Genomic DNA, 57,671 nt, shown 5'->3' on the forward strand with positions numbered 1-57,671 from the left:
CCAGGCCAAAACAATCAGAAAAAAGGAAGGATGCTCCATCGAGCAGCTCTTTACCGCTTATGCACTTTAAATCATTTTATATGGGATCAGCTATACCGAATCGGTCGGGTTGCACGGTGATGCGCTTAAAATAAAACTTTCCGCCCCAGCTGTTGAAGGTAAGGCAAATAAAGCGTTATTAAAATTTCTTGCTGAACGTTTCCAGGTACCATTGCGGCAGGTGTCCCTCAAGCAGGGAGCGCAATCTCGCTACAAGATAGTTGAAATCTATCAACCTTCTATGGGGATACAAGTACTTTTAGCAGATGATTGTTTAAAATAGGTTGTATCGATATCCGCTTATTGCTATTTGCCGAATGACGTAGGACGTGGTCGGCGTGACCATGTGGTTCGTGATCACCATATTGCCCGTCTGATTCAAGGCAAATGGACATCCCCTTCAGCACTTAGCCAGGAAGGTTGGTCGATTGATGGATGCCCGGTTAATGGTCCGGCATTAGCAGCCCGTAGAGATCATATTGTAGCAAGCTGGTTTACTGCGGAGGGAAGTCGTCCACGAGTGCGTGCTGCATTTTCCAGCGGCAACACATTGCAGTTTGATCAATAACTTTGAGGTGGACGATATCAAGCCTTCCGGCAGAATAAAGGTTGAGTGGTTAAATAATCACACGGCACTGGTCATGTGGTTAGCTGCAATGAATAGCGTGACCAGAAAAGCAAGTCTTGTTGCACGTAAAATATTTACAGATGGAATGATGGGACCGATAAAACAGTTGATTGACATCAGCCCAGGGCGGGATAGCGGTATTCCACAGCTGGTTAAAAATGATTCTGGATTTTTGCTAGCCTGGACGAGCGCAGCACCTAGTTATAGTGTGCAAACTGTGCAGTTCGAACTGGAATGCTGGAATAGTAAAAGATTGGAAGGCTCTTTCCTGCAAGGAGTCAGTATCATATAGCCATACATTATCATCCTGCGCTTTTTTCTACAAAAAATTCCTACCAATCCGTTTTTTTGCTTAGTATTTTATGTTTGAGTAAAGGTTAAGTAAAAAAGCTTATTCGTATGCCATTTATATCATTGAATGGTTTAATTTGCACTTTGTCGGCAAGCAAACAAAGTATCGTTTTCTTCATATATAAAAGATTTGCAATCGAATAAAAAATCAGTGGAATATTTGGATTGATGGCAGAATGCGTATAAATGGAATGGTTATTTATTTAATTTTAGAGGAGAAAATGTAGGATGAAGTATAAGAGTATTGAGGAATTCAGGAATTATGTTTCTGAACGTAACCCTGGTCAACCGGAGTACATGCAAGCTGTTACTGAGGTTATTGAGAGTTTATGGCCTTTTATTACCCGCAATCCCCGTTATGCTGAACATGGCTTACTGGATAGAATTGTTGAGCCAGAACGCATAATTATATTCCGTGTTTCCTGGGTCGATGATAGCGGTGAAGTAAGAGTTAATCGTGGTTACCGTATACAACATAACTCAGCGATTGGTCCATATAAAGGGGGTATTCGTTTCCATCCCTCAGTCAATCTATCCATTCTCAAGTTTTTAGCGTTTGAACAAACGTTTAAGAATGCTTTGACGACTTTACCCATGGGAGGCGGTAAAGGGGGCTCAGATTTCGATCCTAAAGGGAGAAGTCCCGGTGAAATCATGCGTTTTTGTCAGGCTTTTGTGAGCGAATTATTTCGTCACATTGGTGCTGATACGGATGTTCCTGCAGGCGATATCGGTGTTGGTGGTCGAGAAGTTGGTTACATGGCAGGCATGGTTAAAAAATTGACTAATCATTCAGATTGTGTATTTACTGGTAAAGGAATCAGTTTTGGCGGCTCATTGGTTCGCCCAGAAGCTACAGGTTATGGTACAGTTTATTTTGTTGATGAAATGCTTAGATACGTCGGTCAATCATTAGATGGCCTTCGCGTTGCCGTGTCAGGGTCAGGTAATGTAGCGCAATATGCAGTAGAAAAGGCAATAACCTTTGGTGCAAAAGTAGTGACTATTTCAGATTCGAGTGGAACGGTAGTTGATGAGGCAGGGTTCACACCTGAAAAGCTCGCTATCCTGTCAGAAGTAAAAAATGTTCTTTATGGCCGTGTGAACGAGTATGCTGAGAGAATAGGAGCTAAGTTTCTTCCAGGAGAAAAACCATGGCATGTGCCTGTAGATGTTGCCTTGCCGTGTGCGACACAGAATGAAATCAGTGAAGACGACGCGGCATTTTTGATTAAAAATGGTGTGATCTGTGTGGCAGAAGGTGCAAATATGCCTTGTACCGCTGGTGCTGTGAAGCGTTTCGAGCATGCTAAAGTTTTATTTGCACCAGGTAAAGCAAGTAATGCGGGAGGGGTGGCTACATCTGGCCTGGAAATGAGTCAACAGGCAATGCGACTTTTCTGGTCACATGAGGAAGTCGATGCACGGTTACAGGAGATTATGAGAGCTATCCACCAAGCGTGTTTGCAATACGGCGAGCGGGATGATGGTCGTATCAATTATGTTGATGGTGCTAATGTAGCTGGTTTCGTTAAAGTAGCTGATGCAATGCTGGCTCAAGGGGTCATTTGAGGAATTGAGATACTAGAAATTTGATTATTTTAGTAGCAATAAAGCTATGTTGTTTCTAGTCTATGGATTATCGCAATAAGGTATTGCGATAATCCAAATCTAACTGACAAGGCCTTGATTCTCAATGATTCGTGCTCTTTTGTATTTTGGATTCAAAAGCTAATAATTCTGGCATGAGAAAATTTTTATTCAGTTTATTTCTGATCTGTTCCATGAAATCGCTTGTAGCTGGCCAAGGGGAAGATTTTTTGGCGATGCGAGAGGCTTTCAGGACAGGGGATGCCACACGTGTAACATTTTACGCAAGAAACTTGCAGAATCATGTGCTTGCACCGTATGTGGAATACTATCAATTGCGTTTATATCTGGGAACAACTGATATTGGCACAATTAGAGCATTTCTTGCGCGTCACCACGATAGCCTTGTTGCAGATAGATTGCGTGGAGACTGGTTAAGAATTCTTGGAAAAAAGCAACACTGGGCATTGTTTGCGGAAGAATATCCAAAGTTGAACAATAAAGATGATGATCTCATCTGTTACTCTCTACAGCAGCGTTTAGCTGCGAGAGATAGAGAAGCATCGGATCAAGCTCGATTACTTTGGTTTACTGAGCGTGATATGCCTGATAGCTGTACTTCCATATTCAATATATTGGTTACTACAGGGCAAATATCGTCGGAAGATATTTGGTCTCGAATCAGATTAGCACTAGAGGCAGGGAGTACGGGAGTAGCAAGGCATATTAGCCGCTATTTACCAGTTAACCAAGTGCTAAATGAGCAGAGACTCAAGGAAGTAGCCAGAGATCCGCAACGTTATCTGGAGAAATACCAGCATGATTTTAGATCCCGGGTTGATCGTGAAATTGCATTGTTTGCTCTCTCCCAGCTACTGCGTAGCGGGACGAATCAGGCTTATGCGCGCTGGCACAAAATACACAAGCAGTTTCCAGAATCCGATCAATCCTATTTTTTGAGCACTCTGGCATACCGGGCAGCCCTTAAGCAAGATCCACGAGCCCTGGGTTGGTTTCTGGATGCTGCAAACAGCAAGCAGGTTTATCCCCTTACAGAGGCTAAACTTGCCTGGAAAGCTCGGGTTGCACTTCGAGAGGGAAAATGGGATCTCGTTATGCAATGTATAGAGAGTATGCCTTCTGCTATGCAGCAAGCTGATGTATGGCGCTACTGGAAGGCGCGGTCGTTAAAAACTAAAGGCGAACTAGTCGCGGCTAATGAAATTCTTGCACCGCTTAGCCATGAGCATAGCTATTATGGGCAGATGGCAAAAGAAGAGTTGGGGGTTATGCTTAGTGAACCAGCTGCTAATTATCAATCCAGCATGCAAGAAATCAGTGATATGCAGCGGGTGCCTGGAATTCAGCGTGCACTTGCGCTGTACCAGCTCAATCTGCGCGTGGAAGCAAATCGTGAGTGGGTTTGGACAATCCGTAATTTTAATGACGAGCAATTGCTGGCTGCTGCAGAGGTAGCCTATCGCCATGGTTTATATGATCGTGCGATCAATACAGCTATCCAGACTGTATCGCAGCATAACTTCAATTTGCGTTACCTTGCACCCTACCGTGAGCAGATGAGGGAAGTATTGCGATATCAAGAGCTTGATGAAGCATTTGTGTATGGTCTGATCCGCCAGGAAAGCCGCTTTCTTTCTGATGTGAAATCAAGCGCTGGCGCCATGGGCTTAATGCAGTTAATGCCGGCCACTGCAAAATGGGTTGCAGGAAAATTGGGTATGCAGAATTTTCACAATCATCTTGTTACTGATATCAATACCAATCTCCGGTTAGGGACTTATTATTTAAAGCATGTATTAACTTTATTTAATAATCAACCGCTATTGGCTGCGGCTGCTTACAACGCAGGACCGGGTAGGGCCAAGCAGTGGCGCGATGAAATAAGGCCATTGGAAGGAGCAATTTATGCTGAAACCATCCCTTTCAACGAAACGCGTGATTATGTCAAAGTAGTCTTAAATAATTCAATGTATTATGCGAATAACTTTGGTCACCAGCCTGCACTCACATTAACACAACGATTAGGAACCGTTTCTCCTAAGCAATAATCATTCTTTTCATGAAGATTTATCGAGTAGGTGGTTCAGTACGTGATGAATTACTGGGGCTGCCGGTAAAAGATCATGATTATGTTGTTGTGGGTTCTAATCCGGAAGAAATGGTACGGCTTGGTTTCCGCCCTGTCGGTAAAGATTTTCCAGTTTTTCTTCATCCTCAAACTCAAGAGCAGTATGCATTAGCGCGTACAGAACGCAAGATTTCACGTGGCTATAAGGGTTTCGAGGTCTTTGCTTCCCCAGAGGTGACATTGCAGGAAGATTTAGTCCGGCGTGACCTGACGATTAATGCAATTGCCAAGGATCAAAATGGAAATATTATCGATCCATTTAATGGAATTGCTGATCTTGAGGCGGGTGTGTTACGTCATATCAGTCCTGCTTTTGTGGAAGATCCGGTCCGGGTGCTGCGCGTTGCCCGTTTTGCTGCACGCTTTGGTTTTCATATTGCCCCTGAGACGCTGGATTTAATGAGAGAAATGGTGCATAACGGAGAAGCTGAAGCACTCGTGCCAGAGCGGGTATGGCAGGAAATCGCACGTGGACTGATGGAACATCACCCTTCCCGGATGTTTTATGTTCTGCGTGAATGCAGTGCGTTGTCACGTATCATTCCTGAGGTTGATGCGTTATTCGGTGTTCCTCAACCAGTGCAGTCTCATCCAGAGGTTGATACCGGTGTGCATGTCATGATGGCTATTGATTATGCAGCATCACGTCAGTATTCATTAGCTGTTCGTTTTGCTGCGCTAACTCACGATCTTGGTAAGGGAACAACACCTCCAGATGAGTGGCCGCGGCATATTGGACATGAAATGCGTAGCGTAGCATTGGTGAAAGATCTGAGTGAACGTATTAGAATTCCTAAGGAAGAACGTGATTTAGCATTACTTGTTGCTCGCTTTCATGGGGATGTGCACCGCGCTGAGGAGCTACGTTCTGCAACGATTGCCGATATGTTGCAGGCAATGGATGCGTATCGTAAACCAAATCGTTTTGTAGCATTTCTCGAGGCCTGTGCTTGTGATTTTCACGGCCGTCCAGGTTATGCTGATAAACCCTATCCGCAATTTGAACGATTAATCAAAGCATTTACCGTTGCTAGAAGTGTTGACGCAGGTGCCATTGCTGCTGAACTCAAGCGCAGCGATGTGGATCCGGTTGATTTGCCTAAGTTGATCAATGCTAGGGTACGTGAGGCACGTATTGCCGAAATAACGAACTGTTTTAGCTAATTCCATTTCCAAGTCAAACATGACGCAAAGGCGAACCATAGACAGTATAAATAATACGGCAAGGGGAAACTGACAAAATCAGGTTTGATTTAGAAGTGGAATAGCCTGGAAACCGCGATCAGATGAGATAAAAACTTCCTGTTTTAATCGTCCCACGCTAGTAAGTGTTTTTACTTTGTGTATGGGTTAATAGTTCTGCTTGACCATTGGAAAGAATAAAAACACGATCAGCAGCATTGATGACTGCAGGTTGATGGGATACTGCGACAATCGTGTAATCTCGCGCTAATTTTTGCAGTGTTTCGCAAATTGTTTTTTCACTTTCGGGGTCAAGTGCACTGGTCGGTTCATCTAGCAGCAGCAAGAGGGGTTGATGAGCCAGTGCTCGAGCAATCGCAATGCGTTGACGCTGCCCACCAGAAAGCATACCCCCTCGCTCACCTACAATTGTTTGTAATCCTTCTGGAAAAGTACTGACAAAATCCCAAGCACCAGCCTGTTGTAGCGCCCGCTCCGCATCAGCAGAATTAAGTGCAGGTGCGCCCACAAGTACATTGTTGAGTATTGTGTCATGGAGTAGCACTGTATCCTGAGATACATATCCGATTAAATGTCGCCACAGTCGCAGATCAATATTATGTAATGCAACGCCATCTATGAGAATTTCGCCAGACCTAGCTTCTGCAAGTCCGCATAACAGGTCAAGTAAAGTACTTTTACCCACACCAGAAGAACCGATTACTGCAGTAAAGGTTTTAATCGGTATATCAATATTGAGGTCGTTGAAAATAGACTTCCGATCATAATCAAAGGCAATATGACGAAGGCTGATACCTTGTTGAAGGGTTGGCGCCAAAGTACCGGTTGTTCTTTCAGCAGCAGCCTGTGCCTCTTCAGACGCTGTGCGCAGCGCCCAATAAGCACTTTCTTGAACTGTCAACTGCTGGTAACGGCGTTGTATTTTATTGAGTAGACCAAGCATACGAGTTAACAAGAAAGCCATAACCATCACTTCTGGCAGAGAAAGATTCCAAACAACCAAAGCGAGATATAAGCCGCTTGCTGTCAGTGTTGCGAGTATGGGTTCCTGTAACGCAAGTAATGCAGCCCTGCTGATAACTTCTTTGCGAGTGGCTTTTTCTAGTTTACACGATTGATCATGTAGAATTGCATCAGCCACATTGTCTCGTGCCATTGCCTTTAAGGATTTCACCGAACTCAACACATCGGATAAATAGCTCAATAAATGGCGCAGTAAGTGAGTTTGCTTCGTTCCTGCCCGTCGAGTCGCACGTACCAACCGATGCAGTACGATAAACAGAATGATTCCAATAAGGAGAGAGCCGATGGTTGCCTGCCAGGAAATGAATAGTGCAACAATGACATGTACGAGGGCCACAACGGATAACGCAAGTATATCGACGCTATGCTCAAAACCGTTTGCCGCACGATAAGCTTCTGTAGCAACCGAGTTGGCTAGTGCTCCAACCGGTTGACGTAGATAATATTGCCAGCGACTGGCAAGTAACGCTTCAATGAGATTTAAGCGCAGTGCAGTTGCGACATGTGCAACGGTATAACCTACCTGTCGGTTCGTGAGAAGCAGGATCATTCCCTTGATAAGCATACCACTAACAATGATCAGCAAGATGATATCAATAGTAGGTTCAATACCGATACGTTGTAGGGCTTGAACCATGAATCGCCCCATACTGGACTCATCTGCCTCGCCCACTGCGACGGAAAGAAGCGGGAGTAACGCTGTCAGACTAAGCGCTTCGGCGACCCCTGCTAATAATAGAGCAATCAGTACGAATGCGCTGCGTCGGGGGAAAACCATAATATAGGTAAGTAATGTGCGCATAGACTGATTTCTTTGTTTTACCTAATTTTTATTTGACTGAGAGTTTGATGGTGCTGATAAATGCAGCTGCAATAGATATCAGTAATCTTAAACGTACGATGCTTCTTTCTTTGTAATAAAATGCTGATAAGAAATTATGATATTTCGTTTTAGAAATTTTATTATTTAGTTGAAATGTGACTCGGCTGATAGCAGACTCGAAAACTTATACATTTTACGTCATTATTTTATATTAGTAATTCATTTCTCATTTCGATGCTCATTGGAGGGTAATTCGATCACTCCTTCAAATACTGTGGTTGCAGGACCAGTCATAAACACGGGTTGATCTTTTCCTTCCCACTGTATCCATAAATCACCGCCATGCGTACTGACTTTGACTTTAGATGCCAGTAGACCACGTTCAATACCCGTGACCACTGCAGCGCAGGCGCCTGTGCCGCAGGCCAGTGTTTCGCCCGCTCCGCGCTCATAGACTCGCAATTTAATGTGATGATGGTCGATGATTTGCATGAAACCTGCATTGACACGTTGAGGAAAGCGGGGATGTGATTCCATCAGTCTACCATCTGTCGATACCGCGGCATCTTCGATATCGGGTACAATCTGAACAGCATGGGGGTTGCCCATGGAAACAGCACTAATTTCTATTTGTTTACCATTAACATTGAGTGTGTATGTCAAAGCACGTTTTTCGGCTAAAAAGGGAATATCTGCAGGTTCAAATCTAGGAATACCCATATTGACGGTCACTTCACCGTTTATTTCCAGTTTGGGGAAGATTAAGCCACTTGCTGTTTCAACACAAATTTCTCTCTTTTTGGTTAAGCTATGGTCATGCACAAAACGTACAAAACAGCGCGCACCATTCCCACATTGTTCTACCTCGCTACCATCCGCATTAAAAATCCGGTAACAGAAATCTGCATTGCTGGTTGCTTTTTCCACAATCAACACTTGATCGCAGCCGATTCCAAAATGGCGATCAGCTAGCCAGCGAATGTTTTCAGGGGTAAGTGAGATCGTTTGATTGATGCCATCAATGACCACAAAATCATTACCTAACCCATGCATTTTGGTAAATTTTAGTTTCATATAATTTTTTCCATTGATTGTGATTTTAATAATCCTAACGGGTTTAATCCTGCCTCATTTAGATCGAGAGGTTAGCACGGGACTATCGAGTTGATGTGCCATTACTTGCGGAAGGCAATTTCTTCTGTCAAATGGTAAAAAGTATCGTAGGCATGAAACTTTGATTCAAGGCTGCAGCCTAATTCTCCTCGAACAATGAAACAATAAAAATAAAGATACAAATAAATATACCCTTTGGAGAAATGATTAATTTTTTTTATTTAAAGTAGCATTGTGGAATTAGGAACAGTGAAAGCATATTGAGTTTATCTTACTTAAACTATTTTAATTAGGAAGAGTATTTTGATTTGTGTTTATAACCATTACATTTCTAAATTTACGATATTACTTATTAGCATAGAGATGTGCTTGCTAATGATTGTTTTTTTTCTGGGGGTCGGTGTTTATTTTCATTATTTGGAGATCTTTTTTATTGATTTGCTACTTTCTCACTTACCGGGAGCCATTGTTTTTATTTTTGTAATGATTACCTGTATGGCTGCGATGGGTATGTACCAGCTAGATTCAAGGCTGGATATTGAATCTACATTATTGCGTTTGATGCCATCATTAGCCATGGGTTTTGCAATCATGACTCTGATTTTTTATCTATTTCCGGAGCTATATCTAGGTCGTGGGCTGTTGGCGATAGTGATATTACTCGCGTTATTATTAATTCTTATAACACGTATGATCTTTTTCCGATGGCCTAATCTGGAAGTTCTTCGGTCACGTGCTCTAGTGCTTGGAACAGGAAGTGTGGCGGGAGAGCTTTTGAGTTTAGCAGAAGATAACTCAATTTTACGTAATATAGATATTGTTGGTTTTGTTCCGTTTTATGAGGAAGATCGTCATGTACCTGCTTCGGTAGTATTGTCGAAACATAGCTCATTGCCATATCTGGTTAATCAGTACGATGTTAGCGAGATAATCATTGCAACACAGGAACGGCGAGGAGGAGGATTTCCTATTCAGGAGTTATTGGAATGTAAGATGCATGGTATTGAGGTAACGGATATTGCTACCCTCTTTGAACGTGAGCGTGGTCAAATTCGTATGGATTCACTTTATCCAAGTTGGTTAGTGTTTGGTGGTGGTTTTGATCAAAGTTTTTTTAGAGCTACGATTAAGCGTATTTTTGATTTGCTTACAAGTCTACTACTTTTAATCGTAACACTACCAGTCATGTTACTGACGGTGATTTTTATTTTAATGGAAGATGGTAGACCTATTTTCTATCGGCAGGAAAAAGTGGGAAAAGGGGGGAAGACCTTCCTGGTAATTAAGTTTCGCAGTATGCAAAACGATGCGGAAAAAAGTGGTCAGCCGCAATGGGGGGTAACAGACGATCTTCGTGTTACTAAAATTGGGCAGATTATTCGGAAATTAAGGATAGATGAACTCCCTCAGATTATTAATGTGCTCAAAGGAGAAATGAGTTTAGTGGGACCTCGCCCTGAAAAGCCTTATTTCGTCGATATGCTTATTGGGGAGGTGCCCTATTACAATGTTAGGCATAGTATTAAACCTGGAATGACCGGATGGGCGCAAGTACGTTATCCGTATGCCTTTTCGGTCGAAGACGCAATCGAGAAGCTGCAATATGATCTCTACTACGTAAAGAATCACAGCTTATTTCTTGATCTCATCATACTTATAGACACTGTGGGTGTTGTTCTTTTGGGTAAAGGTGGTAGATGACAATCAAGTACTATTTCTATAATGTGGGCAACAATTACTGCGGTTAGCTATGCCACAACAGCTGTGGCTTATTTTTTCTTATTTATCCTTTTGCTGGCGAACTGGCGTGGACACTTGTATGGGACGTTGCTGTCAATTGTTTGTATAGTTTCTGCTTTTTGGGCTGCAGCTATCGCAGGCCAATTATCCTGGGGCTTTTCATCAACTTTTCTTGTAAAAATTCTTGAAATTTTGCGCAATGCAAGTTGGTCTATATTCTTGATAGCTTTACTGAATCCTTTTCAGCAGAGGAAAGAAAATTCTGTTCCTCTGAGGATAAGGTCATCCGTAGCAGCCATAATGGTGCTTTATCTTATTTTTTTCATGCTGTCTATTTTTTTTGATAGAAATAATGGCGTCGGATTTGCTCCACTTGGTCAACCCACTTCTTACAGCACCTTTCTTACAGGTGTGATAATGGCCGTAATTGGCATAGTTCTCGTTGAGCAATATTACAGAAACATGTCATCTGAACAACGCTGGAGGATAAAATTTATCTGCCTGGGGATGGGGGGTATTTTTGTATATGATTTTTACTTATTTAGCGATGCACTATTGTTTAGAAAAATAAATGTTGATATATGGGTTGCTCGAGGGTGGATAAACGCCTTGATTGTTCCTTTGATCGCACGCTCGGTTGCCCGTAATCCAAAGTGGTTTGTAGGAATTTCCATATCACGGCATATTTTGTTCTATACGTCTACCTTACTGGGCGCAGCCATATATTTGCTTATGATGGCAGCTGTCGGTTATTACCTCAGGCTTTCCGGTGGGGCTTGGGGAGGGATTCTACAGCTCACTTTTTTATTTGGCGCTGTTCTTCTTCTTATAATTTTACTATTTTCTGATACCACTCGCTCTTGGCTTAAGGTATTCATTAGCAAGCATTTTTATAGCTCTAACTATGATTACCGTGAAGAATGGTTACGTTTTACACGAACCCTTTCAGAGGGTGAATTGGAGCTAAGAGCGCGTGCAATCAAAGCGCTTGCTCAACTAGTGGAAAGTCCCGCAGGTGGATTATGGTTTAGACAGGAAAATGGAAGATATCAATTGATTGGATGTTGGAACATTTTTCTAAAAAATGAAATTGTCGAAGCTGACAACAAATTTTGTGAATTTTTAAAAGAAAAGGCGTGGGTGATTGATTTACAAGAATTTTACTCCGACCCAAGGAAATATTCAGCCTTGGTGCTACCAAATTGGTTATCTGATATTCCAAAATCTCGATTGATTGTGCCATTAATTTTGCATCAAGAATTGCTGGGATTCATTGTATTGATTGAACCTAGAAGTGCTATTAATTTAAATTGGGAAGTTAGGGATTTATTGAGGGTAGCGGGTACTCAGGCATCGAGTTACTTAGCGCAGTACGAAGCTACTAATGCACTCTCAATTGCACGTCAATTTGAATCTTTCAATCGTATGTCAACTTTTGTCGTGCATGATATCAAGAATCTAATTTTTCAATTATCTTTGTTACTTTCAAATGCTGAAAAGCATAAGGATAATCCTGAATTTCAGAAAGATATGGTTGAAACGGTGAGTTTTTCGGTAAATAAAATGAAACGGATGCTTGAAAAATTAAGCACTGAAAATCAATCTGAAAAATCGGAAATTTTTTCACTTGATCAATTATTACAGCAAATCGTGGAGAGAAAATCCTTCAATATGCCCAGGCCTACGCTTGAAATTACTCATTCAGGTTTGATGGTAAAAGCTGATTATTCTCGCCTTGAGAGAGTGATTAGTCATCTAATTCAGAATGCAATTGAAGCTACTCCTAAGAATGAGCAAGTTTGGGTTCGACTCTTAGAAAAAGATGATTCTGCTGTGATAGAAATCGAAGATACTGGGCATGGCATGAGCGAACAATTTATTCAGAAAAAGCTATTTAAACCTTTTGAGTCTACTAAAACAGCTGGTATGGGTATTGGTGTTTTTGAGAGTAAAGAATATATTAACGAACTCGGAGGGCAACTTGATGTTATTAGTCAAGAATCAGTAGGAACAACTTTCTCGATTATTTTGCCACTTTCTCAAAAAATATCAGGAAAATAAGATTATTATTTTCTAAGATTAATTGTGCTCTTTTTCTTATAGAATCTAGTTCAGTGTTTCGTTCTTTTTGATGAGTGCTAATAAACTTCATTTGATATCACGCATATTGCTCTTTGGGTGGTAATGAACATGTTGAAACGTTATACAAAAAGATGAAAGCAAGTAGTAGCCAGAAAAAATTACTCATAATTGAAGATGATCTTGGATTGCAGAAACAATTGCGCTGGAGTTTCGATAATTATGATATTTCCGTAGCTGCAGACCGAGAAAGCGCACTTGCACAAGTTCGTCGACATGAGCCTGCGGTCGTTACCATGGATCTCGGTTTGCCGCCAGATCCTGACGGTGCTTCTGAAGGATTAGCTACCTTACAACAGATACTTGCACTTGCGCCAGATACCAAAATAATCGTTTTGACAGGTAATCAGGATCATAGGAATGCCTTAAAAGCAATTGAATTGGGTGCGTATGACTTTCATCAAAAGCCTTATGATCCCAAGATGCTGAGTTTAATTGTTGATAGAGCCTTTTATTTGTATGGCTTGCAACGTGAAAATCGCAATCTGCTACTTTCTCAGTTGGATTCTCCAGTTTCTGGAATTATTACGCGTGATCCGGACATGATTAAAATGTGTCGTAACATTGAAAAAGTTGCGATCTCAGATGCTACAGTTATGTTACTAGGTGAAAGCGGCACAGGTAAAGAAGTCCTGGCTAGAGCACTTCATCAGCATAGTGCTCGCAAAGAAGGACGTTTCATAGCAATAAATTGCGCTGCTATCCCTGAGTCTCTGCTTGAGAGCGAGTTGTTTGGTTATGAGAAAGGGGCTTTCACTGGGGCAGTTAAGCAAGCACCAGGTAAAATTGAGTTAGCTCAAGGAGGCACTTTCTTTCTTGATGAAGTAGGAGATTTACCGATATCGTTGCAGGCAAAATTACTGCGTTTTCTTCAGGAGCGAGTGATTGAGCGTATTGGAGGGCGAGAAGAAATTTCCGTAGATGTACGTGTTGTCTGTGCAACTCATCAAAATCTTAAGAAGCTGATTGAAGAAGGTCGTTTTCGTGAAGATTTATTTTATCGGTTGGGTGAGATTCCCATTAAAATTCCTCCTCTTCGCAAGCGAGTAGGGGATGCAGTACTGCTGGCGCATCATTTCAAGAATAAGTTTTGCGAAAAAGAGGGACGTAATTCACTGAGCTTTAGTCAGGAAGCGTTGACTGCAATTGAGACTTACCATTGGCCAGGTAATGTTCGTGAAATGGAGAATTATATGAAGCGCATCGTTATTATGGCAGAAGGACCGCAGATTACTCCGGCTGATTTAGGATTTCAGGAGTCAGAAATTCTATCGGAACCAATGAACTTACGTGAGGTTCGTGAAAGAGAAGAATGTAAAGCCGTGGTTAGAGCGCTAGCGAAGGTAGACGGTAATATTGCAAAGGCAGCCGAGTTGCTCGGTATTAGCCGTCCAACTTTATATGATCTAATGAATCGACATGGCCTCAAATGAGTAAGCTAGAGTTATTTTAAGATAATGGATAAATTGTTTATTACTCCTTAAATTTTAAAATCCTTGCTAGGGGCTCAGTAAATCTCTTCCCTTTAGTCGAAAGATGGTATCTTGTCTGAATGAAAGATTTTTATAAGTATGGAAGCCATGTAGGGTAGGTAATACACTTCATTATATGTATTGGGGTATGGCATTTACGCGAGCTTTACTACGGTAGCATTTGTGAGCAAGAGAGTGTCAGTAGAGTATTCACAATGACGCATCTATTTCATGAATTGGTTTTTAATACTGCAAATCGCGGTGTTATTACTGAGGCGCTTGTGTATCAGCAGCAGAGATTGGATTATGCCACCCTGGCCCAAGAAATTGAACTTGCAGCAAATGCTTTGCTGGCTTTGAGATTGGGGCGAGGGGAGCGTCTTGCTATTTATCTTGAGAAAAGATTTGAAACAGTAATTGCCATGTTTGGTGCTTCCGCAGCGGGGGGTGTTTTTGTGCCAATCAACCCGTTGCTTAAAGCAGCCCAAGTAGCTTATATCCTTAAAGACTGTAATGTGAGGATATTAGTCACATCAGTTGATCGATTCAATTTACTAATATCTGTTTTATCCGAATGCCATGATCTTCATGCAGTAATCGTTGTGGGATCAGCAGAAAATTTACCAGTCATTCCAGGTATGCATGTGATTTGCTGGCAAGAAGCCATGGCCATGCCAAGATCAATCCATCCGTATCGGTGTATTGATAGTGACATGGCTGCAATCTTGTATACTTCGGGGAGTACAGGTAAGCCCAAAGGGGTAGTACTTTCCCATCGTAATCTGGTCACTGGGGCAAAAAGTGTTTCCCAATACCTAAAAAATAATCAGGATGATCGAATTCTATCAATACTACCGCTCAGTTTTGATTACGGCTTGAGTCAATTGACGACTGCTTTTTATGTTGGGGCAACCAATGTGTTGATGAATTATTTGTTGCCGCGCGATATTATCGATGAAGCAATCAACGAAAGCATCACTGGTCTTGCGGCTGTTCCTCCACTGTGGATTCAACTTGCTCAGTTAAAATGGGAAAAGGTTACATCACTGCGCTATATAACTAACTCGGGGGGAGCAATGCCCCGAGCAACGCTTGATAAACTTCGCTGTGCCCTCCCCAATACTAGTATATTTCTGATGTATGGTTTGACAGAAGCATTTCGTTCGACATTTTTGCCGCCGGAGGAGGTAGGCAAACGTCCCGACTCTATTGGCAAGGCGATACCCAACGTTGAAGTATTGGTGCTGCGCGAGGATGGTTCGCAATGTGCGCCAGGTGAGCCTGGAGAATTAGTGCATCGCGGACCATTAGTATCCATGGGCTACTGGAATGATGCTGAGAAGACAGCAAAATATTTTAGACCGCTTCTTCTATGCCAATCTGGTTTGACCATTCCAGAAATAGCTGTATGGTCGGGTGACACGGTACGTATGGATGAGGAAGGCTTTTTATATTTTATAGGTCGTTGCGATGACATGATCAAAACTTCGGGCTACCGAGTAGGCCCTGCTGAAATTGAAGAAATTATCTACTCAACGGAGTGTATTGCCGAAGCAGTGGCAATCGGTGTGCCGCACCCCACTTTGGGTCAGGCAATTATTGTGGTGGCGATACCGCTTGACGGGGTTCATTTGGATCCTGAGACATTGCTATCAGCCTGCAAACGACATCTTCCCACTTTTATGGTGCCGAGTTTAATAGAGCTACGGCAAGGGCATCTACTACGTAATCCAAATGGCAAAATTGATCGTAAAAGTATAGCTCAGGAATTTCTACATACCTTTATGCCAGTAGAAATATGACGGCTATGCGTCCAAAACATGTTCCTATGACGCAATATCCTGTGCGGGATAATTGTCTTCATATTGGGGGTATTTCTCTTATACGACTCACCCAACGAGTAGGTAAGACCCCTTTTTACGCTTATGATAGACGACTGATTACTGAACGTGTCAGTTTGTTGCGTCACTGTCTGCCCCAAGAGATTCATCTTCACTATGCGATGAAAGCCAATCCTATGCCTGCTGTTGTTCAGCATTTGGCTGGGTTAGTGGATGGCATTGACGTGGCTTCTTTCGGGGAAATGAAAGTTGCATTAGACACGATAATACCTCCCGACAGGATTAGTTTTGCAGGTCCCGGAAAAAGTGAACATGAGCTTGCTTGCGCCATTGCCGCAGGTATTGTTATTAACATGGAATCTGAGCGGGAATTGGAGCGTATCGCGACGCTAGCTGAACAAATGAGTATTTGTCCTAAGGTAGCTGTTCGAATTAATCCAGATTTTGAGCTTAAATCTTCTGGAATGAAAATGGGCGGGGGAGCAAAACAGTTTGGTATTGATGTAGAACGCGTTCCTGCTATGCTTGCTCGTATAAGCAAACTAGGATTAGATTTAGAAGGATTGCATATTTTCTGTGGATCACAGAATCTTAAAGTAGAAGCTATTCAGGATACCCATGAGAAAACGTTGCAGTTAGGTTTGCAACTTGCACAAGTCTCGCCTGTTCCGATTCGCACATTGAATATCGGAGGAGGTTTTGGGGTACCTTATTTTCCTGGTGAAAAGCCGCTCGATCTTGTTGCGGTGGGAAAGAATTTACAACATCTATTATCTGAAGTGAAACAGGAGTTGCCCGGAACTCGCTTTGTGATTGAACTGGGACGCTACATTGTAGCAGAAGCGGGTATTTATGTATGTCGTGTATTAGACAAAAAATTATCAAAAGGACAGGTGTTCCTAGTGACAGACGGAGGGTTGCATCATCATCTCGCTGCTTCAGGAAACTTTGGTCAAGTCATACGTAAAAATTATCCTGTGATTGTTGGCAACAAAGTGGAAACTTCTGAAACAGAAATTGCATCCGTAGTGGGTCCATTATGTACACCACTTGATTTGTTGGCAGACCAGATGGAATTGTCCAGGGCAGATATTGGAGACTTAATTGTCATATTCCAATCTGGTGCATATGGTCTGACAGCAAGCCCAACAGCCTTTCTAAGCCATCCTGAGCCGCTAGAAGTGTTAGTTTAATCCAGATTTTCCATACAGAGCTTTTACGCTGACGAAATGGACGCGGACCTTGACTGGTAAATCGAAAATTTTTGTCCTTTCATAATCCTTACATCCAAATCGGATACTGCACATTGTCATAGCTAAATTTAGAATGTGTTTTCGACTTTTGGCAGTGTTATAACCGATTCATGCAAAAACAAATAAACAAACGCTCTGGATAAATTTATGCAAATTCAATTTGTGTCGTTGGTCTTTGCAGGTGCTGAGGAAGATTTATGGCTCTTTCTACCTTCATTTTGTGTCAATAGTTTCAGATACTGGCTTGGTACAGGGTTTGTAATTTGCTCGCAAATTGCCTCACCATCACCTTGCATCCTGATCAAATATTCAGTTAATAATGTTGGAATATTGGTATAAATAAAAATATAAATTAGCGTGCCAATCCGCCTTTATGTTAATTAATTACTATTACCTTATATTTTATATATATTTTTTTTAGGGCTGTAGTAGATTAGCTTAGTTGATAAGCTAATTGAATAAAGATAAGTCATTGTAGATTATTAAAGAAAACACAATTCAGGTTACTGGAATATTTTGTGTTGGAAGTTACAGCGAGATCAGCAGCAGATATACTCGGAATTCAACCTAATAGTGCAGCACTATTCTATCGCAAAATACGCGAAGTAATTGTTTATCATTTGGAGCAAGAATCCCACGAAATCTTTGATGGTGTAGTGGAATTAGATGAAAGCTACTTTGGTGGTATTCGCAAGGGCAATACGTGGTCGCGGGGCTTCTGGCAAGGTTGCGGTGTTTGGTATATTGAAGCGCGGTGGCAAGGTATATACGAAGGTTGTTGGAGATACCAGGACAGAAACACTGATGCCACTGATTATTAGAAAAATAGCACCTGACAGCGTGGTTTATACAGACTGTTACCGTAGTTACAGTGCACTTGATGTGAATCATTTTTACCATGAACGGATTAACCACTCCACATTATTTTCCCAAGGTAAGAATCACATCAACGGCATCGAAAACTTTTGGAATCAGGCTAAACGCGTTTTAAGAAAATACAATCACATTCCTAAAAGATCATTTCCATTATTTCTTAAGGAATGTGAATTTAGGTTTAATTATGGAACACCTAAACAACAACTAAAAATACTGAAATATTGGACTCAAATTTAAGCTGATCTACTACAGCCCCTTTTTTATCATTCCATTTTATTTTAAATAAATATATTATTTCGTCGTATTTTTGCGACAAATTAATTTATTGTAAATAATATTAAGTATAAAGTTTCATCAACGTGTATATAAATCTAACTAAAATTATCGCCTTTATTTTTTATTTCTCTTAATCCTGAAAAATATAACTAGATTGAAGCTTTTTATTGATAATGCTTAGGCTTTTTAATAAATATTGATTATATTGAAAACAAAGTAAATTCAGAATTAATTCATTGATTTGAATCTGATGTTAACTATTAAAATAAATTTAGCTAATTATTTATCAAATATTTGATTAACTTGCTTGATAAGAATTGTCATGAATGATATTGCTGCAGCGTTTCATGAGTATTTTCAAATTGTGATTGCCGATGATCCAGTATTATTAAAGCAGGTATTTAATTTAAGATATCGGATTTTATGTATTGATAATAAATACCCAGATATCGATGCATCAAGTTATCCTGACGAATTGGAAATTGATGAATATGACAATCGTTCTTTGCATTTATTATTAAAGCATAAACCTTCCAACACCTTTGTGGGGACTTTACGTTTGATTTTCTCTATAGATGCTGATCAAAAGTTTCCTCTCGAATTGCATACGCAATTCTACCCAATAGATGCAAACATGAATGTGCCAAGAAAGCAAACAGTCGAGATTTCTAGATTTGCTATTCTGAGTAACTTTTTCAGGCGAAAAGATGATTCCTATTCTTTAACTGACCAGATTGCAATGGAAAACTTTGAAAAAGAACGCAGGCGTTTTCCTCATCCTATGTTAGGGCTGGCTGTTGGTGTTATTCAGATGTGTGCCAGATACAATATTTACCACTGGTTTTCTGCAATGAATCCCGCCTTAAATAGGTTATTGGGCTTTTATGGCATGCAGCTTGAACCTATCGGTCCATTTGTGAGTTACCATGGTTTGCGCCGTCCATACTATGTTTGTTTGCTAGATGTGCTGGAAAGGATGTACGCAAATCATCGAGATGTTTGGGAGTTAGTGACTGATAATGGCAGAATCTGGCCAGCAAATCTTGAACATTTCAAGTCAATATGCGGGCACCAGCAGAGTGTCCAAATACTGATATAAGCATAGAGACCTGCTAGAACGTTTTCAGCATGGTGGTACGCCTCACTGATTATTTGTGTTGTTTGCTTTCGCTACTTTTGTTAATCAGTGTGTTAGCCGTTGCAAATACTTCACAAGCCAGTGATTCTGTTGAAGTAATTGTTCATCCCAGTGTGCTTGTACGGAATCTTTCCAGAAACTCATTACGTGCTATTTTTGGCATGCGTCTTAGAGCATGGCAGGATGGTTCCCCTATCAGAGTATTCGTGCTGCCCGACGATGCGCCGTTGCATCAATTTTTTGCCAAAGAAAAACTCAATATCTTTCCATATCAATTACGTTCAGCTTGGGATCGTCTTATCTTTTCAGGGACAGGTCAAGCGCCCTTTCTAGTAAATTCTGAAGAAGAAATGCGCGCGCGGATTGCCAATACATCGGGCGCTATCGGTTATTTAAAGAGAGTAGATATAGATGACAGCGTCCAGATTCTTCATGTTAAATAGACCAGGTATTTTGAAAGGTTACTTAATACGAGCTGGGATGCTATTAATGGTACTGCATTCCTCCTGGATTAATGCGTCAGATCAAAAAAATTTGAATGGCCTTCAGGTTCATGGCTTCCTGAGTCAAGGTTACATTAAGACAACAGACACAAAAAATAATGTGTTTGGCAATAGTAGCAGTGATAAAGGTAGCTTCGATTTTAGAGAGATTGGGGTAAATGCATCGCACAGACCATTAACAAATCTCCAATTCTCAATGCAACTGCTATCTCGCCAAACAGGCCAAGCTAGTAAGGGTGGAATTCGCATTGATTATGGCTTTCTAGATTATGCTGTCATAACGAGCGAGACTAAGGATCTTGGGGTACGTTTAGGGCGGACCAAGAATCCGTTTGGTTTTTATAATGATACCCGTGATGTCCCTTTTACCCGGCCAAGTATTTTATTGCCACAATCGATCTACTTTGATCGTGCGCGGAATTTAGCATTGGCTTCAGATGGTGTGCAATTATATGGTGAATCACGTAATGATTGGGGAGATATAACTGCTCAATTCGGTGTGGTTTTTCCACAAGTCGACGATAAAAGTACTGAAGCAGCTATCTTAATGAGAAATCAGCCGGGAAAACTCACGCCGAAATTATCATATATAGGGCGTATAATTTATGAGCGAGATGGAGGGCGATTGCGTTTCGGAGTAAGTGGTGCGCAGGTCAACGTGGGATATCATCCAGGAGTAAATGATCGATTGAGTGCAGGTTCAATAGAATTTTTGCCCCTGATTTTTTCTGCACAATACAATGCTGAGCATTGGAGCCTCACCTCGGAATATGCATTACGGCATATCGAATTGAGAAATTTTCATGTTCTTCCCAATACGAATTTTACCGGCGAAAGCTATTATTTCCAGGGTATTTATCGGTTTAATTCAGCGTGGGAGGCTGTATTGCGCTATGATGTTTATTATGCAGATAGAAAAGATCGTGATGGTAATGACTTTCATGCTGAAACCGGACGCCCTGCTCGTAGCCGGTTTGCCAAGGATTGGACCGTAGGTCTACGCTGGAGTATTACTCCCTCGATTATGTTACGTGCAGAGTATCATCGCGTAAATGGCACAGGCTGGCTTTCTACGTTGGATAATCCAAATCCTGCTTTTACGGACCAACATTGGAATCTTTTTGCAGTTCAAGCTTCTTACCGTTTTTAAGCAGAAATCTGAATGAAACAAAGTATCTTTGGAAAAACGACTCAGCTTGCTAGATTCGCTGATCGTGCATCATCCAAATTTGTTAGTTTGAAATGGAAAATTTTGTTATTCAGCAGCGTGATATTGCTGATAGTGGTAACGATATTCAGCATCATGAACTATAAGAGCCTTATCGATAATATTGATCAACAAAGTGATCTGCAATATCAGCGTTATGTCCGCGAAGTCGGAAAGTTAATTGAGCAAACCTCACATAGCTCGCATCAACTGATCGGGATGATTCCTTTTCTGAAAGGCATGGATGTAGCCTTATCTACACAAAATATTCAGCAAATTGTAGATGCATTCGAACATCACTGGTTATTATTACAGCTTCAGAGTGGAATTGAAGCGGTAAGATTTTATGATCAATCTGATCGCCTCTTGGTAGGCTGGGACAGTTTCGAGGCGGATATGTATCGAGATACGCTTATTTTGGAGCATGTTCGTAAAGTCAATTTGTATGAACAACCGGCTAATCCATTAATATGCACAGAAACTTGTATTCAGTATACGATCGAGCCACTTCTGGTAGAAGGTGTTCGTGCGGGAACAATCGTTATCGGTGCTTCACTGACTGATGTTTTTTTGGGTTTTAGGCGAACATTTGGGTCTGATATTGGTTTATTTTTGAAAGAAAAAAAATACAAGATCACTCATAATGATGTATGGTTTCCTGAGTGGGAGATACACTTGGCAGCATTGACCAATAGAGATAATAATCTTCACATTCTTTATCAAACGGTAAAAGAGTATCCGGATCTTGTAACCCTCAAGCAAGGAATCCAAATTGAATGGAATAAACGCTATCAGCGCATAAAGCTCCTCCCATTACAAGGGATAGGCGTGATGGATCAGGCCCATTTGGTCGTCATTACTGATATCACAGCCACCATTGAAGCAATTCGTGATTCTATTTGGCGTATCGTCATCATTGGTTTAATTGGTTTAATATTTTCAGGAATGTTATTATTTGCCATTCTTTCTAAGCCACTTTCACAGCTTAAGCATATTGTATTTTCCTTGCCGCTTTTAGCAGGGGGAAGCTTTGGAATTTTCCGCGCCACGCTTTCCTCCGTTGGTAGGAAGCAATGGCTAAAGGATGAAATTGATCTTCTTTATGAAGCGACAGTAACACTATCTCATAAGCTTGAAAAGCTGGAGGATAAAGTCGTTTATCGTACCAAGCTACTGGTACAGCAACGGGATGAATTAAGTAAAGAGAAAGATTTTATTGCAAATTTGCTTGATACAGCGCAGGTCATCGTGCTGACCCAGAATGTTAAAGGCAGGATAATGATGTTGAACGCATATGGTGAAATGCTGATGCGTTATACTGAAGAAGAGATTCGAGGTAAAACTTTTCTTGAGTTACTGTTGCCTGACGAAGAGCAATATAATCTTAACGAGTATTTAGAACAGGTATGTCACGGTCAACGTGAACAATTGAGGCATGAGACTATTACTTTATGTAATGATGATTCCAAAAGACATATTGTTTGGTTGCATTCCCGATTGTCGTGGAAATCTGAAGAAGATTCATCAGTACTCTCGGTTGGCCTGGATATTACAGAATACAAGCGTGTTGAGGGTCATTTGGCATGGCTGGCCAATCATGATCCATTGACAAACCTATACAATCGGCGCCGTTTCAGTGAAGAGCTCGAGCGGATGATCATTTGGGCGGAGAGATACCAACATTCGGGTGCATTGTTATTTTTTGATCTCGATCGGTTTAAGTATATTAACGATACCAGCGGGCATCAAGCAGGTGATTCGTTACTCAAGAAAGTTGCCGATATGCTGTCTCATACAATCCGGGCAGCAGATGTTACGGGGCGTTTGGGAGGAGACGAGTTTGCAGTTATCCTGCCAGAAATTACGGCAAGTGGAGCTATTGAAGTCGCAAAGAAAATTCTATTTCGCTTAAGTGAAACTCAGTTGACCGTAAATGGTAGAACACACAAAATTGCAGCAAGTATCGGGATAGCCCTTTTCCCAGAGCATGGTAATTCTGTGCATGATTTATTGGCCGCAGCCGATCTTGCTATGTATCAGGCCAAGGAAAAAGGACGGGGAACTTGGCATCTTTTTTCCAATGACGATCAAACAAGGGAACGAATGTACACCCTCGTACATTGGAAAGAAAAAATCGAGTATGCCAATTTATATGATAAGTATTTGCTCTATTTCCAGCCGATTATGTCGCTACGTGATAGAACAATCACCCATTATGAAGTATTGTTGCGTATGCGCGATAAGGACGGCACAATTCATTCGCCTGCGGCTTTCATTGCTGCTGCGGAACATACCGGTCTAATCCATGAGATTGATCATATGGTATTGCGCAAGGCCATTGCACAAGCAGCCAAGATCAATAAATCGGGTAATCGAATTCGCTTGTCAATCAACTTGTCCGCCCATGCTTTCAACGATCCGGAATTACTCCCAGTGATCAGAAAGGAACTCATGTTTCATGGTGTCGACCCCACTCTTTTGATGTTTGAAATAACAGAGACCGCAGCCTTGGATAATTTGCCTGGAACGCGAAATCTACTTCGAGAAATTAAGGAACTTGGCTGCGGCTTTGTACTGGATGATTTTGGTGTTGGTTTTTCATCTTTTTACTATTTGAGAGAGTTGCCTGTAGATGCTGTGAAGATAGATGGTTCATTTGTTCGGAATCTAGCAAGTAGTCCTGCTGATCAAATACTGGTTAGAGCCTTATGTAGCGTGGCAAGGGGGTTTGGTAAGAAAATTACTGCTGAATTTGTTGAGAATGAGGAGGTACTTATACTGCTGGAAAAAATGGACGTTGATTTTGTGCAAGGCTATCATATTGGCAAGCCATCTGCTGAGGATGAAATCTTCAGTCACTTGAAGTTTGATAGTAGTCGTCAATAAATTATTCCATTTCTAAATCAAACCTAACTTTATCGCTTCTCCTTACCGCATTATTTATGCTGTCTGCGACTCGCCTTAGCATCGTGTTTGATTTAGAAATGGAATTAGATATCTCCTTATTCTGACAAAGAAGTAAGTAAATCAGGTTAATTTTTTCGCTCCAGAACTGCAGCAAAGAAGCCATCAGTTTGGTGAAGTGCGGGTGATAGTTGCAAATATTCCCCTGTATCAAGCGGTATTTTTTGTTGCGCCAGTAGATCCGCACAATTTAATCGAGCGAAATGAGGATTGTCAGAAAGAAAGCGTTCTACAATTTCTTGATTCTCTTCGGGCAGAAGGCTGCAGGTAGCGTAAACCAGTCTACCACCTGGTTTAAGTAAATTGGCAGCAGAAGAAAGAATGGCCGCTTGTTTGTGTTTTAATTCTTCGATACTCTGTGGTGTTTGTCGCCATTTCAAATCCGGGTTGCGGCGTAAAGTTCCTAACCCACTGCAGGGTACATCAACAAGTACTCGATCTATTTTTCCGTGCAGACGTTTTATCCTGACGTCATTTTCACTGTTAATACGTTGAGGATGCAAATTGGACAAACAAGAGCGCTTAAGTCGTGGCTTCAGATTATTGAGCCGCTTCTCAGAGACATCGAAAGCATAAATACGGCCCTGGGAATGCATGAGCGCTCCCAGCATCAGTGCTTTTCCACCAGCACCTGCACAAAAATCAACAACCATTTCACCGCGTCGAGGTGCCAGCAGGTAGCCTAGAATCTGACTGCTTTCATCCTGTACTTCTATTTTGCCAGAGAGAAACAGTGGATCTCGATTAATGGCAGGTTTACCCGTTAGACGAATACCGATAGGTGAGTAGGGTGTAGCGTGTGCCTTAATACCTTCCTGATTTAATATATTAAGTACCTCGTGACGTTTTGCAAGCAGTGTATTAACGCGCAAATCTAAAGGAGCTGGATGCTGAAGTGCCTGACCTAGGCTAAGAATCTCAGTATCAGATAAAAATTTTTGTAACTTTTCCATTAACCATTCAGGAAATTCTGCTTGAATAGCAAGAGGCTGTGAGACTAACTTAACTGCTTTAATGTGCGTGAGCCATTTAGCTTCAGCTTCATTGATGAAGGTGGCTAGTTCGCGCAAATTCATGCCTTCAAATTTGACGAGGTAAGCTAGAAGCAGGGCGCGGGGGGTTGCTTTCTCCGCCAGGTATTCCAGGAAAAATCTATGACGTAAAATACCGTACACAATCTCTGCAACTACGGCTCGATCATTCTGACCTAATATTGGATGATCACGGAAAAACAGGCGCAGCAGGGTATCAGCGGGAGATTCCAGCGGTAATATAGTACGTATGGCTGCTATCGCCATATCAAGTTGAGCAAGCGTTGGGCGCATGATTAATTATTAAAGAGAAAAGATTCGTCGGCGCTTCTGATTGACCTATGAGAGTATTGAGTTTTTTTACAATTGGTGTAACACACTGATTAAAGATTCACCAAGATTTTATTTCGGAACTATCAATGCGTTTGAAGCAAATTTTCATTGATCTAATTTTCATTGATCTAAATGGGGTGAATATAAAACACGTTGTTTTATAGTTGCTGCCCGAATTTTTACACAATCATTTGTGAGCATAAGTCGATCTTCCAAAAACCAGCGCACAGCTTGCGGGTAAATCAAATGCTCCTGTTGGAGAACCCGCGCAGCCAAGGTTTCAGTGGTATCTTCTGGCAGCACGGGTACCGCAGCTTGAATAATAATGGGGCCATGATCGAGTTGAGAGGTAACAAAGTGTACCGTACACCCATGGATTTTTACACCTTCTTTTAGTGCGCGTGCGTGTGTATTCAAACCGGAGAAAGCAGGTAATAAAGAGGGGTGAACATTGATTAATCGATTCTGATAACGACTAACAAAACTGTCACCAAGAATGCGCATGAAGCCAGCAAGTGCCACTAAATCGGGTTGGCAGGTATCAATTTTTTCTGCGAGTGCAGCATCAAATGTTTCACGATTGGGATAAGCGCGATGATCTACCACATGTGTTTCGATATGGCGCGATCTAGCAATTCCTAATCCTGCTGCAGCCGGATTATTACTGATTACGGTAATGGCTTTAGTCGGGAGTTTTGCATCGAGTAGCACCTGCATGTTGCTACCCCTGCCAGAAATAAGAATAACCAGGGATTTCATGAGGTATTACTGATCAAGCAATTACAATAGCTGGTTCATTAGCATAACGTTGCTTGATATGACCGATTTGCCAGACCGTTTCTCCGTGGGTATGTAAAATGGCTATTGCCTCATCAGCATACTCAGGCGCAACCACCAGAACCATTCCTATGCCGCAATTGAAAACCCGGAACATTTCTTCATCGGCAACGTTGCCTTGCTGTTGTAGCAAATCAAATAAGGGAGGAATTTTCCAAGATTCTTTGTGAACATAGGCCATTGTTCCCATAGGCAGAATGCGTGGAATATTTTCTAATAACCCCCCGCCGGTGATATGGGCTATACCTTTTACCGGCAATCGCCTGATGAGCTCTAGTACAGGTTTTACATAGATACGGGTTGGTGTCATGATGGCTTCTATCAGAGTGCCATCCCCAAACTTGGTGCTCAAATCAATAGAATGTTTTTCGATAATTTTGCGGATCAATGAAAAGCCATTGGAATGCACACCATTGGAAGTGATTCCGAGAATGACATCGTTTTCCGTAATGGAAGATCCATTAATAATGTTATCTTTCTCTACGATCCCCACAGCAAAACCGGCCAGATCGTATTCGCCTTCTGGGTACATGCCGGGCATTTCAGCTGTCTCACCACCAATTAAAGCACATCCAGCTTGCTCGCAACCTGCTGCAATACTTTGAACAACCCGGGCGGCAGTATCCACGTCTAGTCTGCCACAAGCAAAATAATCCAAAAAGAACAGAGGTTCTGCACCTTGCACGAGAATATCGTTGACACTCATGGCAACCAAATCAATTCCAATGCCGTCGTGCTGGTTAAACTGAAAAGCAAGTTTTAATTTGGTGCCCACACCATCAGTTCCCGATACTAATACAGGATTACGGTATTTCCGGGGGATTTCAAAGAGTGCACCGAAACCTCCGATTCCGGCGAGTATTTCCGGACGCCATGTGCGTTGAGCAAAAGGTTTGATCTTCTCAACCAGAAGATTGCCTGCATCAATGTTTACACCGGCGTCGCGATAGGATAGCTGATCTAATTTAGGATCTTGGGAATTAAATGAAGTCAAGTTGAGTTCTCACTTGGTTGCAGATAGAGTGACACATTTTAGTAAAATGTAATTTTACCGCAAATGAACACTAAACACTCTGAAGATCAACATTCTCTTTGGTGGATTATTTTGATCGGAGTGCTTGGAGCGTTGATTTATCTCCTAAGCCCAATACTAACGCCTTTTATATTGGCTGCAGTTATTGCCTATATCTGTAATCCTTTCGTTTCCTGGTTATTAATCAGAAGAATTTCCCGAACTTTGGGAACGGTACTGGTTATGCTCCTATCACTAGGTGCATTTATTGCCTTGATTTTGGTTATGGTGCCATTGTTTGAGAAGGAGATCATGCGGTTGGTTGATCGTGCCCCAGATTACCTTGAAATCGTTAAGGAGCAATGGATCCCGTGGTTGAAGACAACGTTGGGAATCAATCTGCAACTAGATGTGGCCATGCTCAGACAAGCCTTGGCAGAGCACTGGAAGAGTGCTGGGGGTGTTGCTGCTAAGATGTTGCCTTCACTAACGAGTGGTGGCATGGCAGTGTTGGATTTTTTAATGAGCTTACTGCTTACGCCGGTTGTGTTGTTTTACCTGCTCCGTGATTGGAATTCCTTAATTTCCCAGGTCAATGAATGGATCCCACCAGCCTGGCGAAAACAGCTGTATCCGCTTGTGTATGAAACTGATCGTGTGCTGGCAGAGTTCTTGCGTGGTCAGATTGCAGTCATTATCCTGATGAGCGGTTTTTACGTGACGGGTTTATGGATGGTTGGGCTAGAATTTGCTATACCAATTGGACTCTTGGCGGGAATTTTGGTATTTGTACCTTATCTGGGTGCAATCGTAGGTTTAGCACTTGCGACATTCGCCGCAGTGATGCAATTTCAGGAATGGAGCGGTGTAGTTACAGTTTGGTTCGTATTCGGTATAGGTCAATTACTTGAAAGTTTGTTAATTACACCTTGGTTAGTGGGTGAGCGCATTGGTCTGCATCCAATCATGGTGATTTTTGCATTACTTGCCTTTGGTCAGTTATTCGGATTCATCGGTATTTTGTTAGCGCTGCCGATCAGTGCTGTATTACTGGTATGGCTCAGGCATTTGCATAAGCAATATTTGGATACGATGCAATCTTGATTGGTTTTATTATTTTTATCCCGCAATGACTTGGTTCTAATTAATATCTCCTTGATTTTACAGAGATTACCGCTTATGTTGGTGGTTATCTAATTTAGAGAAATTTTCCATGGTTACCGTCCGTTCCCCTGCTGTGGCAGGGCTATTTTATCCAGCCGATTCGCAGAGACTGGCTAAGAATATCGAGCAATTGTTGAGTACTGTCCAGACGCATAAATCAATAGTCAAAGCATTGATTGTGCCGCATGCAGGCTATATCTATTCGGGTGCGATTGCAGCGTCAGCGTATGGAACACTTTGCTCCTTTGCTGAGTGCATTCGGCGTGTCATCTTGCTAGGTCCCGCGCATCGTGTTGCGGTACGTGGTTTGGCATTGCCTAATGTAGATGCTTTTACCACACCTCTGGGTCGGATGATGATCGATACAGCCGCCATCACTGACATCATACATTTACCCCAGGTAACGGTTAGTCCGCAAGCGCACGCGCTGGAGCATTCATTGGAAGTGCAATTGCCATTTTTGCAAAGTACTTTAACGGATTTTTCGATTTTGCCTTTGGTGGTGGGAATGGCCTCGGCTGAGGAAGTGGCTGAAGTGTTGGATGATTTGTGGGGGAGTGAGGAAACCTTGATTATTGTCAGCTCTGATCTTTCGCACTATCTGCCATATGCTGTCGCACAACGTGAAGATCGCAAGACCGTCTCGTCCATTCTTGAATTACACCAATTCATCGATCATGAACATGCCTGCGGTGCGACACCCATTAATGGTTTAATGCTGGCTGCACGCAAATATCACTTGACTCCGCATTTGCTGGATTTACGCAACTCGGGTGATACCGCTGGTCAACGCGGGCAGGTAGTGGGTTATGGTGCATTCGCTTTTACATTGCCCCATTCAACTTCAGGGAGCATTGAGTATGCTACCTAATCAAGGAAAAGAATTGTTATCGATTGGACGGTCTGCGATTGCGCGCGCTTTGAATATTCCTTATCGGTCTAAGAGCGATGAGCATGCACCTTGGTTGCAAGAGTTGAGCGCGTGTTTTGTTACGTTAATGCAGGATGGGGGGTTGCGTGGTTGTATCGGCTCACTTGAGGCGCAACGATCATTATTAATGGATGTCAAAAGTAATGCGGTGTCTGCTGCTTTACATGATCCGCGTTTTGTACCTTTGCGTGCTGCTGAGTTTGAGGATATTCATATCGAAATTTCATTGCTATCACCGAGGCTGGCGATGGCAGTCCAGGATGAAGCGGATGCGCTGGCGCAGCTGCGGCCAGGAATAGATGGCATCGTGTTTGAATATGGTTACTATCGCAGTACTTTTTTACCCCAAGTATGGGAGGAGCTTTCGCAACCTCTTCAATTTCTGGCTTTGTTGAAGCGGAAAGCAGGGCTACCTGCAGATTTTTGGGCAGAAGGGGTCAAGCTGTCTCGTTACACTGTAATCAAATGGCGTGAAATTGATAATGTAGAGGAATACCCAAATGGATGAACCGATTAGTAGTGCAGAACGATATCCTGCTAAATATTGGCATTGGTTGAGTGATGGACGTATCCAATGTGACTTGTGTCCACGTGATTGTAAATTGCATGAAGGGCAGCGTGGCGCGTGCTTTGTACGTGGCCGGCTAGGCGATGAGATGGTGCTGACGACCTATGGTCGTTCTTCGGGTTTCTGTGTAGATCCCATCGAGAAAAAACCGCTGAATCACTTTTATCCAGGCAGCAGCATATTGTCGTTTGGTACTGCAGGTTGCAATCTTGCCTGTAAATTTTGTCAGAACTGGGATATTTCCAAATCACGTAGCTTCGATAAACTTGCTGATCAGGCAAGCCCAGAAGCCATTGCGCGAACAGCCGAGCATTTGGGCTGTAAAAGTGTTGCGTTTACCTATAACGACCCAGTCATTTTTGCAGAATATGCCATGGATGTGGCCGATGCGTGTCATGAGCGAAATATTAAGACCGTGGCAGTCACTGCTGGTTATATCCATGCTGAACCTCGACGCAATTTCTTCACTAAAATAGATGCCGCCAATGTCGATCTAAAAGCATTTACCGAGGAATTTTATGTCAAGCAAACCGGTTCGCACTTGCAGCCGGTGCTCCAGACCCTGAAATATCTCAAGCACGAAACTCAGGTATGGCTTGAGCTAACAACATTATTAATCCCTGGGCTCAATGATTCTACAGAAGAATTGCAGGCCCTTAGTGAATGGGTGGCTAGAGAACTTGGTGTGGAGGTGCCGATACACTTCACGGCATTTCATCCCGACTACAAAATGATTAATATACCAAGTACTCCAACCAGTACTCTTATTCGGGCGCGTAAAATTGCCCACACGGCAGGACTCAAGTACGTTTATACGGGAAATGTGCATAATGAAGAGGGAGATACCACCTTTTGCCCATCATGTGGTGTGACCTTGATTGAGCGTGGCTGGTATGAAATTGCTCACTATCGTCTCACTCCCAACGGACATTGTCCTGATTGCAGTGCCGCTATTGCCGGGCGTTTTGGTGAATATGCCGAGACATTCGGCAGGCGGCGTATTCCAGTTGCTATAGGAGGTTAGTATGAGTGCAGTGTTTATTCAGGATGGCGCTGCCCAACTAGGTGGCGAATTGGTGTTACCGCCTTCTGCAGCGGGTGTAGTGTTATTTGCGCATGGCAGTGGCAGTAGTCGCTTTAGTCCACGTAATACCTATGTAGCCAAAGTGCTGCAGGATCATGGTGTGGGCACGCTATTATTTGATCTGCTGACCCAAGAAGAAGATCGGGATTATGCAACACGCTTTGATATCGAATTACTTACACGACGTTTGCTTGCCGCAACATCATGGTTGAAAAGTGAACCGAAGACGCAATCATTGCGAGTAGGATATTTTGGTGCCAGCACAGGCGCTGCCGCTGCACTGCAGGCAGCCGCAAAATTGGGGAATAAAATTACTGCTGTCGTGTCGCGCGGTGGGCGCCCTGATCTCGCTGGTGAGCAAGCCCTAAGAGAAGTTAATGCTCCTACTTTGCTACTTGTTGGTGGAGCAGATTACGGCGTGATTGAATTAAATCAACAAGCCTATTCACTATTGAATTGCGAAAAGCAGTTTACCTTGATTCCAGGAGCAACCCATTTATTTGAGGAACCTGGCACGCTGGAACAGGTTGCGCGCCATGCAGCAGACTGGTTTATTCGGTATTTTAGTATTTCGAAATAATTACTCGTCGTTTTTTCTCAATAGCGCAACCACTTCCTCATCACTAACTTGGGGAAAGGACTGGTAAAATTGCCCTACTGAGTAAAATAGTTCTGGCACCTGAAGGCAAACCATCTCATCAGCATAAGGTGTAACTTTAGCCAAAGTTTCGGGTGGTGCAACAGGTACGGCACATATCAATTTTTGTGGATGTTTAGCGCGCAAGGCATGCAGGGCAGCAATCATAGTGGATCCGGTTGCTAAACCATCATCTACCACGATGACGATGCGTCCTTTGGGATCAAGAGGTGGGCGAATCGGTGTGTAGCTATTACGCCGTTCACGCATGACTTCGAGTTGGATGGCTTTCTCTTGTTCAATATAAGTTGAATCGCCTACCACTTGATGGGCATATTCAGCAAGATATGTCCAACCTGTTTCATCTATTGCGCCAATTGCAAATTCTGGGTTGTCAGGGGCGCGTAATTTACGTACAAGCACGATATCCATATCGCCATCTAGCATATCGGCAATAATTTTTGCCATTGGCACTGCACCACGTGGAATCGCAAGCACTAATGGGCGTTGACCATGATACGGATTCAATTTCTTTGCCAATAAGACGGCTGCTTCATTACGATCACGAAACATTTTCCTCTCCTCCTTTTTGGTCTGTTACTCAAATCATACGCTTAAATAAATAGCGGCAGTCAGTTTTATAACAACAATCTGGTTAATCATTTAAAAGAGAGGTAGGATATGAGACTTGAGAATGCGGGATTCGTAGTTTTGATCACTTAATAAGCAATTATGATCTATATTGAACCTTGTGCCTTACCTTATGCCTTATTAAATCAAGTCATGACACTTATATTTCATATTTATTAAAGGAGGCATGTGCTATGAGTCATTCTAAAGGGTATTCTAAAATTCCTCTGGGTTATCATATAATTACTCGTCACGATGGTATTCTTCAGGAGAAAGTGCACGATGCTTATAAGGCCAGAGGTAAGTTACATGAACCGACCTTGTGCCCGGAATGTAATGCGGTCTTCCATCAGGGACGCTGGCAGTGGTTGCCCGCACCAGCTAATGCACATCAACAAATTTGCCCAGCTTGTCATCGTATCCATGATCACTATCCTGCGGGTTTTTTGACTCTGGAAGGACCGTTTTTTTTAGCGCATCGCGATGAAATCATGCATCTAGTGCACAATGAGGAAAAGCACGAGCGCGCAGAACACCCTCTTAAGCGTATCATGGAGATTGAAGAAGAACCTGATTCCACGTTAATTACTACCACAGATATCCATCTTGTTCGTGGGATGGGTGAAGCGATTCATCATTCTTTCCAGGGCGAGCTTGAGTTTCACTATAATCCGGAAGAGAACTTGCTGCGAGTGCATTGGTCACGCTGATGGTATCATTGTTTATAACATAATGATTAATGTATTTTTTAATGATGAAATAGGAGAGCAATTATGTTGGAGTCATTAAAAGAGGCAGGGAAAAACATTGGTCGTGAATTGGGTCGCGCATGGGAGAATCTCTCTGAAGGTTGGCGCGAATTGCTTAGCCGGGGTGGAGAAGCGTTAACCCATTTTGGCCGCGGTAAAGATGAGGTGGCCGCAGAAGGTGAAAGTCAACTGCCCGTTCTTCCGCGATGGAGTTTACTAGCAGGAGAGGTAGAGGAAACAGATAAGGAAATCATTGTGCGCATGGAGGCGCCTGGTATTGAGAAAGAAGATTGGCAAATTACCATTGATGGAAATAGACTCTATTTAAGCGGAGAAAAACGCTTCGAAAGGGTTACCCATGATAGTACTTACCATATCATGGAACGTGCTTATGGAGCTTTTCAACGATCGATTCCGTTGCCACGCGATGTGGATATTGACAGAGCAGAGGCTAATTACAAGAATGGTGTATTGACTGTACGTTTACCAAAAGTTGGGAACAGCAAGCCTAGAACGGTTAGTTTGCCCTGAAATAGATATTGATGATTGTGTCGATAAGTAAATGATGCAGGATTGTTCCTGAAATGATTCCGGCATGAGTCCATGAAGCAGCTATTACTTGATATTTCGTCACCACAGCCTCCCACACTGGAGAACTTTATTCCAGGACGTAATCTTGAATTGCTGCAAGTACTTAAAAATACTTTAACAAATCAGAATCCAGAGCGTTTTATTTACGTATGGGGTAATTCTGGATGTGGTAAAAGCCATTTGTTGCAGGCGGTGGTTGAGGCGTTTGTTCAACAGCGACTCAAAGCAATTTATGTTTCATGCGAAATTAATAGTGAATTTGCATTTGATGCGGTTTCTATTCGCTGCATGGCGATTGATAATGTAGAGCGATTGGGATCAGCTGCACAAATCAGATTATTTAATTTTTATAACCAAGTACGAGAGGAAGGAGATGCATTGTTTTTGGTAAGTGGTGAAGTATCCCCTGCGCGACTGACTTTACGGCAAGATTTAGTTACGCGTCTTGCCTGGGGATTGGTTTATCAGATACATGAATTAAACGATGAGGAAAAAAGAGAAGCTATGAAAAGTCATGCAATCAGCTGCGGATTTGAGCTGCCTCATGAGATTTGCGATTATTTGCTGCAGCATGAGCAGCGCAATTTACCTGCTCTGATCAGAGTAATTGATGCATTGGATCGTTATTCTCTTGCCAAGCAACGGCAAATAACACTTCCTTTATTGCGCGAATTATTACAGGTTGCCTCATGAAGTTGGCTTTATTTGATCTAGATAATACTCTTCTTGCTGGGGATAGTGATTTTCAATGGGCACAATTTCTAATTGAACAGAAAGTGCTCGATCGTGAAGTGTATGAAGCGCGCAACATCGAGTTTTATGAGCAATACAAAGCGGGCACACTCGATATTCATGAATTTCTCGATTTTCAGCTAAAGCCATTAGCACGTCACCCACGAGAGCAGCTTGATGCATGGCGCGGTGAATTCATTCAAAAAAGAATCGTACCACTAATTGCGCCTGGTACGCATGATTTGATTGCCAAGCACAAACTTGAACGTAATTTATGCATCATCATCACAGCAACCAACAGTTTTGTAACTGCCCCAATTGCGCGGATATTAGGTATTGATCATCTAATTGCAACCGAGCCGGAACAGAAAGACGGTCAATTCACAGGCCGAATATCAGGAATACCCAGCTTCAGGGAAGGGAAAATCACGCGATTGGAGCAATGGTTGGATAAGCATAATCTCACTTGGCTCTCTTTTCTGGAAAGCTGGTTTTACAGTGATTCACTGAATGATTTGCCGCTTCTGAAGAAAGTGACGCATCCTGTTGCTGTTGATCCTGATGCCACACTTGAAGGGTATGCACAACGAAATGGATGGCCAATTATTAGCTTGCGATAGTTTTTGTGGGAAGGAAAAATTTTCTTGATTTGCTTATGCAGTGAAATGCAAGCCTTGATTGAAATAAATAAAGAATTTCGATAGATATTAGGTATACCTAGGGTCTGTTGACGTTTTGAGATAAGTATTTCATAAATAGAAGCAAACTCGTAATATTGAGGTGTTCTCACGCCACCAATAAAACGAGTTTGCGATGCCCCGATTGATGCTCAACGATGAGTTCTGGTCGAAGCTGGAGAAAATTCTGCTTCAAGAAGCGATTTATAACAAGCGCAATTTGCGCATGACAGTAGAAGGTATGCTATACCGAATGCGGGTTGGTTGTCCGTGGCGAGACTTACCCGAGATGTTTGGATGCTGGAATTCCATCTATAAGAGATTCAATGCTTGGTCATCCAGTAACAAGTGGAGCAGAGTTTTCAAGGCACTGATCGATGATGCGGATTGGAAGTGGGAATTCATTGACGGCAGTTATATTAAAGCGCATCAGCATAGTGCGGGTGCAGGAGGTCAAGAACCGCAGGCCATCGGGAAAAGCCGTGCGGGTAACACCACAAAGATTCATTTGGCGGTTGATGGTTGTGGTTTACCAGTTGAGTTTGAGATTACTGGTGGAGAAGTGAATGACTGTTCTGTAGCACCGCAGCTGATTGCCAGATTACCTGATGCGCAAGCGATTGTAGCGGATAAGGGATATGACAGTGAGTGTATACGTGAGCAGATAGTAAAGAAGGGAGCCATGGCTGTGATTCCAGGAAAGCGCAATTCGTTGAAGGGTAACGCAGATATGGATTGGGGCTTGTATAGATATCGACATTTGGTGGAAAATGCTTTTGCCCGACTAAAACAGTATCGGGCAGTGGCAACACGATACGACAAACTAAAGAGAAATTATGAAAGTATGGTTGCCATGGCATGCGGGTATCTGTGGCTACCTGTGTGAAATGTCAACAGACCCTAATGGATAATGGACTTTATATGATTGGATTAGCTTAATATAAAATCAATGTATCATACGTATGCAAGGTTAAAGTAAAAATATAGGATATTTTTTATTGGGTGCGGTATTAAGTAAAAAATTATTTATTTACTCATTTAAACATCAAATAAGAAAGAGTCTGATCATGAGAATAAATATAAAAGGTTTTCTGATATTTTTGCTGATTTCAAGTTTATATGGCAGTTTTATGCCTGAGTTAGGTGCAACGCATATCTCTAAACCTGTTCTCCAGGAATCAAAAGCTGAATATTCTTTAGGAGAAAAGGTGATTTTGAGTGGCTGGGCTGATTATAAAGATCAGCCCACTTCAGATGTTTCGTTGAATGTTAGGGTATTTCAGTCTGACGGCTCAGAAGTAATGGATAAATTGTTTATGAGTGATGAGTAAGGCTATTTTAAGTTTGAATTAGAGACGAAAGATCTGCTTCCAGGCCTATATCGAGTAATAGTTACGTCTCAATGTCGTGAAGTTCATCGGCAAATATGCTCTTATCGAAGCGAAACTTTGTCTATTCATTTGAGGAAATGATGGATTGAACGAAATCTTTCATCAGATTTTGAGATTGCCCATTTCACATAATTGACTGACAAACTTTACTGCTACCTCAAGATTGGCGTTTGCTTTGATACTTAACGCAGCGTCAAGTCCAAAATGGTGGTCGCGAATCCGAAGCAAAAAGTTTGTGGTGTAGTCAGTCCATACACTTCCTGATACACGCGTAACAAAGTGGATGGGGTCATGGCGCATGTATTGAGTAACTACTGTCTTTTTCTACCACTACTTCGGAACAAATAAAAGGTTCTGTATGACAAGTCTGTATCGATAAACAATAACTGATCACATTTAGTCACATCCGTTACATGCTCAATCTGAAGCTGCATATACTTTGGCATTCAGCGTGACTGAGTCTTAATAATGAAACATGATCGATAAGACTGGGACTAAGTGCGCGTTATCGCCACGACCTGGATTACCGTAGCCAAATAGCAGTTGTCTGTACATGAGTGATGTCAAGTATACTGCTTGGAGAAATACCGGAAAAGAAAATTCAGGACTCGCTAGCTTCTTATGGTTATTCGTCGTTAGCTATCTGATATGCTGTATCACAATCCGTGGCAGTGATTTTAACAGCTTGGAGGAATGTGAGAAAATGAATCGTTTCCAGCAAAGGGAAAACGTGGCAGCTCAGGGTAATCGATTTTATTGCAGCTTTCAATAATTTTGCATCCATGATGTTGATTAAAATCACAAATATCTCAAAATTATTGATAAACGCGATCCAGTTTCACATTACGTCATTCTGAACACCAAACTGATCTCCCTCCAGTTGCCTCTTGTGGCGGTTAAATCAATTCGGCTACTTGCTGGTGAATACTGAATTGATTAATGCTGAGGTTCAGGTTTTACAGATATAAAGAATCAGAGAGCAGTATCGTGTTATACCCAATATTTATCTAATCTATTTTTTCCTCTCAGAGCAATATTCCATTTTTGCATCCACGATATCCAACTCCGACACTCAGAACAATTCCTTTTCGAGTATTTAAGGGATGGATTGTATTCCAATACATTATTGCCTACCTATTTGCTATTCTTTAGTATCGTCTTGCAAGCTAAACAGATTCAGTGTGAATTATTGCAGTGGACACTTTAAAATCCGACACTGCTGATTTGTAAAATTTCCTGTTTATTTGTTTTATCAAACTTTGTTTCTAGATCAAATTAAAGATTCTGCTTATTTTAATTTTCTTAAAGAAAGAATAACTTTTAATGTGGCAAAGTGAAGTCTAGTATAACTAATCATTGTAGCATTACTAATACATCAAATTTATGATTATAAAATTTAGATTAAAAGTTAAAATTTTATTGAAATGGAATCAATAATATGACTGTTGTTATAAAACAACACATAATTAATATAACCTTGACAGGAAAATCACCCTTACTATAAGCTCCTTCGTCAACGGATATGAGACAGTTGTATTTTATAAGCAACGAAAAATAGAAGCGTATGGATGATTATCTAACGCATTGATAAAGAATGTCTTTGGGGATTATTGCGTTAAAATGGTTTTAGAATAAGATGACCAGCACCATTACTTCGAGGGGAAGATCTTGAGTTCGACAATAATTACGCTGGGGGGTCCGCTAATGCAAGAATCTGATACTCAGCCTTCAAACAAATTGTCAATGGCAGCGACGCCTACAGCTAATACGCTGCCTCAGCGATTAGCAGATTTTGATACGCTGACTGACGCGTTGGAGTATGCAGCAAACGGAGCGACAGGATATAATTTTTATGATGCAAAAGGGGGGCTACGATCAGTACTTTCCTATAGTGCACTTAAACAACGCGCGCGTACGGCTGCTCGTCGCTTATCTAGTTTGGGGTTGGTGCGCGGAGATCGTGTAGCACTAATTGCTGATACAACACCTGAGTTTATTGAGTTGTTTTTTGCATGTCGTTATGCAGGACTCGTTCCTTTTGCAATGCCAATACCAGTTAACCTTGGTAGTCATGCAATATATGTTCGACAATTGCGCAGTATGCTTGAAAGTAGTCAAGCAAGTATTGCAATAGCTAATCTTGATTTTGTTGGTTTTCTTGAAGAAGCTGCTGAAGGTTTAGGCACTGATCATTTGCAATGGGTCGGAACACCAAGTCAACTTGATTTGCTCCCAGAGATAGAAGTGACTTTTCAACCCAACTCTCCGGAAGAAACTGCTTATTTACAATTTACTTCAGGTAGTACACGAATGCCCCGCGGAGTCGTTATAACAGAACGGGCTTTGATGTGTAATCTTCGTGGGATAGTACGCAACGGATTAGAAGTGGGCGCAAGTGATCGTTGTGCTTCTTGGCTTCCGTTTTATCATGATATGGGTTTGGTAGGTCTCGTATTGTCACCAATGGCTGCACAGTTATCAGTGGATTATCTGGCAACACGAGATTTTGCAATTAGACCACTGCAATGGTTGAAATTGATTAGCCGTAATCGATGTACTATTGCTTTTAGCCAGCCGTTTGGCCTTAAACTTTGTGCATTAAGAGTTCGTGAGTCAGATTTGAAGGAGCTTGATCTAAGCTGTTGGCGTGCAGCGGGTATCGGGGCTGAAATGATTCGGCCAGATATTTTAAGAAACTTTGCAGATAAATTTTCTGCAGCAGGTTTTGATGAGCGTGCCTTTTTACCTTGTTATGGTTTGGCGGAATCTACTCTTGCTGTATCTTTTTCGAAGATTAAGCAGGGTGTGATAAGCATACAAGTCGATACCAAAACATTGGTAGAAAAGAAAATGGCAGTTCGGGTACAAGCAAAAGGTAGAAAATTTAATGAGTTTGTCAATTGTGGCCAACCACTTCCTGAGCATACGGTTAAAATTGTTGATGATAATGGGGGAGAGTTACCTCAGATGATGGTTGGAAGTGTTTTAGTCCGGGGGGATAGCATTATGACCGGGTACTTTAATAACCATGAAGAAACCAATAAAGCACTAAAGCCAGGAGGCTGGCTTGATACAGGTGATATTGGATTTATTCTGGAAGGCGATTTGTATATTACGGGACGTCGCACTGATGTCATTATTGTTAACGGCCGAAATATTCGCGCTCAAGATATAGAAGAACTTGCTGAACAACAACCTGAAGTAAGATCACGCGAAGCATCAGCTTTTGGAATTAGTGGATCTGATGATACAACAATCGTCGTATTAGTTGTTGAATGCCGTTTAACCTCAGTGGAGGAAAGACAATCACTCATGAGTCGACTACAACAAATGGTTTATATGGCTTTTGGTGTTAACTGCCTGGTTGAGTTAGTGCCGCCTCACACGCTGCCAAGAACATCATCTGGTAAACTGTCACGTTTTGCAGCACGTCAAGGGTTTCTTCAACGTGCAAATATAACTGATCAGATATCCGTAGTTCAGTCTAGAGACAGATAATCTTAGATGTCACAAGTAGTGGCAGTAACGGGCGCTACTGGGTTTATTGGTCGAGCATTGCTTGATGCTCTACTAGAAAATAAGTGGAAAATTCGCGCATTAACTCGGAAGTTCTCATCTGTAGAACGAGAAAATCTAGAGTGGGTACATGGAGACCTGGATAACTATAAGTCGTTACAACGACTTGTTACAGGGGCATATGCAGTTATACATTGTGCTGGTGCGGTAAGAGGTAGCTCTTTAGAAAGTTTTTTACATAATAACGTAGTGGGTACAGATAATCTACTGCGTGCAGTCATTGAGCAAAACTCAACTCCTCGTTTCCTTTTTATATCATCTCTGGCGGCAAGAGAATCAAAACTCTCATGGTATGCAGCTAGTAAATTTAAAGCTGAGCAACTAATTAATAATTATTTAGACAATATACCTTGTACGATCTTCCGTCCTGCAGCTGTATATGGTCCCGGTGATAAAGAGCTTCGACCACTCTTTAAGGCAACTTACTATGGAGTACTGCCATCAATCGGTGATTTGACTAATCGTTTCGGAATGTTGCATGTTAATGATTTAGTAGCAGCAATCCATTACTGGTTGAGCATTGATAAACCTATTAGAGGAACCTTTGAGATTGATGATGGTACACCGGGTGGTTATAGCTATCGATTAGTGGCGGCTATTGCACAAGATATTTTAGGGAGACCTGTTAGATGTATTAGGTTGCCTGAATCAATGCTCCAATTAATTGCTAATGCTAATTTGTGGATATCCCGATTATTAGGCTATTCACCGATGTTGACTCCTGGAAAAATATGCGAATTACAGCATCCCGACTGGGTTTGCGATATAGCACCTCTGAAGCGAGCCCTAGTGGGCTGGTATCCTAATTATCGTCTCTGTGATACATTGCCACAATTGATTAAACTCTGAGTTTTTTAATTAACCAATGGTAGAAATGAGCCAAGAAGAGATTCTGCATTTATTATGTCAACGCTTAGCAAGCTTTACAAATACGGAAGTGGAAATTACGCCAGAGACAAATCTTATTACGCAATTGGCAATCGATTCCATAAAATTATTGAATCTTATTATGGAATTAGAAGATAACTTTGATATTTCTATACCGCTAAATGCACTCACAGATGTGCTCACTGTGCGTGATCTTGCTAATTTGATTTACAAAATCAAGTCTGATTCAAAATGAATTTATTAGAAAAACTTGATACAGCTGCCGCAGCTAGAAAAGCACAATTACCAACTGGATTAAGTGCTTTTGGAATACCTATAGAAGAAATCTATTCTCCAACAGAAGCAAGAATAGGTGAGCGTCGGATTCTGCTTCTTGGCACCAATAATTATCTGGGGCTTAGCTTTGCCCCGGAATGTCGAGAAGCAGCGCATGAAGCCATAGATACTGAAGGGACAGGGACCACCGGTTCTCGAATGGCAAATGGAAATTATTCGGGACATCGTGCACTTGAAATGGAGTTTGCAGAATTTTACCAATGTCGATCATGTATCGTTTTTACAACAGGGTATCAAGCTAATCTTGGAACGATTTCAGGATTAATAGGTGCAGGTGATGTAGCACTTATTGACGGTGATTCTCATGCAAGTATTTATGATGGATGTATTCTAAGTGGAGCCGACATCATTCGCTTCCGGCACAATGATATGGTAGATTTAGAAAAACGTCTTCGACGATTGGGCGATCGTAGCAAAAATACACTCATTATTGCTGAAGGTATCTACAGTATGCTCGGTGACCAAGCACCTTTAGCTGAAATTATAAACTTAAAAAAAACTTATAATAGTACTTTGCTCCTTGATGAAGCACATTCACTTGGCGTTTTAGGTGAAACTGGGCAAGGTTTGGCTGAAAAGACCAAACTTAGCAGCGAAGTTGATTTTATTACAGGTACATTTAGTAAAAGTTTATGTGGCATAGGTGGTTATTGTGTCAGTAATCATCCACAACTTGATCAGTTGCGTTATGTGAGTCATCCTTATATTTTTACAGCTTCACCTTCGCCAGCTACCATCGCAGCAACACGTGCGGCTTTAAGATTGGTCCGTAATGGCAGTAAATTACGTGAACAGCTTTGGAGAAACGCACAGCAACTCTATTCCCATCTAAAAATGGTCGGTTATCAAGTTGGTCCAGAACCTGGGCCTGTAGTAGCAACTATATTAGATAATCCACAGCAGGCATTAGCCTTGTGGAACGGCTTGTTGGAGAATAATATTTACGTCAACCTGATTCTTCCTCCAGCTGCACCTGAAGGTAAATCATTAGTTCGGTGCAGTGTAAATGCAGCGCATACTACCGAGCAAATTAAGCATGTTTGTCAAACTTTTTCTATGTTGCATGCATCAATTATTCAGTGAAGAATTTCTTAGAACTATTTAGCATGCTGCAGAACAATATGCTATCTTCCGATTGGCTATAAATTAGTCCTTCTCACTTTATGCATGACTGGATTACTCCAAATTGGCCATCGCCCTCAAATGTTAAAGCAATTTTTACTACCCGAAAGGGCGGCGTAAGTAGAAACAGAAATGGTACTTACGCAGAATTAAATTTAGGTGATCATGTACATGATGATCTTTTATCAGTACAACAGAATCGCGCATTGCTACGTCAATATTTGCCGAATAATCCATGCTGGTTGAAACAAGTTCATGGAGCAAGGCCAGTATGGGTGGACAAGAATGTAGTAGAACTTGAAGGTGACGCGGCATTGAGTCGTTGTAGCGGGAAGGTGTGTGCAATATTGGTGGCAGACTGTTTACCAATATTTCTATGTGATACAGCAGGCACTGTTGTAGGTGTTGCCCATGCCGGCTGGCGAGGGTTAGCTAGCGGAATAATCGAAAACTCTATTTCGGAAATGGCTTGTAAGAGTTCTAAAATTATTGCGTGGCTGGGTCCCGCAATTGGTCCTAAGCATTTTGAAATCGGAGAAGAAGTACGGGAAATATTTTTGAAGCAAGATAGCAAATCTAGTTTCGCTTTTACTCCTGGTCAAAGTGGTAAGAAATGGTTTGCTGATTTATTTATATTAGCGCGGCAACGATTAACAGATGTTGGTGTTACTAAAATTTATGGCGGTTATGAATGTACTTTTAGTAATCCATCAAGGTTTTATTCTTATCGCCGGGATGGCCAGACAGGTAGAATGGCAGCACTGATTTGGCTAACCAATATAGCTTGAATGAGAAGAGGCCACTTGGGGTGTAGGTGTGGAAAAAGTGACTCAAACACTGAGTAGCTTATAAATAAATCCATAAATCAATATTCTTTAAGAAAAACTGTCTTATTCCTTGGATTGGAAAGCACTATAACACGAAGTGCCTCGCATTCATCTTCCATAATTTTCTGCAAAATAATTTATATGTCGATTCTCGCTTGGATCATTTTGGCCAGCCTACTTGGTGGTTTAATAAGTATACTTTTAGCGGCTATATTGACCTTGAATACCCGTAACTCTTGGGTATCTATGCTAGTTTCATACGCTATCGGGGCATTGCTAGGGGCAGCGTTTTTAAACACTCTCCCCGAGGCTCTCGAGCTTTCTGAAGATCCAAAACAAATAACGATTATCGTTCTGCTAGGCATACTGCTTTTTTTTATCCTGGAGAAACTCGTATTGTGGCGGCACTGCCATATGGATGAATGTGAAGTGCATGATCCAGAACATGGTCGTTCGATTTATGAGATCCAAGGTGATCATGGTCGTAGTGGCATGATGATTACTTTAGGAGACACATTTCATAATTTTGTGGATGGCATACTAATTGCTGCAGCCTTTATGGTTGATATCCAGCTTGGCATTGTTACTGCTATTGCAATTCTTGCCCATGAAATTCCACAAGAGGCCGGTGATTTTATTATTTTGCTCAATTCTGGTTACAGTCGCACTCAAGCACTTTTACTTAATTTACTATCAAGTACTGCGACTCTAGTGGGGGGGGTATTAGCTTATTTTATGCTGCATCAACTCAATTATCTCGTCTTGCCAATGCTCGCAATTGCAACAGCGTGTATGATTTATGTAGCAATGGCAGATCTGATTCCGGGTTTGCATAAACGGCCTGAAATAGGTGCCACGGTTCAACAAGTAGTACTCATTAGCTTAGGAATTGGCTCTATTTGGCTAATTGAGAGTATGCTCAAGCACAGTCATTAAAAGTGGTAAAGTGTAGTTTAGGATGGCTTACTTCCTTACTTTTGTATCTTTAGATAGATCTACCACGGTATCCTAGTGCAGTACGGTAGTATAAGCGACGTAAAGGCGTACCATCCCGGGTCACTGTTCTATATTGCACAGTGCTAGGTTGAATAAGCAAGCGGTCAATTTCGTTTCCTGCTCGATCTTGTTCGAGCGTATGGTGTTTCATTCCTATTAAAATAATAGGTCGGTCAGTAGCGGGGTGCGATGGATACCAGAAATCATACATGGCACTATTGTCCCCAAACATATTTCGCGAGCGAATATCCATTTTGTTACTATCTTTAGTGTAAAAAGATAAAGCACTTGCAATTGACCATTTGTTCATTCCTACTACAATGGGAGTTTGTCCATTTTGAGACCGGATTTCTTCAGCTATTTTCTCGACTTCAATAGCTGCTTCTTTCCAGAAATAATGCTCGGCAAGAAATTGATAGGGTATTCCAGGAATACCTAATACAGCATAATGGAGTATAAATGCATAGGCAAGCAGCGAAACAATAATAGTTGGTTGCCATATCGCTCGTAAACGGTTAGAGACTGTATGTAGAGCACTATTTTGTCCTAACATCCAGGCGATAGTCGGTAAAACTGCAAGCCACAGAGGACAAGTCCAATGAAATCGTGGTGTATCAAATGTACTAATACCCAAAAAAATTATCAGTGGAATGCCCGTAAATACGCACACAAATAAATTGCGTCTACGCTCACATTTATCATGCTTGCCCTTAGTGCAAACATGCCATAGTGCATGCAAGGCGGCATACAAGCCTATCGGAGTTAGAATAATTGCGACATAAAAGATAAGGTAATGAACAGAGAATACATGACCACCTCCTCCAAGTCGTTCAGTTTGAAATAAGAAAGAAACCCAGTCGTTCTGAAAATTCCAAATAATAACGGGTAAAAACAACAAGAGAGCGAGGAATGCTGAGAAATAAGGATGAGGCCGAAGCAGCCAGCGGCGCGCAGTTGGATCTAAGATAACAAAAGTTAGAGCGGCAATACCTAATAATCCAACCGTATATTTAGATAATAGGCCCAGGCCAAAAGCGATTCCCATGCCTAACCAAGCTATCTTTCGATCAGCTATAAGTGCGCGCTCCATGTAGTATAAAGTAGCAGCCCACGAGGCAATCAAAGGTGCATCAGGTGTCATAATTAAGCCAGAAGCAAAGCCGAATGGCAGTACAGAGAACAGCATGATTGCACGCATACCTGTTGATTTATCATATAAATTACGTGCAAATGCATATAGGTAGCCCATTGTTATCAAACCACAGATAAAGGCTCCAATTCTCACACCAAACTCATTTTGACCTGCTATTGCGGTACCCAGCCAGATTAACCAGGCAACCATTGGAGGATGATCGAAGAAACTCAAGTCCATGTGCTGACTATATTGCCAATAATAAGCCTCATCAGGAATGAGTTGAGCAAGACCAAGGTATACAAGGCGCAATAAAATAACAAAAAGTACAATTCCAACTGCGGCCACTTGCCAGCGTACATTTAACGGTGGGCAATTTTTATTTTCTGGAAAAACATAAAAAGCTGAACCAAGATAATTAATTATTGCCGTTGCTGCAATTGCTGGGAATATTGCTAACTCGGCCGATAAATGCCAAGTATAGACAAGCAATGCAAGCACGCCGCCACGTAAGAGCAGTGCTAACAATCCTACAGTTAAGAAGCGGCCGAATTGATGCCAGTCGAGGCTGCCTTTAAAGTGCGGTTGAAACGACCACTTAGAATTAAGTATATAATTTATAGTAACTGCTGTTAAAAAGCTTGTGATATGAGCCAATGCGAGTCCAGAGCTCCAATTTATCAGCCATTGGAATACCAAGGCATCGACAAAAACACCCACAAATCCAACAATTGCGAAACGGCTAGCAGTGCCGATAGATACTGTGCCTCCGGCCAGTGTAATCAGTCGTTGTAAATAAATTAGATTATGTGAAAGAGATAATTTCGAAGTGCCATGCGCTCGGTCATGAAAAGAGATAGGTATTTCTATGACCCTAAGTTTTTCGTGGCTTGACATTAACAGCTCAAGAAGAATTTTGTATCCACGAGCCTTTTCTGGAATATTAACAATAAGCTCGCGACGGAATGCAAAGAAACCAGAAGTGGCGTCGCTGACGTCACAAATGGGGCGAGCAAGTAAGCCGCCTGCACGTGATAGCCATTGCCGGTATAAAGGCCAACCATGAGTGCTTCCACCTGAAACATATCGACTACCTACCGCAACATCATATTTCCCAGACAATACTGGTGCAACAACAGCAGGAACTTGTTCTGGTAAATGGCTTAAATCTGCATCCATTACAAGGATAGTATCGCTTTTAGCAATAGATGCACCTGCCAGAATTGATGCAGTCAGATCTGGTTTCTCTTGTCTCTCAATAAGATGAATATTCTTATTGTGTGTTTCCCATTCACGTATTTTATTTGGAGTTCCATCCTTTGATCCATCATCAACAAAAATGATTTCAAAGCTTCCCGGTAACAAATCAAGAGCGAATAAACGTGATAACAGTAAATCTACATTTTCTGATTCATTAAGCGTGGGAATGACAATAGAAAATTGCATTATTTTACTTTATAGGAAATATGAATTCAGAAGTGTGAAGTGTTTATGATTACCTACTGTTTCTGGTATTTATGCACTGCACGGTTATGGTCTTTCAGATTAGTTGAGAAATGTGATTCTCCATTTCCCTTCGCAACGAAATAGAGGGCATCAGTTTCTGCTGGATTAAAAGCTGCCTGAATTGAGGCTAATCCCGGTATGGCAATAGGTGAAGGAGGGAGTCCGGTCCGTGTATAAGTATTATATTCCTGGTCAGTAAGCAAGTCCTGTTTGCGTAAATTTCCATCAAAATCATGCCCTGCCCCGTATATAACAGTCGGATCAACTTGGAGTTTCATACCTAAACGTAGTCGATTAATTAGAACGCCTGCGATAATACTACGGTCACTTTCCTTACCAGTTTCTTTTTCAATGATCGAAGCTAGGATCAATCCTTCATATTCTGACTTTAATGGAAGAGATTCTTTTCGAGAAGACCAAGCCACTTTTAGGCGATTTTGCATTGTTTGATAGGCACGTTTTAGGATACTGACATCACTGCTATTTCGTGGAAAAAAATAAGTATCCGGAAAAAATAAACCTTCTGCTTTTAATTCGGAAGCACCAATTAGCTGCAGAATCTCTTGTTCACTAAGATTAAGTGTATCGTGCCGAATCGCTGAATGTTCGTCTAATACTTTCCTAAGTTGAGAAAATGTCCAACCTTCGATAAACCGAATTTCATTTTGCCTTATATCCCCTTTAACAAGATATTCCAGTAATTGCAGAGGAGAGGTCTCTTCAACAAGTACATATTCACCTGCTTTTATCAATGACTCATAACCAAATGCCTTTGATAGCAAGATAAAAGACCAAGCATTTGGGAGTAGATGATCTGCAACTAATTCATTGGAAATACTCTTTAGATTACCACCTGATTTAATCGAGAATTCATATGGGGTAAATGGCAGCTTGGTTGCAGTATTAACAAAGTAATAAAACCAACTGATAAAGAGAATGATTCCAATGAGAGTGAATAAAAAAAGTACCTTCAGTTTCCGAGATAGGCGTTTTAGCACCCACATACGCCAGAGATGTAGCTAAATTTTACGAAATACCAAAGTTCCGTTAGTTCCCCCGAACCCAAAAGAATTTGATATTGCTAAATTTATTTTCATATCTCTGGCAGTATTGGGAACATAATCCAAATCGCATTCTGGATCAGGCTCAAATAGATTAATAGTAGGGGGTACGGCTTGATGATAGAGCGTTAGCACAGAAAATATTGCCTCTACTCCCCCGGCAGCACCTAATAAATGTCCAGTCATTGATTTGGTAGAATTGATAACAAGTTTCTTCGCATGATCACCAAAACACCGTTTAACCGCAATTGTTTCTGCTATATCGCCTAAAGGAGTTGATGTACCATGAGCATTGATATAATCAACTTCATCAACGTTAACACCTGCGCTCTTAAGAGCGTTTGACATACAGCGAGCGGCTCCTTCGCCATCTTCGCATGGGGCGGTCATGTGATGTGCATCCGCACTCATACCAAACCCAACAAGTTCCGCATATATCTTTGCGCCCCGTCGCTTAGCATGCTCCATTTCTTCCAAAACTAAAATGCCTGCCCCTTCGCTTAAAACAAAACCATCTCTACCTTTATCCCAAGGACGGCTGGCTGAAGCTGGGTCATCATTTCGCGATGACAGAGCCCGTGCTGAAGAAAATCCTCCTATCGCAAGTGGAGTTACACATGATTCTGCGCCACCGCAAACCATAATATCTGCATCACCATATTCAATCATGCGCGCGGAGCTACCAATAGTATGAGTAGAAGTAGTACATGCAGTAACAATGGCTAAATTAGGACCTTTATACCCGAACATGATAGATAAATTGCCAGATATCATGTTAATAATAGTACTGGGTATAAAAAATGGAGAGATTTTCCGTGGACCACCAGCATGATAAGCAGAATCAGTATCTTCAATCATTGGCAAGCCACCGATTCCAGAGCCAATATTAATGCCTATACGTTCTGGATCAAGCCCAGCTAAATCTTCTATAGACGCATCTTTTATTGCTTGGATTGCTGCTGCCATACCATAATGAATAAAAATATCCATTCGCCGTGCATCTTTGGCTGAGATATACTGCGTAATATCGAAGTTCTTAACTTCACCAGCAATTTGTGAAGAAAAAGGGGATGCATCAAAGCGAGTTATTTTAGTAATACCAGATTTTCCGGCAACAATGTTCTGCCAGGTATCAGAAACATTATTTCCTACGGGTGAAACAATACCCAGCCCTGTAACCGCTATCCTACGTTTGGACAAAAAATACTCCAGTAGATAAAGATAAAAAAGAAAAGTTAGTGAGATGTATGTTGATTAACGTAGTCAATCGCTTCTTGAACAGTGTTGATTTTTTCAGCTTGCTCATCAGGAATTTCACATTCAAATTCTTCTTCCAATGCCATAACAAGTTCTACAGTATCAAGCGAATCAGCGCCTAAGTCATTCACAAAGGAGGATTCATTTTTGACATCTGCTTCATTTACACCCAATTGTTCAGCTACAATTTTTTTGATGCGTTGCTCTATATTAATATTTTCCATCTATGCACCTTTCCTTTCTACGTGAGAAGAACTAAACAATTTTAACAAATTTCCTATACTAACAAAACTAACACCTTTACTGCATCCAGGTTATTTTAAAAGCTATTTATTAATAAAATCATTTGACATAAAGATTAATACCGTAATTTGAAAAGATTTTTTCCAAAAATTTCTAATTTCAATTAATCCATATACATTCCACCATTCACGTGTAAAGTCGTGCCTGTAATGTAACTTGCTGCTGGAGAAGCTAGAAAGACTACTGCTGATGCTATGTCTATCGGACGCCCCAATCTACCTAATGGGATATGCTGGATTAGATTTTGCTGCTGCTCAGCAGTAAGAGATCGTGTCATATCAGTATCAATAAACCCGGGGGCAATACAATTAATTGTGATATTTCGACTTCCTACCTCACGCGCTAGTGATTTACTGAAACCGATCATACCAGCTTTGGCTGCAGCATAATTTGTTTGCCCAGGATTGCCCGTTACTCCGACTACAGACGAAATATTAATAATACGTCCTGCACGTGCTTTCATCATGGAGCGCAGTACAGCGCGACTCAGGAAGAATACCGATTTGAGGTTGGTCTCCATAATTTCATCCCATTCTTCATCTTTCATTCTAGCCAGTAAATTGTCGCGAGTGATTCCTGCATTATTGACCAATATACTAATCTCACCAAATGTTTCTCGAATAGTTTCAATGGCGTTATTAATTTGGGCAATGCTGTTGACATTCATTGCCAAGCCCATTCCTTTTATTTGGGCTTCTTTTAGATACTGATTGATAATCTCTGCGCCATTCTGAGTGGTAGACGTGCCTATTACAATAGCGCCATGCTTGCCTAACTCAGAAGCTATAGCTTGTCCAATTCCTCGACTGGCGCCTGTAACTAAAGCTACTTGAGTGCTTAACATTATTTCTCCGTTTGATAATATATTGGATGCAATTTATTTCAATATATCTATTGTTTGTCTGAGAGCATTACTATCTGTCAATGATAAGCTTTTTAATTTTCCATCGATACGCTTGGTCAAGCCGGTTAGTACCTTGCCTGGTCCACATTCGATAACATGATCTACGTCTGCTGATGCAAAAGCGCGAATGGTTTCTGTCCATTGCACTGGACTATATAGTTGCTTTGCCAATATTTCTCTGATAGACACAGCATCATGATGCTGTTGAACATCCACATTATGCAAAATGGGAATTGTGGGTGATTCAAATGATATTTTCTCAAGCAATTGATGCATTTTCTCGGCCGCTGGTCTCATAAGCGAGCAATGCGACGGAATACTCATTGGTAACAATATGGCTAATTTTGCTCCTTTTGCTTTGGATAGCTCCATAGCATGCTGGACCGCATTCTTGTGACCTGCGATCACTATTTGGCCAGGCGAGTTGAAATTAGCAGGTTCTAATGATATTCCATCGTAACTACTCATAATTTCAGCACAAACTGCTCGCACCTCATCATCGTCTAATCCCACTATCGCTGCCATGCCGCCCACTCCTTCTGGAACACACTCTTGCATGATTTTTGCGCGATAGCTAACCAGTTTTAGCGCATCAGGGAAAGTTAAAGCTCCTGATACTACGAGTGCTGTATATTCTGCTAAGCTGTGACCAGCCAAGTAATCCGGTTTCTTCCCTCCCAGATTTTCCCATGCACGATAAACTGCAACCCCTGCTGTCAACATAATCGGTTGCGTATTGACTGTTAAGTTGAGATCTTCGGCTGGTCCTTGATTAGCTAATGACCACAAATCCTGTTTAAGAATATCAGCAGCTTCAGAAAATGTTTCGTGCATCAAGGGTAGATCCGCATAACCTTTCATCATGCCGACTGATTGCGAACCCTGTCCAGGAAAAATAAATGCAGTTTTCATATATCACCAGCGTAGTAGCACTGCACCCCAAGTGAAGCCGCCACCTACGCCTTCTAGCACGACGCATTGATCTGATTTAATGCGTCCATCACGCACAGCGATGTCCAAAGCTAACGGCACAGAAGCGGCCGATGTATTCCCGTGCTGATCGACGGTCGTAACCACTTTTTCCATCGGGATTCCAAGTTTCTTGGCAGTAGATTTTATAATACGAATGTTGGCTTGATGGGGAATTAGCCAGTCAATATCCGATGCTTGTAAATTATTAGCTGTGATAGCCTCAGATACGGCTTCTTCTAGAACTTTAACTGCAAACTTGAATACAGTGTTTCCTTCCATAGTAATGAAGGGCGAACCTTGTATCTTACCACCACAGATATTCCCTGGTGCAGCAAGTACTTTGTTATAACTTCCACTGGCATGCAGGTGGCTTGAGAGTATTCCAGGTTGATTACTTTGCGTCAACACGACAGCGCCAGCGCCATCGCCAAACAAAACACAAGTGGTACGGTCAGTCCAGTCAAGAATTCGTGAATAAACTTCGGTTCCTACAACCAGCGCATTCCGGCACTTACCAGAACTTACAAACATATCAGCTGTAGCGAGAGCGTATATAAAACCGCTACATACTGCTTGTACATCAAATGCTGGGCCACCACCGCTAATACCCAGCTTATCTTGCAGGATGCAAGCCGTGCTTGGAAAAATCATATCCGGGGTTGTCGTGGCTAGAATGATTAGATCAATGTCTTGAGCCTGGATGCCAGCAGCATCTATGGCTCTGCGACTTGCTTCAAGCGCGAGGTCACTGGCCATTTGACCATCAGCTGCAATATGGCGTTGAACGATACCTGTCCGCTCACGTATCCATTCATCACTGGTATCCACCATGCGTTCGAGGTCATGATTAGTCAAAATTTTTTCAGGTAAATAACTGCCTGTTCCAATGATCTTTGAATACATGTTTTATTCCACAAGTGCTGAATTAAATTTACTTTTTTTTGCGTTGTGTTGTAATTCTGCTATGTGTTCACTGATATGGCGTAACATTCCCCCGCGCACTTCCTCTGCACCTCGCTTGATAGCCGCACAAAATGCATGCTTATCAGCAGATCCATGACTTTTTATAACAATGCCACGTAATCCAAGCAAACTGGCACCATTATACTCGCGATGATCAACTCGTTGTTTGAATGCGTTGATAACGGGTAAAGCCACAAACCCTGCAAATCTCGTAAATATATTTCGCTTAAATTCCTGACGCAAAAAAGTAGCGAGCATTTGTGCCACACCTTCTGATGTTTTCAAGGCAACATTACCCACAAAGCCATCACAAACTACAACATCTGTTGTTCCTTTATAAATATCATCACCTTCGATATTTCCATAGAAATTTAATCCACTATCTCGTAGTAGTTCTGCAGCTTGCTTGACCACTTCATTACCTTTGATATCTTCTTCGCCTATATTGAGCAAACCAATGCTGGGATCTTTCTTATTTTCAACAGAAGATACTAGCGTGGCGCCCATCATACCAAATTGTAGTAAATGTTCAGCAGTGCAATTGACGTTTGCACCTAAATCCAATATGTAAGTGTGTCCTTTAATGGTAGGCAAAACAACTGCAAGTGCTGGTCTATCAATACCCTGGATAGTTTTTAGAACAAAACGCGAGGTCGCTAACAATGCTCCAGTATTACCAGCGCTGATACATGCCTGAGCTTCACCATTTTTAACCAAATTAATCGCAACGCGCATGGAAGAGTCTTTTTTGTTTCGCAATGCAAGCGCCGGAGGTTCATCCATATTCACGACTTCACTTGCCGCATGTAACCTCATTCGTGGACTAAGAGGCATATCCAGTGAGCGTAATTCAGCTTCGATTACATCAGGGATTCCGACTAAAATAATATCAACCTCGGGATCGCTATGTAGGTACTTAATTGCCGAAGGAACCGTAACATGTGGGCCATGATCACCGCCCATACAATCAATTGCCACAGTAATGTTCACTTTAGGTTACTCTTAATAGTGCGCTATGACAGTTCTAGGCGGTGTTTGATGAAATCAAAGATGTAGATATAGAGATAAGGGATCTATTCGTCGTTTTTAGTTTTGATAACTTTCCTGCCGCGGTAGTATCCATTCGGACTGATATGGTGACGTAAGTGTACTTCCCCGGTAGTAGGCTCTATGGCTAAAGGTGGATTGGTCAAAAAATCGTGGGAACGATGCATTCCACGTTTGGATGGGGATTTTTTATTTTGCTGAACAGCCATGTTATGTTGACTCCAAAAATTAAACTTTAGTGTGCTTGTTTCTTCAATGACTTCAGTGCAACAAATGGATGTTTCTTGATCACTTTTGTTATTTCTGAAGTATTAACAGTATTTTTACTGAATGAACATTGATCTTCCTCATGACGGGGAGAAATAGGCAAACTCAGAATGATCTCATCTTCAATGAGTGTTAGTGCATCAATATCAGGAGATGCTAGAATGGCATCGACCGAAATATCTTCATTATAATATGAGAATTCATCTTGATTTCTTGCTATCAGCAAGCTCGTTTCTATATTCAAGGTATGTTCCAGTTTACCGAGGCAACGTTGGCAACAAAGACTAATCATTCCTGTGATCATTATTTTGAGTGTTGGCCTACCTTTTTCGTCAAAAATACCACTTATCGAGTAAATGATCTCTCCAGAATGATCAGACAAATATTCGCGTAGACGTTCCAATTCAGCGGGCAGGATTTTACCATGATGTACATCGGTATTGCGTACAAAATTGAGAGAATCTATGATAAAACGTTTACCCATAATTTTTGCATGCTATATTTTTTATAGTTAAGTGTCAAAAGCTATTACAAACATTATAACATTTTGAAAACACAGTACGTTCACCCACGAATTATTTTGGGATCCAGTTCATTATATCGCCGCGAACTTCTCCAGCGTCTAAAACTTCCTTTTGAAACAGCAAATCCAGCCATTGATGAAACGCCCTTACAGGATGAAACACCTGAGGCCACCGCTCTTAGATTAGCTGAAAATAAAGCCTATGCTATTGCGGCAATTTATAACGATGCACTTATCATAGCTGCGGATCAGGTAGCTGTTCTGGAAGGTATTCAATTGGGTAAACCGCTGAATTATGCTAATGCGGTCAAGCAATTGCGTTTAATGCGAGGTAAAGAAATTGTTTTTTACACAGCACTATGTCTGTTAAATAGTCATACTAATCGACTGCAAACATGTGTTGTTCCATATTTTGTTAAATTTCGCGAGTTAAGTGATCAGCAAATCGAGCGTTATCTTTCCAAAGAACAGCCTTATCATTGTGCAGGAAGCGCTAAATCAGAGGGACTCGGGATTGCTTTGATCGAACGGATGAAGGGTGACGACCCTAATGCTTTGATCGGATTGCCGCTTATTGCATTGGTGAACATGCTGTTAGCAGAAGGGGTAGAAGTTATTTAATTTTTTCTTTACAGTTACCAGAAGATCAATTAGCCTAATTCTTTTACCTCCCATAAATTCCGTAAGCAGTGTAATGAGCAATGATTGATTTCTAATATGCATAAGCGATTAACCATTAATTTTGTCATCCTGATGTTTTTCGTGAGTATGCTCACAAATACATTAGTTTGGTCATTTAATGATAAGGTTTTTGCACATGAGCTGGATCATCACTATCATGCGACGCTGTTTTCCGTTGATCCACAAAAGCATCTCGATCTTCATCACGCTCTCGGTGATAACGGTGAGCTGGATGCAGAAACACATTTATGTCTTCATGCCGCGGGTCAATATCAGCCTTTTTTCTTAAATGCATCTTTTTTGATAATAGTACCGGTTTCTGAAGCAGAAGCTTTGACGGTATTTGTATCTAAAATTATTCCTGAATCTATTCCGGATTCTCTATTTCGCCCTCCGAAAAATTTCTGGCACGCTACCTAGCTAGCTGGATCTTTAAGCACTCGAGTAGTAGCTCATTATATTGTTTGGGTGTAATACGCTCATCATTATTTAAGTAAAAAGTAAGCTGTATTAAGCAGCATTCGCGCTACACATGCGGCTTAATTCAACCATGCTAGCAATCTGCTCATCATTGTGAGCGCAAGCTATAAGTATTTAATGCTTTTGCAGAGGATGCTATGAAATTTAAATTACAGTGCAAACTGTTACGATCTTGTTCGTTGTCTAATACACAAATCTTGATCCTGCTTCTGGTTTTTTTATATTGCCCATTCCAACTGATGGCAAGTTCTGATTCAGTAGATTTGAATGCTAATAACCCTCTGAATCATCTTACACAATCGCTGCCTCAAGAAAAAGCAGATTTGGCCTTGCGTGATGTGTTGGCGCTCATGTTACAAAACAATCCTGAGCTTGCATCTTTTGCCAAGGAGGTGCTCGCCTTTGAAGGAACAAAACTTCAGGCGAGTAAATTCAAAAACCCGGATTTTGCGATCGAAGCAGAAGACATCAACGCTCTAACTGCTAATGTCCAGCGTTTTACTACTTTTCGCATCAGTCAGTTGTTTGAACTTGGAGGTAAGCGTCGTGCCAGGATGAACGTGGCATCATTGGGTCAGGAATTGGCCGATAAAAGCTATGAAGTCACACGGCTGGCGCTGATTGCAAGAACAGCTAATACCTTTATCGATGTATTAGCAGGGCAAGAGAGGGTGCGGGTAGCAGAGGAAACTTTGCAGCTGACACAGAAAGTTCTTGATTCAGCTTATAAAAGGGTTGAGTCAGGTAAAGCACCGCCGATTGAGGAAACGCGATCCAGGGTGGCGCTTTCAACAGCGAATATCGAGCTTGAGCAAGCGAGACGAGATCTCGCATCAGCGCGCGCGCAATTGGCGCTCTTGTGGGGCAGCACCATGCCAAAATTTGGCAAAGCTTTGGGTGATCTTGAGTCAACTGTTTTAATACCTCCATTTGAAGTGCTTGAGCAACACATTCTAAATAATCCCTTGGCACAGTTTAGTGTGAAAAATATCGAGCATCGTAATGCAATTATCGAACTTGAGAAATCACGGCAAATTCCTGATGTAACGCTGGGGGGGGCAGTAAGGCAATATATGCATACTGACAATACGACTGCTCTCTTGAATTTATCCATACCGATTCCAGTATTCGACCGGAATCAGGGCAATTTGCAGGAAGCTTATCAGCGTTTGAACAAGGCGAAGGATGAGCAGGCTGCAGCCGGGCTATTACTTAGAACGGAACTGACGCGAGCTTATCAGGCATTACAGGCGGCACAGAATGAGGTTAGGCTGTTGCATGATGAGGTATTGCCAGGTGCCAGAAATGCTTTTGAGGTAGCGAATAGGGGTTATGAATTGGGAAGATTCAGCTTCCTGGAAATGCTGGATGCGCAGCGCGCTTTGTTTCAGAACCGGGTTCTGTACGTGCGCGCACTTGCAAATTACCAACGGCTGGTCAATGAGATCGAACGGCTGATCGCGGGACCAATCGATGAACCTTCAGTCATGACCAGCACGCGTCATTCTGGCGATAACGAGGAATACAAGGAGTAAGCAATGGATAAAACACGATGGATGCCTATTATGATCGTGATCATTATTGGTATTGTCCTGGGTGGACTCATTTTGACCTGGGGCAATAATTCAACTGGTTTGCGTCATGGGACAAGTGGTGAGGAAAAGGAAGGGGTTGCCATTGATTCTGCCTCTGCAGAAAAGGAAAGGAATAGTGAGCATGAACCACCTAAAGGTCCTAGAGGAGGAAAGCTTTTTACGACAGATGATTTTAGTGTGGAGGTAACTATTTTTGAAAAAGGAGTGCCGCCTCAATTTCGACTTTATCTTTACAGTAAAGGCAGATTGATTTCGTCTACTGAAGCTAAGGTCAGTCTTACCTTGACAAGACTGGGTGCACCTGCCCAATTATTCCGATTTACGCCTGAAGGTGATTATCTGATTGGTGATCAAGAGGTAGAAGAGCCGCACTCTTTTGACGTGGCGATTATCGCTGATTGGAAGGGCAGAACTTATCGATGGGGATATAGCCAGGTTGAAGCCAGGGTAGAAATGTCGGATGAGACAATGAAGAGTTCCGGCATTCAAATTGCTACGGCTATTCCCGCAATTATAAAACCAATACTCAAATTACCCGGC

General features: G+C 41.8%; 52 protein-coding genes and 1 pseudogene (1 of these 53 running past the window's edge). 37 read left to right on the forward strand and 16 right to left on the reverse strand.

The window, feature by feature from the left end:
- Nucleotides 1-85 precede the first annotated feature (85 nt).
- The 6 genes from BLV54_RS03205 (at nt 86) to BLV54_RS03230 (ending at nt 5,921) form a co-directional block, all read left to right on the forward strand.
- A complete protein-coding gene (locus BLV54_RS03205; RefSeq protein WP_256329085.1) occupies nt 86-322 on the forward strand; it encodes a DUF167 domain-containing protein in 237 nt (78 codons plus the stop codon).
- A gap of 27 nt (nt 323-349) precedes the next feature.
- On the forward strand, nt 350-607 hold the full coding sequence (locus tag BLV54_RS03210; RefSeq protein ID WP_143032399.1) for a hypothetical protein: 258 nt from the start codon (nt 350-352) through the stop codon (nt 605-607).
- A 7-nt stretch (nt 608-614) separates the two neighbouring features.
- Nucleotides 615-959 carry a hypothetical protein gene (locus BLV54_RS03215; RefSeq protein ID WP_143032400.1) on the forward strand — a complete coding sequence of 115 codons (345 nt, stop codon included), beginning with the start codon at nt 615-617 and terminating at the stop codon, nt 957-959.
- 287 nt (nt 960-1,246) lie between these two features.
- On the forward strand, nt 1,247-2,590 hold the full coding sequence (gene gdhA, locus BLV54_RS03220) for an NADP-specific glutamate dehydrogenase (protein WP_090567706.1): 1,344 nt from the start codon (nt 1,247-1,249) through the stop codon (nt 2,588-2,590).
- Between the two features lie 212 nt (nt 2,591-2,802).
- On the forward strand, nt 2,803-4,677 hold the full coding sequence (locus BLV54_RS03225; RefSeq protein ID WP_256329076.1) for a lytic transglycosylase domain-containing protein: 1,875 nt from the start codon (nt 2,803-2,805) through the stop codon (nt 4,675-4,677).
- Between the two features lie 11 nt (nt 4,678-4,688).
- A complete protein-coding gene (locus BLV54_RS03230; RefSeq protein ID WP_090567712.1) occupies nt 4,689-5,921 on the forward strand; it encodes a multifunctional CCA addition/repair protein in 1,233 nt (410 codons plus the stop codon).
- Nucleotides 5,922-6,078: 157 nt separating this feature from the next.
- Here the strand turns inward: BLV54_RS03230 and BLV54_RS03235 are convergent, their stop codons facing one another.
- Together BLV54_RS03235 and dapF are read right to left on the reverse strand one after the other, a co-directional pair.
- The gene (locus tag BLV54_RS03235) at nt 6,079-7,785 is read right to left on the reverse strand and encodes an ABC transporter ATP-binding protein (protein ID WP_090567715.1); all 1,707 of its coding nucleotides are present in this window, start codon (nt 7,783-7,785) and stop codon (nt 6,079-6,081) included.
- A 240-nt stretch (nt 7,786-8,025) separates the two neighbouring features.
- Nucleotides 8,026-8,880 (reverse strand): diaminopimelate epimerase, encoded by an 855-nt coding sequence (gene dapF / locus BLV54_RS03240; protein WP_090567717.1) that lies wholly within the window; start codon nt 8,878-8,880, stop codon nt 8,026-8,028.
- A gap of 402 nt (nt 8,881-9,282) precedes the next feature.
- On the opposite strand from dapF, the gene BLV54_RS03245 reads away from it, so the two are divergent.
- The 10 genes and pseudogenes from BLV54_RS03245 to BLV54_RS03295 all read left to right on the forward strand — a co-directional run bounded on the left by BLV54_RS03245 (nt 9,283) and on the right by BLV54_RS03295 (nt 24,250).
- Nucleotides 9,283-10,620 carry a TIGR03013 family XrtA/PEP-CTERM system glycosyltransferase gene (locus BLV54_RS03245; RefSeq protein ID WP_176969657.1) on the forward strand — a complete coding sequence of 446 codons (1,338 nt, stop codon included), beginning with the start codon at nt 9,283-9,285 and terminating at the stop codon, nt 10,618-10,620.
- A 21-nt stretch (nt 10,621-10,641) separates the two neighbouring features.
- On the forward strand, nt 10,642-12,720 hold the full coding sequence (gene prsK, locus BLV54_RS03250) for an XrtA/PEP-CTERM system histidine kinase PrsK (RefSeq protein ID WP_090567722.1): 2,079 nt from the start codon (nt 10,642-10,644) through the stop codon (nt 12,718-12,720).
- 152 nt (nt 12,721-12,872) lie between these two features.
- Nucleotides 12,873-14,231 carry a PEP-CTERM-box response regulator transcription factor gene (gene prsR, locus BLV54_RS03255; protein ID WP_090567725.1) on the forward strand — a complete coding sequence of 453 codons (1,359 nt, stop codon included), beginning with the start codon at nt 12,873-12,875 and terminating at the stop codon, nt 14,229-14,231.
- A gap of 254 nt (nt 14,232-14,485) precedes the next feature.
- Nucleotides 14,486-16,072, forward strand: coding sequence for an acyl-CoA ligase (AMP-forming), exosortase A system-associated (locus BLV54_RS03260; RefSeq protein WP_090567727.1), 1,587 nt, complete (start codon nt 14,486-14,488; stop codon nt 16,070-16,072).
- Nucleotides 16,073-16,077: 5 nt separating this feature from the next.
- Nucleotides 16,078-17,304, forward strand: a complete 1,227-nt coding sequence (locus BLV54_RS03265) for a pyridoxal-dependent decarboxylase, exosortase A system-associated (protein ID WP_339389446.1) — start codon at nt 16,078-16,080, stop codon at nt 17,302-17,304.
- Nucleotides 17,305-17,822: 518 nt separating this feature from the next.
- Nucleotides 17,823-18,477, forward strand: a pseudogene (locus tag BLV54_RS03275) (IS1595 family transposase).
- Between the two features lie 361 nt (nt 18,478-18,838).
- Nucleotides 18,839-19,615, forward strand: coding sequence for a PEP-CTERM/exosortase system-associated acyltransferase (locus tag BLV54_RS03280; RefSeq protein ID WP_090567736.1), 777 nt, complete (start codon nt 18,839-18,841; stop codon nt 19,613-19,615).
- A 29-nt stretch (nt 19,616-19,644) separates the two neighbouring features.
- Nucleotides 19,645-20,097, forward strand: coding sequence for a type 2 periplasmic-binding domain-containing protein (locus tag BLV54_RS03285; protein ID WP_218132305.1), 453 nt, complete (start codon nt 19,645-19,647; stop codon nt 20,095-20,097).
- Between the two features lie 46 nt (nt 20,098-20,143).
- Nucleotides 20,144-21,307, forward strand: a complete 1,164-nt coding sequence (locus BLV54_RS03290) for a hypothetical protein (protein WP_090567864.1) — start codon at nt 20,144-20,146, stop codon at nt 21,305-21,307.
- A gap of 12 nt (nt 21,308-21,319) precedes the next feature.
- The gene (locus tag BLV54_RS03295) at nt 21,320-24,250 is read left to right on the forward strand and encodes a bifunctional diguanylate cyclase/phosphodiesterase (RefSeq protein WP_090567738.1); all 2,931 of its coding nucleotides are present in this window, start codon (nt 21,320-21,322) and stop codon (nt 24,248-24,250) included.
- 146 nt (nt 24,251-24,396) lie between these two features.
- Here the strand turns inward: BLV54_RS03295 and BLV54_RS03300 are convergent, their stop codons facing one another.
- The 3 genes from BLV54_RS03300 to purM all read right to left on the reverse strand — a co-directional run bounded on the left by BLV54_RS03300 (nt 24,397) and on the right by purM (nt 27,523).
- On the reverse strand, nt 24,397-25,653 hold the full coding sequence (locus BLV54_RS03300) for an RsmB/NOP family class I SAM-dependent RNA methyltransferase (protein WP_090567741.1): 1,257 nt from the start codon (nt 25,651-25,653) through the stop codon (nt 24,397-24,399).
- 159 nt (nt 25,654-25,812) lie between these two features.
- The gene (purN, locus tag BLV54_RS03305; RefSeq protein ID WP_090567743.1) at nt 25,813-26,451 is read right to left on the reverse strand and encodes a phosphoribosylglycinamide formyltransferase; all 639 of its coding nucleotides are present in this window, start codon (nt 26,449-26,451) and stop codon (nt 25,813-25,815) included.
- 13 nt (nt 26,452-26,464) lie between these two features.
- The gene (purM, locus tag BLV54_RS03310) at nt 26,465-27,523 is read right to left on the reverse strand and encodes a phosphoribosylformylglycinamidine cyclo-ligase (RefSeq protein WP_090567746.1); all 1,059 of its coding nucleotides are present in this window, start codon (nt 27,521-27,523) and stop codon (nt 26,465-26,467) included.
- Between the two features lie 63 nt (nt 27,524-27,586).
- On the opposite strand from purM, the gene BLV54_RS03315 reads away from it, so the two are divergent.
- The 5 genes from BLV54_RS03315 (at nt 27,587) to BLV54_RS03335 (ending at nt 31,868) form a co-directional block, all read left to right on the forward strand.
- Nucleotides 27,587-28,645, forward strand: a complete 1,059-nt coding sequence (locus tag BLV54_RS03315; RefSeq protein ID WP_090567749.1) for an AI-2E family transporter — start codon at nt 27,587-27,589, stop codon at nt 28,643-28,645.
- Nucleotides 28,646-28,754: 109 nt separating this feature from the next.
- Nucleotides 28,755-29,576, forward strand: coding sequence for an AmmeMemoRadiSam system protein B (gene amrB / locus BLV54_RS03320; protein WP_090567752.1), 822 nt, complete (start codon nt 28,755-28,757; stop codon nt 29,574-29,576).
- A complete protein-coding gene (gene amrA / locus BLV54_RS03325) occupies nt 29,566-30,144 on the forward strand; it encodes an AmmeMemoRadiSam system protein A (protein WP_090567756.1) in 579 nt (192 codons plus the stop codon). The genes amrB and amrA overlap by 11 nt, the downstream gene beginning before the upstream one ends.
- Nucleotides 30,137-31,228, forward strand: a complete 1,092-nt coding sequence (gene amrS / locus BLV54_RS03330; RefSeq protein WP_090567758.1) for an AmmeMemoRadiSam system radical SAM enzyme — start codon at nt 30,137-30,139, stop codon at nt 31,226-31,228. Before amrA ends, amrS begins: the two co-directional genes overlap by 8 nt.
- A 1-nt stretch (nt 31,229) precedes the next feature.
- Nucleotides 31,230-31,868, forward strand: a complete 639-nt coding sequence (locus BLV54_RS03335; RefSeq protein WP_090567760.1) for a dienelactone hydrolase family protein — start codon at nt 31,230-31,232, stop codon at nt 31,866-31,868.
- Here BLV54_RS03335 and BLV54_RS03340 read toward each other — a convergent pair whose 3' ends face one another.
- Nucleotides 31,869-32,498: a phosphoribosyltransferase gene (locus BLV54_RS03340; RefSeq protein WP_090567763.1), complete on the reverse strand. Its 630-nt coding sequence runs from the start codon at nt 32,496-32,498 to the stop codon at nt 31,869-31,871.
- A gap of 251 nt (nt 32,499-32,749) precedes the next feature.
- On the opposite strand from BLV54_RS03340, the gene BLV54_RS03345 reads away from it, so the two are divergent.
- The 12 genes from BLV54_RS03345 (at nt 32,750) to BLV54_RS03405 (ending at nt 44,380) form a co-directional block, all read left to right on the forward strand.
- Nucleotides 32,750-33,265, forward strand: a complete 516-nt coding sequence (locus tag BLV54_RS03345; protein ID WP_090567766.1) for a BCAM0308 family protein — start codon at nt 32,750-32,752, stop codon at nt 33,263-33,265.
- 63 nt (nt 33,266-33,328) lie between these two features.
- Nucleotides 33,329-33,835 (forward strand): Hsp20/alpha crystallin family protein, encoded by a 507-nt coding sequence (locus BLV54_RS03350; protein ID WP_090567769.1) that lies wholly within the window; start codon nt 33,329-33,331, stop codon nt 33,833-33,835.
- Between the two features lie 72 nt (nt 33,836-33,907).
- On the forward strand, nt 33,908-34,588 hold the full coding sequence (gene hda / locus BLV54_RS03355) for a DnaA regulatory inactivator Hda (RefSeq protein ID WP_090567770.1): 681 nt from the start codon (nt 33,908-33,910) through the stop codon (nt 34,586-34,588).
- Complete coding sequence (locus tag BLV54_RS03360) at nt 34,585-35,247, forward strand: histidinol-phosphatase (RefSeq protein WP_090567773.1); 663 nt, start codon at nt 34,585-34,587, stop codon at nt 35,245-35,247. The genes hda and BLV54_RS03360 overlap by 4 nt, the downstream gene beginning before the upstream one ends.
- Before the next feature lie 193 nt (nt 35,248-35,440).
- On the forward strand, nt 35,441-36,190 hold the full coding sequence (locus BLV54_RS03365; RefSeq protein WP_090567777.1) for an IS5 family transposase: 750 nt from the start codon (nt 35,441-35,443) through the stop codon (nt 36,188-36,190).
- Between the two features lie 181 nt (nt 36,191-36,371).
- Nucleotides 36,372-36,635: a hypothetical protein gene (locus BLV54_RS03370; RefSeq protein ID WP_090567779.1), complete on the forward strand. Its 264-nt coding sequence runs from the start codon at nt 36,372-36,374 to the stop codon at nt 36,633-36,635.
- Between the two features lie 1,728 nt (nt 36,636-38,363).
- Nucleotides 38,364-40,193, forward strand: coding sequence for a fatty acyl-AMP ligase (locus BLV54_RS03380; RefSeq protein WP_090567785.1), 1,830 nt, complete (start codon nt 38,364-38,366; stop codon nt 40,191-40,193).
- Nucleotides 40,194-40,199: 6 nt separating this feature from the next.
- A complete protein-coding gene (locus BLV54_RS03385) occupies nt 40,200-41,120 on the forward strand; it encodes an NAD-dependent epimerase/dehydratase family protein (RefSeq protein ID WP_090567788.1) in 921 nt (306 codons plus the stop codon).
- 25 nt (nt 41,121-41,145) lie between these two features.
- Entirely contained in the window at nt 41,146-41,394 is a 249-nt protein-coding gene (locus tag BLV54_RS03390) for an acyl carrier protein (protein ID WP_256329080.1), read from the forward strand.
- Nucleotides 41,391-42,578, forward strand: a complete 1,188-nt coding sequence (locus BLV54_RS03395; RefSeq protein WP_090567792.1) for a serine palmitoyltransferase — start codon at nt 41,391-41,393, stop codon at nt 42,576-42,578. Before BLV54_RS03390 ends, BLV54_RS03395 begins: the two co-directional genes overlap by 4 nt.
- Before the next feature lie 80 nt (nt 42,579-42,658).
- Nucleotides 42,659-43,405 (forward strand): peptidoglycan editing factor PgeF, encoded by a 747-nt coding sequence (gene pgeF / locus BLV54_RS03400; protein WP_090567795.1) that lies wholly within the window; start codon nt 42,659-42,661, stop codon nt 43,403-43,405.
- A 180-nt stretch (nt 43,406-43,585) separates the two neighbouring features.
- The gene (locus tag BLV54_RS03405; RefSeq protein WP_090567797.1) at nt 43,586-44,380 is read left to right on the forward strand and encodes a ZIP family metal transporter; all 795 of its coding nucleotides are present in this window, start codon (nt 43,586-43,588) and stop codon (nt 44,378-44,380) included.
- Between the two features lie 49 nt (nt 44,381-44,429).
- Here BLV54_RS03405 and BLV54_RS03410 read toward each other — a convergent pair whose 3' ends face one another.
- The 10 genes from BLV54_RS03410 to BLV54_RS03455 form a co-directional block, all read right to left on the reverse strand.
- A complete protein-coding gene (locus tag BLV54_RS03410; RefSeq protein ID WP_090567800.1) occupies nt 44,430-47,018 on the reverse strand; it encodes a glycosyltransferase family 39 protein in 2,589 nt (862 codons plus the stop codon).
- Nucleotides 47,019-47,071: 53 nt separating this feature from the next.
- Entirely contained in the window at nt 47,072-48,082 is a 1,011-nt protein-coding gene (gene mltG, locus BLV54_RS03415) for an endolytic transglycosylase MltG (RefSeq protein ID WP_090567802.1), read from the reverse strand.
- Between the two features lie 15 nt (nt 48,083-48,097).
- Nucleotides 48,098-49,339: a beta-ketoacyl-ACP synthase II gene (fabF, locus tag BLV54_RS03420; RefSeq protein ID WP_090567805.1), complete on the reverse strand. Its 1,242-nt coding sequence runs from the start codon at nt 49,337-49,339 to the stop codon at nt 48,098-48,100.
- Between the two features lie 35 nt (nt 49,340-49,374).
- On the reverse strand, nt 49,375-49,620 hold the full coding sequence (acpP, locus tag BLV54_RS03425; protein WP_090567808.1) for an acyl carrier protein: 246 nt from the start codon (nt 49,618-49,620) through the stop codon (nt 49,375-49,377).
- 182 nt (nt 49,621-49,802) lie between these two features.
- On the reverse strand, nt 49,803-50,543 hold the full coding sequence (fabG, locus tag BLV54_RS03430) for a 3-oxoacyl-ACP reductase FabG (RefSeq protein ID WP_176969655.1): 741 nt from the start codon (nt 50,541-50,543) through the stop codon (nt 49,803-49,805).
- 33 nt (nt 50,544-50,576) lie between these two features.
- Complete coding sequence (gene fabD / locus BLV54_RS03435) at nt 50,577-51,515, reverse strand: ACP S-malonyltransferase (RefSeq protein ID WP_090567813.1); 939 nt, start codon at nt 51,513-51,515, stop codon at nt 50,577-50,579.
- Between the two features lie 3 nt (nt 51,516-51,518).
- Entirely contained in the window at nt 51,519-52,478 is a 960-nt protein-coding gene (locus BLV54_RS03440; RefSeq protein ID WP_090567815.1) for a beta-ketoacyl-ACP synthase III, read from the reverse strand.
- Between the two features lie 3 nt (nt 52,479-52,481).
- Complete coding sequence (plsX, locus tag BLV54_RS03445) at nt 52,482-53,528, reverse strand: phosphate acyltransferase PlsX (RefSeq protein WP_090567818.1); 1,047 nt, start codon at nt 53,526-53,528, stop codon at nt 52,482-52,484.
- Between the two features lie 83 nt (nt 53,529-53,611).
- A complete protein-coding gene (gene rpmF, locus BLV54_RS03450; RefSeq protein ID WP_090567821.1) occupies nt 53,612-53,794 on the reverse strand; it encodes a 50S ribosomal protein L32 in 183 nt (60 codons plus the stop codon).
- A gap of 26 nt (nt 53,795-53,820) precedes the next feature.
- Nucleotides 53,821-54,336 (reverse strand): YceD family protein, encoded by a 516-nt coding sequence (locus tag BLV54_RS03455; RefSeq protein ID WP_090567823.1) that lies wholly within the window; start codon nt 54,334-54,336, stop codon nt 53,821-53,823.
- A gap of 63 nt (nt 54,337-54,399) precedes the next feature.
- Between BLV54_RS03455 and BLV54_RS03460 the strand changes: the two genes are divergently transcribed.
- The 4 genes from BLV54_RS03460 to BLV54_RS03475 all read left to right on the forward strand — a co-directional run.
- Entirely contained in the window at nt 54,400-54,996 is a 597-nt protein-coding gene (locus BLV54_RS03460; RefSeq protein ID WP_090567826.1) for a Maf family protein, read from the forward strand.
- An 84-nt stretch (nt 54,997-55,080) separates the two neighbouring features.
- Entirely contained in the window at nt 55,081-55,476 is a 396-nt protein-coding gene (locus tag BLV54_RS03465) for a hypothetical protein (RefSeq protein ID WP_256329083.1), read from the forward strand.
- Between the two features lie 197 nt (nt 55,477-55,673).
- Nucleotides 55,674-57,071 (forward strand): TolC family protein, encoded by a 1,398-nt coding sequence (locus BLV54_RS03470; protein WP_090567830.1) that lies wholly within the window; start codon nt 55,674-55,676, stop codon nt 57,069-57,071.
- Between the two features lie 3 nt (nt 57,072-57,074).
- Nucleotides 57,075-57,671 carry the beginning of an efflux RND transporter periplasmic adaptor subunit gene (locus BLV54_RS03475; protein ID WP_090567834.1) on the forward strand. Its footprint extends 939 nt past the window's final position, so only the first 597 of its 1,536 coding nucleotides appear in the window; its start codon is at nt 57,075-57,077; the stop codon falls past the right edge of the window.

Source organism: Nitrosomonas sp. Nm33 (genome assembly GCF_900107265.1).
Taxonomy (GTDB): Bacteria; Pseudomonadota; Gammaproteobacteria; order Burkholderiales; family Nitrosomonadaceae; genus Nitrosomonas.

Excerpts from the sequence above, each read along its gene's own strand:
- amrB (WP_090567752.1), top strand. The coding sequence starts at position 28,755 with ATGGTTACCGTCCGTTCCCCTGCTGTGGCAGGGCTATTTTATCCAGCC.
- BLV54_RS03285 (WP_218132305.1), top strand. The coding sequence starts at position 19,645 with ATGGTGGTACGCCTCACTGATTATTTGTGTTGTTTGCTTTCGCTACTT.
- BLV54_RS03230 (WP_090567712.1), top strand. The coding sequence starts at position 4,689 with ATGAAGATTTATCGAGTAGGTGGTTCAGTACGTGATGAATTACTGGGG.
- BLV54_RS03235 (WP_090567715.1), bottom strand. The coding sequence starts at position 7,785 with ATGCGCACATTACTTACCTATATTATGGTTTTCCCCCGACGCAGCGCA.
- gdhA (WP_090567706.1), top strand. The coding sequence starts at position 1,247 with ATGAAGTATAAGAGTATTGAGGAATTCAGGAATTATGTTTCTGAACGT.
- BLV54_RS03335 (WP_090567760.1), top strand. The coding sequence starts at position 31,230 with ATGAGTGCAGTGTTTATTCAGGATGGCGCTGCCCAACTAGGTGGCGAA.
- dapF (WP_090567717.1), bottom strand. The coding sequence starts at position 8,880 with ATGAAACTAAAATTTACCAAAATGCATGGGTTAGGTAATGATTTTGTG.
- prsR (WP_090567725.1), top strand. The coding sequence starts at position 12,873 with ATGAAAGCAAGTAGTAGCCAGAAAAAATTACTCATAATTGAAGATGAT.
- pgeF (WP_090567795.1), top strand. The coding sequence starts at position 42,659 with ATGCATGACTGGATTACTCCAAATTGGCCATCGCCCTCAAATGTTAAA.
- BLV54_RS03315 (WP_090567749.1), top strand. The coding sequence starts at position 27,587 with ATGAACACTAAACACTCTGAAGATCAACATTCTCTTTGGTGGATTATT.
- BLV54_RS03280 (WP_090567736.1), top strand. The coding sequence starts at position 18,839 with ATGAATGATATTGCTGCAGCGTTTCATGAGTATTTTCAAATTGTGATT.
- BLV54_RS03350 (WP_090567769.1), top strand. The coding sequence starts at position 33,329 with ATGTTGGAGTCATTAAAAGAGGCAGGGAAAAACATTGGTCGTGAATTG.
- BLV54_RS03455 (WP_090567823.1), bottom strand. The coding sequence starts at position 54,336 with ATGGGTAAACGTTTTATCATAGATTCTCTCAATTTTGTACGCAATACC.
- BLV54_RS03260 (WP_090567727.1), top strand. The coding sequence starts at position 14,486 with ATGACGCATCTATTTCATGAATTGGTTTTTAATACTGCAAATCGCGGT.
- BLV54_RS03290 (WP_090567864.1), top strand. The coding sequence starts at position 20,144 with ATGGTACTGCATTCCTCCTGGATTAATGCGTCAGATCAAAAAAATTTG.
- BLV54_RS03410 (WP_090567800.1), bottom strand. The coding sequence starts at position 47,018 with ATGCAATTTTCTATTGTCATTCCCACGCTTAATGAATCAGAAAATGTA.
- rpmF (WP_090567821.1), bottom strand. The coding sequence starts at position 53,794 with ATGGCTGTTCAGCAAAATAAAAAATCCCCATCCAAACGTGGAATGCAT.
- BLV54_RS03360 (WP_090567773.1), top strand. The coding sequence starts at position 34,585 with ATGAAGTTGGCTTTATTTGATCTAGATAATACTCTTCTTGCTGGGGAT.
- BLV54_RS03340 (WP_090567763.1), bottom strand. The coding sequence starts at position 32,498 with ATGTTTCGTGATCGTAATGAAGCAGCCGTCTTATTGGCAAAGAAATTG.
- BLV54_RS03385 (WP_090567788.1), top strand. The coding sequence starts at position 40,200 with ATGTCACAAGTAGTGGCAGTAACGGGCGCTACTGGGTTTATTGGTCGA.
- purN (WP_090567743.1), bottom strand. The coding sequence starts at position 26,451 with ATGAAATCCCTGGTTATTCTTATTTCTGGCAGGGGTAGCAACATGCAG.
- prsK (WP_090567722.1), top strand. The coding sequence starts at position 10,642 with ATGTGGGCAACAATTACTGCGGTTAGCTATGCCACAACAGCTGTGGCT.
- BLV54_RS03395 (WP_090567792.1), top strand. The coding sequence starts at position 41,391 with ATGAATTTATTAGAAAAACTTGATACAGCTGCCGCAGCTAGAAAAGCA.
- BLV54_RS03345 (WP_090567766.1), top strand. The coding sequence starts at position 32,750 with ATGAGTCATTCTAAAGGGTATTCTAAAATTCCTCTGGGTTATCATATA.
- BLV54_RS03245 (WP_176969657.1), top strand. The coding sequence starts at position 9,283 with ATGTGCTTGCTAATGATTGTTTTTTTTCTGGGGGTCGGTGTTTATTTT.
- mltG (WP_090567802.1), bottom strand. The coding sequence starts at position 48,082 with ATGTGGGTGCTAAAACGCCTATCTCGGAAACTGAAGGTACTTTTTTTA.
- amrA (WP_090567756.1), top strand. The coding sequence starts at position 29,566 with ATGCTACCTAATCAAGGAAAAGAATTGTTATCGATTGGACGGTCTGCG.
- BLV54_RS03440 (WP_090567815.1), bottom strand. The coding sequence starts at position 52,478 with ATGTATTCAAAGATCATTGGAACAGGCAGTTATTTACCTGAAAAAATT.
- BLV54_RS03365 (WP_090567777.1), top strand. The coding sequence starts at position 35,441 with ATGCCCCGATTGATGCTCAACGATGAGTTCTGGTCGAAGCTGGAGAAA.
- BLV54_RS03370 (WP_090567779.1), top strand. The coding sequence starts at position 36,372 with ATGAGAATAAATATAAAAGGTTTTCTGATATTTTTGCTGATTTCAAGT.
- acpP (WP_090567808.1), bottom strand. The coding sequence starts at position 49,620 with ATGGAAAATATTAATATAGAGCAACGCATCAAAAAAATTGTAGCTGAA.
- BLV54_RS03405 (WP_090567797.1), top strand. The coding sequence starts at position 43,586 with ATGTCGATTCTCGCTTGGATCATTTTGGCCAGCCTACTTGGTGGTTTA.
- BLV54_RS03265 (WP_339389446.1), top strand. The coding sequence starts at position 16,078 with ATGCGTCCAAAACATGTTCCTATGACGCAATATCCTGTGCGGGATAAT.
- hda (WP_090567770.1), top strand. The coding sequence starts at position 33,908 with ATGAAGCAGCTATTACTTGATATTTCGTCACCACAGCCTCCCACACTG.
- fabG (WP_176969655.1), bottom strand. The coding sequence starts at position 50,543 with ATGTTAAGCACTCAAGTAGCTTTAGTTACAGGCGCCAGTCGAGGAATT.
- fabD (WP_090567813.1), bottom strand. The coding sequence starts at position 51,515 with ATGAAAACTGCATTTATTTTTCCTGGACAGGGTTCGCAATCAGTCGGC.
- BLV54_RS03390 (WP_256329080.1), top strand. The coding sequence starts at position 41,146 with ATGAGCCAAGAAGAGATTCTGCATTTATTATGTCAACGCTTAGCAAGC.
- BLV54_RS03225 (WP_256329076.1), top strand. The coding sequence starts at position 2,803 with ATGAAATCGCTTGTAGCTGGCCAAGGGGAAGATTTTTTGGCGATGCGA.
- BLV54_RS03295 (WP_090567738.1), top strand. The coding sequence starts at position 21,320 with ATGAAACAAAGTATCTTTGGAAAAACGACTCAGCTTGCTAGATTCGCT.
- amrS (WP_090567758.1), top strand. The coding sequence starts at position 30,137 with ATGGATGAACCGATTAGTAGTGCAGAACGATATCCTGCTAAATATTGG.
- BLV54_RS03470 (WP_090567830.1), top strand. The coding sequence starts at position 55,674 with ATGAAATTTAAATTACAGTGCAAACTGTTACGATCTTGTTCGTTGTCT.
- BLV54_RS03300 (WP_090567741.1), bottom strand. The coding sequence starts at position 25,653 with ATGCGCCCAACGCTTGCTCAACTTGATATGGCGATAGCAGCCATACGT.